Raw genomic sequence first — 57,671 nt, 5'->3', positions numbered from 1 at the left:
TAAGTTTTGACCTTTCCGCTATCCGCTCTTCTGATGCTTCGGCGAATGGCAATGCAAACCCCAACGGGTTTTATGGCGAGCAGGCCTGTAAGATTGCCCATTATGCGGGTTTGAACGACAAGCTGACGTCTATTGGGTTTTACGAATTTAACCCTGCATTTGACGACAGCAGCCAGACAGCCATGCTGCTGGCACAAATGGTCTGGTATTTTATCGATGGTTTTTATAACAGGAAAAAAGATTTTCCTTTAAATCCAAAATCGCAGTATCTGATCTACAGGGCCAGCCTGAAAGACGGTTCCGGGGAAATGCTTTTTGTGAAAAGCAAGAAATCTGACCGCTGGTGGATGCAGGTACCTTATCCTACAGGGATGTCTAAAAATGAACGTTATCACCTGGTTCCCTGCCGGTATGAAGATTATATGGTAGCGGTGAATGGTGAGATGCCCGATCTGTGGTGGCGTACGTATCAGAAGTTGCTGTAACCTGTACACAACTATCCGCTACCGTACGCCTGCCGTTCGATATTGAACGCTTTTATGAATGACATCCTTCCAAATCATTGACAACAGCGCTTTAGCGTATATTATCAATATTGGCATAAACTTGGAACCATGCAGTTCGATCTTATTTTTGACCGATAGATCAGGTGCTAACTATAGCAGTGATTTACCTTTCGAATTCATTCTCAAATATCTCCCTGAAATACAGACGATCCGTTTCAATAATTATCATAATATTCAATTTAGCATATTTCTTCGTTTTTAAAAACACTGATAAGATGAAAAGAATATCCGTTTTATAAAGTGGCCTGAGTAATTAGTACTTAAGTTCACTGAAAATGGAATTGTCACAAACTATTTCTCCGCTCTAAGGGTTATGCTAAAAAGATCCAAATAATCATTAAGAAGAGAAAAATGAAATATAAACTGTTTACAATCTTAGCTTTAACCGGGGTGGTTTACGCAGGATGCAGCAATTCAAACAAAAATAGTGGAGATCAAGCTGATACCTCATCTACAACGGTGGACACCTCAATGGCTGATACTACCACAGCTGGAAAGGGTATGACCGATTCTGCAACTACGGGCTCCGGTACTGCCGGCAGTAGTGCTGTTACCAGCGGAACAACTGGTGGCAACAACAATGGAGATACAGGTACGAACGGCGGTAATGGTACCGGAACAAATGGCACAGGAGGCGTATCAACAGGTAATACCAGTCAAAAAAAGAAATAATTTTTCTGCCGTCAAAAGTTGTACCCGTCCTATATAGTCGCTGTTTGAAACGTTTTTCCAATCTGGTGAAACGAAGAACATCCATAAATGGAATTTATTCCCAATACATGCTTCAGGGATTGCTACAGTGAGTGAAAGATCTTTTCGCTGTATCCGGAACTTCCCAGGTGATTTTGATTTATAAAAAAATAATAGTTGTATGTGTTTTATTGTTTATCATATAGCTGGTTAGGTTTATTGTGTTGTTTTTTTTGAAATAATGGTTTTAACAGGTGACTGTTTTCTGAACTCATATATTAGTATCCACTAATCTGGTAATAACGGGGTATAAACTGATACTGAACACGTATAGAACTCGTACAAAACCTGTATTTCCGGTGTGGTCTTGCTGGGGTTGGTCTGGGGTTGTCGTGGGTATAAGCAGGCAACCGCAGCGTAACCGCAGATCAACCCCACACCAACCCCAGCCAAGATGCGGGTTCTGCATAAGTTTTATGTGAGTTCTGTACAGGTTCAAACACATCAGAATCAAATGATGTAACGTTGCCTTTCCTGAATGTTCCTGTTCTTGCATTAATTTCTTTAATTACATCTACCGTAATCTCTTTGCCTTCCCGGGCATTTTTTAGGGTAAACTGTAAGGCTTCTTATTGATCAGTGACCATTAAGCTATACTGAAGCGTTTCACAAAGTGCCGGAAAAACAAAAGGCCCTGATCACAAAGATTTCAGGGCCTTTTCTATTCAGATAATTAATATTACATCAGGTCAAACCCGATATCTTCCCTGAAATACTTTCCGTCAAAATATACCCTCGCGGCATCAGCAGTAGCTGATTGCAGTGCTTCGAACATATCGTCCTGTAAACTTGTCACGGCCAGTACGCGTCCGCCGTTGCTTTTGATCACACCGCCTTCCAGCATGGTTCCCGCATGGAAAGCGAGGGACCTGCGCATGTTGTCAATCCCTGTCATGGCTTTACCTTTTTCATACTCTCCCGGGTAACCGCCTGCAACGATCATTACAGTAGCAGCACTTTTCGGGCTGATCTTCAGTGTCACATCCTTCAGGCGTTTCTGTGCAGTAGCCATGAACAGTTCTACCAGGTCATTTTCAATCCTTGGCAGCACACTTTCCGTTTCAGGGTCTCCCATGCGGCAGTTGTATTCAATGATCATTGGTTTATCACCCACTTTGAACAGGCCAAAGAAGATAAAACCGGTATAATCTATATTGTCTTTTTTCAGTCCCTCAATCGTAGGGATAATGATCGTTTGCTCTACTTCATTTAAGAATTTCTTATCGGCAAATGGCACGGGCGAAACAGAACCCATACCGCCTGTATTTAAGCCGGTGTCTCCCTGTCCTATCTTTTTGTAATCTTTCGCTTCCGGCAGGATCACATAATTGTCTCCGTCGGTCAGTACAAATACAGACAGCTCAATGCCGGTCAGGTATTCTTCGATGACCACCAGTGATCCGGCATTGCCGAATTTGCCGCCCAGCATCAGTTTCAATTCATCCTGTGCATCAGCGGTGGTTTCGCAGATCACCACGCCCTTGCCTGCTGCCAGTCCGTCGGCTTTTAATACCACCGGCAGGTTATGGTGTTGCAGGTAGGACAGCCCCTGGGCCAGTGTTTCATTGGTGAAGGATTTCGATGCCGGGGTAGGGATGCCGTGGCGTGCCATAAATTCCTTTGAAAAATCTTTACTGCCTTCCAGGATAGCACCTTCTTTTTTAGGGCCGATCACCGGAATTTTTAAAAGCTGCTCATCGGCAGCAAAAAAGTCATGAATACCATTTACCAGAGGTTCTTCGGGTCCTACCACTACAAGCTCAATGTTTTCTGCCAAAACAAACTTTTTGATGGCCTCAAAATCATTTGGATTTAGATTTACATTTTTACCGTACGCTCCCGTTCCACCGTTTCCGGGTGCGATAAATAGTTTTGAGCATTGTTCAGACTGGCTCATCTTCCAGGCGAAAGCACTTTCTCTTCCGCCAGAACCTAATAATAAGATATTCATATGGGCAAAGATAAACGCTTTGCCTAAAATATATAGTTTATCTTTTGATTTAATCCTTACAGCAGGATGACAATTTGTACTTGTCTTTCCAAATAAAGCAATACTGTCTGATCAATATGCGAGATTATTTGTATTTTTATGGCCCGGCAACTGCCAAAGTGACCTGTTGACTGCTATGGCTTGGTTGTTGTAAAATCATGATTTTTAAATAAATAAACACAGATAAAAACGATGTTAGGATTTTTAACCAAAGTTTTTGGAAGCAAATCGGATAGAGATATTAAGGCAATCCAACCACTTGTCATCAAAATAAATGAGGAATATGCTAAGCTTTTGGCTTTAAGCAATGATGAATTGCGTAACAAAACCGTCTACTTTAAAGATGTTATCGCCAAATCTTTAGCAGAAATCGATGGTAAAATAAGCGGACTGAAAGCAGATGCTGAAGGTCAGGACTTGTCTTTGCCGGAGAAAACCTCGATCTATGAACAAATCGATCTTTTAATCAAAGACAGGGATAAAGAACTGGAAGTTGTACTGATGGAAATCCTTCCTGAAGCTTTTGCTGTAGTAAAGGAAACCTCAAGACGTTTCGCTGAAAATGAAAAACTGGAAGTTACTGCCTCGGCATATGACAGAGAATATGCTTCGCGCAGGGCCAATGTGAAGATTGAAGGTGATAAGGCTTTCTGGGCAAACTCCTGGGATGCTGCGGGAAGCACGGTAGTGTGGAACATGGTTCACTATGATGTGCAGTTGATCGGTGGTATTGTATTACACAATGGTAAAATCGCCGAGATGGCCACTGGGGAGGGTAAAACCCTGGTAAGTACATTGCCGGCGTATCTGAACGCGCTGGCAGGACAGGGTGTACACATCGTTACAGTGAATGATTACCTGGCACGTCGTGACTCGGAATGGAACGGACCTCTGTTCGAATTCCATGGTTTAAGGGTAGACTGTATTGATAAACATGAGCCTAACTCGCAGCAGCGCAGGGATGCTTACCTGGCTGACATCACTTATGGCACAAATAATGAGTTTGGTTTTGATTACCTGCGTGATAATATGGCACAGGAACCGGGCCAGTTGGTACAGCGCAAGCTGCATTTCGCTATGGTGGATGAGGTCGATTCAGTACTGATCGATGATGCCCGTACACCACTCATCATCTCAGGACCTGTTCCTTTTGGAGACCAGCATGAGTTCCATGAACTGAAACCAAGGATAGAGCGGTTGGTGAATGCACAGAAAGAATATGTGACCAAAGCTTTAAATGAAGCAAAGAAATTAATCAATGACGGTAAAGCCGGAACCGAAGAAGGTGAAGGTGGTTTAGCGCTGTTAAGGGCTCACCGTGGTTTACCAAAAAATAAAGCACTGATCAAGTTTTTAAGTGAAGGAAGCAATAAGCAGGTCCTCCTGAAAACTGAAAATCATTATATGGCCGATCAGTCCAAGAACATGCCAAAGGTAGATTCACATCTTTATTTCTATATCGATGAGAAAAACAACCAGGTAGAACTGACGGAAAAAGGAATTGAGCTGATCACTAAATCCGGTGAAGACGAACATTTCTTCGTATTGCCGGATGTAGGTACTGAAATTGCTGAGATTGAAAAATCAACGCTGGACAGCGAAGAGAAGATCTCGAGAAAAGACGAGCTGATGCGCGATTATTCGATCAAAGCAGAACGCGTGCACTCGGTGAACCAGTTGCTGAAAGCCTATACTTTATTTGAGATCGATGTAGAATACATCATCGATGAAGGTAAGATCAAAATTGTAGATGAGCAAACAGGCCGTATCATGGATGGCCGCCGTTATTCGGATGGCTTGCACCAGGCGATCGAGGCAAAAGAAAATGTGAAAGTTGAAGATGCTTCACAAACCTATGCTACGGTTACTTTACAGAACTTCTTCCGTATGTACCATAAGTTATGTGGTATGACGGGGACGGCAACTACAGAATCTGGTGAGTTCTGGTCTATTTATAAACTGGATGTGGTAGAAATTCCTACCAACCGGGTAATGTCAAGAAAAGATGAGCAGGATTACGTTTACCGTACCATCCGCGAAAAATATAATGCAGTTGCCGAGGAGATCGTAAAACTGACTGAAGCAGGCCGCCCGGTATTGGTGGGTACTACTTCGGTAGAGATCTCTGAACTGTTGAGCCGCATGCTGAAACTCAGAGGGATCAAACACAATGTACTGAATGCGAAGATGCACCAGAAGGAAGCCGATATCGTGGCTGAAGCCGGTCAGGCAGGAACAGTGACCATCGCTACGAATATGGCGGGTCGTGGTACGGATATTAAACTGGGTGCCGGTGTGAAGGAAGCTGGTGGTTTGGCCATCGTAGGTACGGAGCGTCATGAGTCGCGCCGTGTAGACAGGCAGTTGCGTGGTCGTGCAGGCCGTCAGGGTGATCCGGGATCGTCACAGTTCTTCGTTTCACTGGAAGATAACCTGATGCGCTTATTCGGTTCTGAGCGTATCTCTAACATCATGGTAAAAATGGGTATTGAAGATGGTGAAGTCATCCAGCATTCAATGATCACGAAATCTATTGAGCGTGCACAGAAAAAAGTTGAAGAGAATAACTTTGGTATCCGTAAGCGTTTGCTGGAATATGATGATGTGATGAACTCTCAGCGTTCGGTGATCTACTCAAAACGTAAGAATGCGCTGTTTGGCGAGCGTTTGGATGTAGACATGAACAATATGGTGTTTGACGTGGCTGAAGATGTAGTGAGCGAATATAAGGAAGAAGGTAACTATGAAGGCTTCAAACTTGAAGTGATCAAGAACTTCTCCCTGGATACCGCGATTACTGAATCTGAATTCAGCTCAAGAAGCGTACATATTTTAACAGACAAATTGTTTGAAGAGGCAGTAGCCTTTTATACAAGGAAATCTGAAGCCATCATCGGGCAGGCAATGCCGGTGCTGACACAGGTGTTTGAAGAACGTGGCGACCATGTTGAGCAGATCGTTGTTCCGTTTACGGATGGCGTAAGAAGCGTTCAGGTAGCAGTTGATCTGAAAAAAGCCATGCTGAACGATGGAAGAGAAGTTACAAAATCTTTTGAGAAAACGATTGTTCTGGCCTTAATCGATGAGTCATGGAAAGAGCATCTTCGCGAAATGGACGAGTTAAAACAGTCTGTACAAAACGCAGTTTACGAACAGAAAGACCCACTGATCATTTACAAAATGGAAGCATTCAACCTGTTCAAAAACATGCTGAACGCAGTAAATAAAGAAGTAGTGAGTTTCTTATATAAAGGTGGTATTCCTGTGCAGCAGGAAGCCGATGACCTTAAAGCTCCGCAGGCACCAAAACCTGCAAGCAAGCTGAAATTATCTAAACCTGAATTTGCTTCGGCCACAGGTGCTGAAGTCCAGTTTGACGATACCCGTGAGCCTGCTCCGCAGCAACCTGTACGTAAAGAAGTGACGATTGGAAGAAATGATCCCTGCTTTTGTGGAAGCGGTAAGAAATACAAAAACTGCCATGGTGCAGGAATGTAATTTGTAATACACACAAAGAATGCCGATTTTTGTAAAAAGAAGTCGGCATTCTTTTTTTAAAAACTTTATGAAGTTAATCTTTACGTTGATTATTTGTTTTTTTTCTATTGCCTTGTCTGCGCAGAAAAGAGGCGTGGTGACAGTTATTAAAGATCCGCTGGTTGACAGCCTGATCGATAGAAGGATCGCCCTCAGTAAAAAAGCTGCGCCTGCACCTGCAACTGCCGTTTCCCGTAGAGATGGTACTATCGTATCCATGATGGGATACCGCGTGCAGGTCTTTTACGGGTCAGACCGGAGAGAAGTGTTCAATGAACAGTCCCGCTTTAAGACAATATATCCAAAGGTCAATACGTATATTACTTATAAAGAGCCCAATTACTATCTGCGTGTGGGCGACTTCAGGACGCGCCTGGAAGCCCAGCGGATGATGAATGAACTGAGATCGGCATTTGCCACGCTGTTCATCTTCAGAGAAAAGATTAATGCACCAGGTTTAGATTAAAACTATGATCAATAAAGAGCAGATTCAACATTTAGCAGGTACCATTTTTGAAGAGGTAGTAGGGTACCGCCGTCACCTCCATGCCAATCCGGAACTGTCTTTTAAAGAATTTGAAACTTCAGCTTTCGTGAAAGCGAAACTTACAGAATGGGGCATCTCCTTTGAAGGGCTTGCCAATACGGGCGTAGTCGGTTTAATTACGGGCGACCTGCCCTCAGACCAGGTGATTGCCCTGCGCGGAGATATGGATGCTTTGCCGATCAATGAGGCAAATGATAAACCGTATATTTCAAAAAATCCTGGTGTGATGCACGCCTGCGGACATGACGTACACACCTCGTCCCTGTTAGGGGTTGCATATATTTTAAATACACTGAAAGCAGAGTTCGGCGGGACGATTAAGCTAATCTTCCAGCCCGGGGAAGAGGTATTACCGGGAGGGGCAAGCATGATGATCGCTGAAGGGGTACTGGAAAACCCGAAACCACAGCATATTATCGGTCAGCATGTAATGCCGCTGATCGATGCGGGAAAAGTAGGCTTCCGTTCGGGAATTTATATGGCCTCTACAGATGAATTATATGTCACTGTACATGGTAAAGGCGGGCATGGTGCCCAGCCGCAGCAGAATATAGACCCGGTATTGATCAGTGCGCATATCCTTGTGGCACTGCAGCAGATCGTTAGCCGGAATGCAGACCCAAGATTGCCATCGGTACTCTCTTTTGGAAAAGTGATCGCCAATGGGGCAACCAATGTGATTCCGAATGAAGTAAAAATGGAAGGTACCTTCAGAACGCTCGATGAAGACTGGCGCAAAGAAGCAAAACGCCTGATGAAAAAAATGGCTGAAGGGATTGCAGAGAGTATGGGCGGAAGCTGCGATTTCAGGATCATGCATGGGTATCCCTTCCTGATCAATGAAGAAAAAGTGACAGCCAGTGCACGTGCTTATGCAGAAGATTACCTCGGAGCGGAGAATGTGGTTGACCTGGATATATGGATGGCTGCGGAAGATTTCGCTTATTATTCGCAGGTGACAGACGCATGTTTCTACCGTTTGGGTACCGGAAATGCGGCTAAGGACACAAAATATTCCGTACACCATCCCAATTTTGATGTGGATGAGGATGCAATGAAAATATCAACAGGCCTGATGGCTTATATTGCGCTGAAACAACTGGGGAATTAATGAGGATCATCAGGACTATTTTAACTGTCGCGATGACAGTTTGCGGGTTTCATGTGTTCGCACAGCAAATCCCCCGTTTTAATCCGGATACGATCAAGACGATCACACTGGATTCCAATGTGAATATTGTTGCCCAAAAGCTGAGTGTGGAGACTTTTATTCGGGCAGTAACCACAGATACTACCTTTTATGCGGCTTTCAGGAAAATGAAAAAACACAGTTTCATCGCTGAGAACAGGATCTATACTTATGATAAGAAAAACAAGGTAAACGGGAAGATTTACAGAAAGATCCGCCATACGGCTAATCCCGTTAAAATGGAATACCTTGCCAAACAGGATACCGGAAAGGTCTTTAAGAAAAATGGCAAGTACCAGCTGTATACCGTAGAGATGTTTGATTACATCTTCATGAATGCATATAAAACTGACTTTTCTTCGGAGACCTCTTCAGCTAGCCCCAAAGGGGAATCCAATGCGAGTTATAAGGACAAGCTAAAAACACTGATCTTTAACCCCGGGAGGCCTGTAAAGGGCATCCCTTTTATCGGCAGTAAGACGGAAATCTTTACTGCAAATATGCGGCAGTATTATGATTATGGTTTCCAAAGCGGCACTTACCTGGATTCTATTCCTGTTTACCGTTTCAGGGTGAGCGTAAAGGAAGGGCTGAGCAACTGGACTAAGGACGGGCTGATGATCAAAGAGCTGGTTACGATTTTTGATAAGCGCGATTTTGCTATCCTGGGACGTTATGTAGACATGAAGTACAGCAATATGCTTTTTGATTTTGATGTACAGATGAATATCGAAATGGGGTATTTTGGCGAAGAAAAACTGCCTTCAAAGATTACCTACCAGGGTAACTGGAACATTCCTTTCAAGAAGGAAGAACGGGCAAGTTTTCTGATCCTGCACAAGGACTATAACTAGTAAAAAAAATGCTCATAGTCAGAGTCTACCTGGAAGAATGTAATCCCGGCAGATTCAAGGTCCTGTTTGTTTTTTTTGGCGGCCTTCATGGGCTCATCAGATTTTAGTCCCCATGCATTGATCAATCATCACCTGTAATTTTCGCTCACATTGCTGAAGCACACTTTCAAAAGCAGGTCTACTTCAACCATCCGGTAGCCTCTTTCGGCAGCTTTACTTAGAGCTGAAGCACTGTTTTCTGCAGTTACACTGTCTACCACCCCGCCGCGGTGCGCAATCAGGTAATATTTTGGGTTGATGCGGTCCCTGTGTTCCTGGCATTGAGCAGTGGAGAAAATGGCGGGCAGGAACAAGCTGATTAACGTGATAAGGTGAAACTTCATGGTTTATCTATCTTTCTGTAAATCTAAATGATAGATGTGAATTAATTGTTAAATTAATCGCGTTTCATGGAGGTGATCATCCACTTCCATGCCGGTTTTATGCTGATATGTACGCCGTCTACAGTTAGTTCTTCTTCTTCTTCCGCTGTGATGACTCATGCTTCGGTCACTTTACAGTAGGTACATGCTTTTAATAATCCTTTGATCTCGCGGCTTCGCGTACTTTCGTCTGATAGCGACCAGCTTACCTGTACGGGGAGTGCCGTTCCACCTTCAGGATATACAATGAAATCACATTCACCTGAGGCGTCAGCATAGTAGTAGATGTTGCTGGTATAGATGCTTCCAAATCTCTGATAGAGTTCTTTAAAAATTAGGTTTTCAAGTAAAAGACCGCGGTTTCTTGTATATTGTGCTGTATTTGCATTTAATAAGCCGTTATCCAGCCAATAGATCTTTTTATCGGATTTCTCTCTTTTACTGTCTGAATAATCAAAACGACTAATCCTTTTAAATAAATAAGCTTGTTCCGCCATATCCATTGCCTCATAAACGCTATTGAGTCCAACACTGTATTGTTGCGACTTTAATTGATTGTACAATCTGCGGTTACTGATGGTTTTTCCAATAGTAGATGCAGCAAGCCTGTATAAACTACGAAGGTAGGAGTAGTTAGTTAACCGATTGTACTCTACAATATCCCGCAATAGCATTGCATTGTAGTATTCCTGAAGATAAGCTGTGTGGATGTATTCAGGAATATCAATAGTTTGCGGATAACCGCCCAATACAAGATACCGGTGAAATAATGCGATTGTTTTATTTTTTGCGGCTCCGAATGCTGAAGGTTTTAGTCCGCTAAAATCACAATACTCTGTAAAGGTAAGCGGTAATAATTCTATAGCAATGCTGCGCCCCCGTAAAACAGAGACAATTATCGGAAAATCGTCTTTCCCAGAAAGACGATTTCATAATTTTGTGAACCCTTATCATCCTGAATACAGCGATATGTGACCAATATAAACTGACTATTTAAATGACAATTTGAAAATTATTGGATGTTTATATAATAAACGGATCATATAGGCGTAATTTGAAAACATTAGATTTACGGCGCCTTCGTCAATAAGGCTTAAATCATTTCAATGAAAAAACTGTTGACCTGCCTGGTATTATTATTTAGTGTACTGAACATCTCTGCGCAAGCGCTGAAAAGCGATACGGTATCTCATGCCGATCATGACCGTAAAAACACCGAGGAACAGCAGAAAAAGCCATATGTGATCCTGATTTCTGCGGATGGCTTCCGTTATGATTATGCAAAGAAATATCATGCGGAACATTTACTGAAACTGAGTGCTAAGGGCCTGCGTGCTGCGGCCATGATCCCCTCTTTTCCTACCGTAACTTTCCCAAACCATTATACGCTGGTTACGGGCATGTACCCTTCTCATCATGGACTGGTCAGCAACAGCTATTATAGTGCAGAGAAGAATGACAGCTATAGTATGAGTAATAAGCTTCAGGTAAGGGATGGAAGCTGGTATGGCGGAACCCCGCTGTGGGTACTGGCAGAACAGCAGCACATGATTGCAGCCAGCCTGTTCTGGGTAGGGTCTGAAGCTGCTATTAAGGGAGTGAGGCCCACATATTATTATACATATACGGAAAAAATCAAAATGCCTGACAGGATTCAGATCGTGCTGAACTGGTTGAAACTGCCTGAAGAAAAAAGGCCGCACTTCATTACCTTTTACCTGTCTGAACCCGATCATTCCGGCCATCATTTCGGGCCTGAAGCACCTGAAACAGCAAGGGCGGTAAAATTGGTAGATTCTGTTGTTTACCAGCTTACACAAGCGGTTAAGGCTACCGGACTGCCGGTCAGTTTTATTTTTGTTTCAGATCATGGGATGACTACTGTGGATACTAAAAATCCTATTGGTACACCGAAAATCATTGACAGGGATAAGTTTAAGGTAATCTATTCCAGCACCACGCTGGAATTATATGCCAGGGACAAGGCCGATATACAACCCATGTACGCGGCGCTCCGTAAATCGGCCAGGGATTATAAGGTCTACCTGAAGACAGAAATGCCGGACAGGTTTCACTATGGGGCGAAAGATGACAGGATGAACCGTATCGGGGATATTCTCCTGATACCCGACTGGCCGAAAGTCTTTTCCGATAAAATACCGGGCATCGGGCACCATGGTTTCGATCCGCTAAAGGTGAAAGATATGCAGGCTACTTTTTTTGCCTGGGGGCCAGCCTTCAAAGAAGGCCTTAAAATACCGGCATTTGAAAATGTAAATGTGTACCCGCTGGTCACTACGATCCTTGGATTAACGTATACTGAACAGATAGATGGTAAAAAGGAAGTTCTTGAAAGCATATTGCGCTAAGAAACCGTCGAACTTCGTCGACTGGTTATACATAAACGGGATGAATTGGTTATCTTTGACAATCGTTTGGAACACTAATATTAAAGAGGGTAATACGATGAAAAAACTTATAAAATCTATCTTGTACCTGATGGCCTGCTGTTTTGCTGTCTCTATTTTAGCTATGAAATTAAAACCGAAAAAGATTATTTTCTTTGGTGATTCCATCACCCAGCAGGGAGTTGCACCGGGCGGGTATGTTGACCTGGTCAAAAAATCACTTGATTCTTCAGCGTATGAGGTAATGGGTGCAGGAATTGGCGGCAATAAGGTATATGACCTTTATCTTCGCTTAGAAGATGATGTCCTGAACAAGAAGCCAGATCTTGTAGTGATCTACATCGGTGTGAATGATGTTTGGCATAAGAAAACATCGCACACCGGAACAGATCTTGATAAGTTTGTCAAATTCTACCAGGCACTGATCATTAAAATCCAGGCGGGTAATGCCAAAGTGATCTTATGTACACCCGCTGTTATTGGAGAGAAAAAGACCGGCGAAAATGATATGGATGCAGAACTGGATAAGTTTTCAGAAGCCATCCGTCAGCTGGCCCTTAAAAATAAATTGCCATTGGTTGACCTGAGGGCACAGTTCACTGCTTATGATGCCGCAAACAATACCGGCGACCTTGAAAAAGGAATACTGACTACTGACGGTGTTCATCTGAATGCAAAAGGTAACCAGACTGTAGCTGATTTGTTCCTGCCACTATTGAAGTAATACACCTTAATGATATACCAGGATACCATCAATAAGATCATGGACACCGCCCGTATTGAGGAGGTGGTGGGTGATTTTGTGTCTTTAAAAAAACGTGGAACCAGTTTAATTGGCAATTGTCCGTTCCATAACGAAAAGACGCCGTCTTTCCATGTATCTGTTACCAAGGGTATCTATAAGTGTTTTGGCTGTGGAAAAGGGGGGGATGCAGTGCATTTCATCATGGACCATGAGAAATACTCTTACCCGGAAGCCCTGAAATACCTTGCACAAAAGTATAATATAGAGGTTGAAGAAAAGGAGCAGAGCCCCCAGGATGTAGAAGCAAACAATGCACGCGAAAGCCTGTATGTGGTTTCGCTCTATGCCGCAAATTATTTTGCCAATGAACTCTGGACGGGAGAGCATGGCCGCGCAATCGGTCTGAGTTACTTCAGGGAAAGAGGCTTCAGGGAAGATATCATTAAGAAATTTGAACTGGGTTATTCTCCTGATCAATGGGATGCACTGATCCTGAGCGCGAAGGCTGCCGGACATAAGGAAGAATACCTTGAGCGTACCGGCCTGTCCATCCGCAACGATAAGGGAAAAGTATACGACAGGTTCCGCGGAAGGGTAATGTTCCCTATCCATAACTTTACCGGCAGGGTTATCGGTTTCGGCGGAAGAACGCTGAAGACGGACAAGAATGTCCCTAAATATGTCAACTCTCCTGAAAGTGATATCTACCATAAGTCGAACGTCCTTTACGGGCTTTTTCAGGCAAAAAAGGCCATCCGCGAGTTTGATAACTGTTACCTCGTAGAAGGTTATGCCGATGTGCTTTCGGTACACCAGGCTGGCATAGAAAATGTAGTAGCCTCTTCCGGTACTTCGCTTACGGTAGAGCAGATCCGGCTGATCGGCCGTTTCACCCAGAATGTAACCATTTTATATGATGGGGATGCTGCTGGTATAAAGGCCTCGCTGCGCGGACTGGACATGATCCTGGAAGAAGGACTGAACGTGAAAGTGGTGAACTTTCCTGACGGCCATGACCCGGATTCATACATGCATAAGGTTGGCGCAGGTGCATTTAAAATTTATATTGAGAATAACCGCAAGGATTTCATTTTATACAAGGCCGATATCCTGCTGAAAGAAGCTGGTACAGATCCAATCAAACGTGCGGGCATTATCAGGGATATTGTAGAAAGCATCGCAAAGATTCCTGATGATATCAAGGCTTCAGTGTTTATCCGGGAATGCAGCCGACTGCTGCAGGTAGAGGAGCGGATGCTGCTGACGGAACTCAACAAAATGAAGTCTGCCAGGTTTAAAAAGACTTCTTCCCAGCAGAAACAGCAATATTCACAAAATCCTGCGGCGCCGGACGGACCGCCTGATAACCTGTTCGACGATAATTTCCATCCTGACCTTCCGGAGCTGGAGAGCAGCCCGGATAACGACCAGCTGCAGGAAAATGAAATTGTCAGGCTTTTACTGGCATTCGGACACGAGCTGGTCAGCTGGGATAATATTGATAATATGTATATCGGGTCTTTCATCATGCAGAACCTGTCTGATGTGACCTTTGAAGATCCAACTTGTAAACTGATCATTGAGAATTATAAAGAAGAGATTGAGAATGGGCATTTGCCGGTTGCAAACCAGTTTATCAAAAATGATAACCGCGTAATTGCAGACCTGGCCATTACTTTATCTACTTCGCCCTACGCATTGAGCGAGAACTGGTACAATAAACACCAGATCTATGTGAGGGATGAAACCGTAAACTTAAAAGCCACTATTCTGGGTGGGCTGTTTCACCTGAAAAAAAGAAAGGTGGACCGCATCCTGCTGGGCCTCTTACAGGAGATTAAAGTAGAAAACGATCCTGTAAACCAGGAAATACTGATGCAGCGTTATGCCTATATCAAGAATGTAGAAAGAGAGATTTCGAAATTTTTGGGTTCTGTGATACTGAAATAACGGTAATCGGCTGGATGGCAGAACACAATGAACTTGGCAGATACGGGGAGCTCCTGGCGAAAGAATACCTGGAAAAACTGGGGTACCGGATACTGGATGTGAACTGGGTTTATGGCAGGGCAGAAATTGACCTGATCGCTTTTCATGAGGGTAAACTGATCTTTGTGGAAGTGAAAACCCGGAGGTCTGTTGATCATGGGGAGCCCGAAGAGTTTGTAGACTGGAAAAAAGAGAAACAACTGGAGTTCGCCTCTGCGGTTTATATCGACAGGAGGAACCACCAGGGCGAGATCCGGTTCGACATTGTTGCAATTGTTTTTGAAAATAAGGAACTTTATAAAATTAATCATATTGAAGATGCATTCTGGCCAACGTAATACGCTTGTTAAATATTATAAAATGATCACTCTGGCTTATCTGCTTGTCGGTATTACCCTGGTCACTTCCTGTAGAAATGAGGGCAGCAGGAATGATGTGCCCGGCTTTAAGCTCCCTGAACAGGGCCAGACCTATGGCCTGGGAGAAGAAGTTAAAGTGGAGGTCGATCTTCCTGCAGAAAGCAAGATTACCAATGTAAGTTACCTGGTAGACGGCAAGCCGGTAGGCACAAAAGCCGGGAAAGATGTATTTACAATCCCTACCACCGGCCTTTCACTGGGTTACAGGCTGATCTCTGCAATAGTAGATAATGGGAAAGAAAAGGATACGGTGACGATTAATATCGTGCTGAAATCATCCACTAAACCAGCTAAGTTTACCTATAAGGTGCTGAACGTTTTTCCCCATGATACCAGTTCTTACACCCAGGGCCTGGAATACCATAACGGGAAATTCCTGGAAAGTACCGGAGAGTATGGTACTTCTACTTTAAGGTGGGTGGCACTGGAGTCTGGCAAGGCATTACAGCGGATAGATATTGATAAAAAGTACTTTGCCGAAGGTTCCACCCTGGTAGGCGATAAGATCCTGATGCTGACCTGGAAGGAGAATATGGGGTTTGTATATGATTCGAAATCACTGAAAGAGCTGGGTACTTTTCCTTACCAGAACAGCAGGGAAGGATGGGGGCTGACCTATGACGGGCAGCGGCTGCTGAAGTCGGACGGTACCAACAGGATCTGGTTCCTGAACGGAACGGATTACAAAGAAGAAAGTTATATCGATGTATATGACAACAACGGACAGGTAGACCAGCTCAATGAACTGGAGTATATTGAAGGGAAGATCTACGCGAACATCTATCAGACGGATAAGATTGCCGTAATTGACCCTAAAAACGGCTCTATAGAGCGTTATATTGATCTGACAGGGATCTTGCCTGCAAAAGATAAATATCCCAATACAGACGTACTGAATGGTATTGCATGGGACGCAATCGGAAAACGTTTATTTGTCACCGGGAAAAAGTTTTCCAAATTGTTCCAGATTGACCTGGTCCCTGCCGGTTCAAAATAGATCAGCCGGCCTTTTTGGGCTTGGTTTCTGCAATATATCCATTGAATGTGATGGACTGCTGATTATTGCTGTTGACGGTCAGCGTACCATAACCTGAAGTCGTGATCAATAGGGTTAAACTATAGTTATCCTTGATATCCTTTGGGGTCATGGTGATATTCCAGCCGCCTTTTTTACGGGCGCTGCTTTTGTAATTGAAGTCCTTTGATTTGAATTTGATGCCGTTTTCATCAATGCTGCCATACTTGGGCGTGTAAGATCGTCCGTAATAAGGAAGATAGGCCACCAGGCTGTCCGTCGTTACTGACAAGTCATAACTTGAACCGGTAAGGTTAATATTGCCACCGCCATTATAACCCGGCAGTCTGCTCATGATCTTATTAATGTCTGCCGCATTGAGCGGATAGGCCGTAGTGGCAACAAATACGTAATTCTGCGCTGCAATGATCCTGGCAGTTGTTGCTTTATCTGTCTGGGCAGACAGTTTTACCACAGAAAAGAGCAAGGCAAAAAGAAAGATATTTTTAAGCGTTTTCATCTGTATAGGTTTTATTTGTGTCTTTATTAGATCAAATCCTTTTATAAAGGTTTAAGTTAATCTATAAATATACTAAAATAAACAGATGAAAACGCTTATATTAAGTGTGTTATCTCCAGTTTTTGTATTGGTTGATCAGCCCGTTTGTGGAAGGATCATGAGATGAAACTGGCTCATCACCTTTCAGCTCCGGCAAAATACTTTTGGCCAGCTGTTTTCCTAATTCTACTCCCCACTGATCAAAGCTAAAGATGTTCCAGATAATCCCCTGAACAAATATCTTATGCTCATATAACGCGATCAGGCTTCCAAGACTTCTCGGGGTTACTTTCTTTAATAAAATTGAATTGGTAGGCCTGTTACCTTCGAAAACTTTGAAAGGTGCCAGTTTTTTGATCTCTTCGTCAGTCTTGCCATCTTTCTTCAACTCGGCAGTTACCTGTTCTTCGGTTTTACCGTTCATCAGTGCCTCAGTCTGTGCAAAGAAGTTTGACAACAAGATCTGGTGGTGTTCACCTATCGGGTTAAGGCTTTGCGCCGGCGCGATGAAATCACATGGGATCAGGCGTGTTCCCTGGTGGATCAGCTGGTAAAACGCATGCTGTCCGTTTGTACCCGGTTCGCCCCAGATGATCGGTCCTGTTTCATAAGTTACTTCTTCACCGTTACGGTCTACGTGTTTACCGTTGCTTTCCATATCTCCCTGCTGGAAATATGCGGCAAAGCGGTGCATGTATTGATCATATGGAAGAATAGCCTGTGTTTCTGCATCGAAGAAGTTGATATACCATACGCCCAGCAGACCCAGGATTACCGGGATGTTGCTTTCGAAAGAGGTACTTTCAAAATGTTCGTCTGCCGCATGTGCGCCTTCCAATAATTGTTTGAAGTTGGTAAAACCTACGCTGAGTGCGATAGGCAAACCTATTGCACTCCATAGTGAGTACCGTCCGCCAACCCAGTCCCAGAAGCCAAACATATTTTCGGTATCGATACCAAAAGCAGACACGTCTTTAGCATTCGTAGACAGCGCAGCGAAATGTTTGGCTACATCTTCCTGTTTTCCGCCTTTACTCAGGAACCAGTCTTTTGCGGTATTTGCATTGGTGAGGGTCTCCTGTGTAGTGAAAGTTTTGGAGGCAATAATGAACAATGTTGTTTCCGGGTCAACCACTTTTAAGGCTTCTGCCATATGCGTACCATCAATATTGGATACAAAATGCATGGTCAGGTGGTTCTTATAGGCTTTTAAAGCCTCCGTTACCATTACCGGCCCCAGGTCAGAACCGCCGATACCGATGTTCACAACATCAGTAATGGCTTTACCTGTATACCCTTTCCATGAGCCTGAAATGATCTGTTCGCTGAATTTCTCCATTTTAGCCAGAACAGCATTTACCTCATCCATTACATTTATACTATCAGCATAGATCGCATTGTTACCCTGGTTACGCAACGCAATGTGCAGTACTGCACGGTCTTCGGTCTGGTTGATCTTATCCCCGCTAAACATTGCTTTGATCGCTTCATCCAGTTTACATTCCCTTGCCAGCTGAAGCAGTAAGGCAAAAGTCTCGTCGTTAATTCTATTCTTGGAATAATCCAAAAGAATATCCTCAAAAATCACTGAAAATTTCTCGAAACGTTTGTCGTCTTCTGTAAAGAGCTGTTTTAAGTTTTTCTCATTGATATCAATGAAGTGATCAGCCAGGTACTTGTAGGCTGCGGTTTCTGTAAAGTTTACGGTTGGAAGCATAATGTGGTATTTTTTTTAAATGTACTGGTTTAATTCTATTGATAAAGCTTGTAACAATATTTCTGCCGATAAAATAAATCCCGGCAGATTCGATTATATTTAACATAAAAATAACGTTCTCATGAAAAGATTTTACTTTCTCCTGTTGATCCTGACATCAGGAAGTGCCTTTGCACAAAAAAATGCCTTAAGGGCAGATGTAGCTAAGAAAGCCGCCAGTATTGAACAAAAGATCATTGCCTGGCGCCGCGATTTCCACGAACACCCGGAACTGGGAAACAATGAGCTGCGGACTTCGGAGATCATCACCAAACACCTGCAGTCGCTGGGTATGATCGTTACCAGCGGAGTAGCTAAAACAGGTGTGGTGGGGATACTGAACGGGGGAAAGTCCGGGCCGGTAGTTGCGCTGAGGGCGGATATGGACGGGCTCCCGGTGACAGAACGGGGAAATTTGCCTTTTGCCTCTAAAGTGAGGACTACCTACAACGGGCAGGAAACAGGCGTAATGCATGCCTGCGGACATGATACACACATGGCAATACTGATGGGTGTGGCAGAAGTGCTCGCTTCGATGAAAAAAAATATCCCGGGAACCATAAAGTTTATCTTTCAGCCTGCCGAGGAAGGCGTACAGTCAGGCGAGGAAGGCGGTGCCGAACTCATGGTAAAGGAAGGTGTACTGAAGAACCCCGCAGTGGAAGTGATCTTTGGCCTGCATATCAATTCGCAGACGCCTGTAGGAGATATTACCTACCGGCCAGGCGGAACAATGGCCTCGGTGAATGATATGAAGATCACCGTGATGGGCAGGCAGGCGCATGGCGCTTACCCGTGGAGCAGCATTGACCCTGTGGTGATCTCGGCACAGATCATCAATAACCTGCAGACCATCGTGAGCAGGAACCTGAATGTGACTGAAAATGCCGGGGTGGTTACCATCGGAGCAATCAATGGCGGTATCAGGTCGAATATTATTCCTGAGAAGGTGGAGATGCTGGGTACGATCCGTAACCTGAGCAAGGATGATGAGGCCATGTTCATTGACAGGGTAAAAACTATCGTGACCAAAACCGCGGAGTCAGGAGGCGGAACTGCAGAAGTGCAGATCCCTTACAGCTATCACTACCCCGTTACGTTTAATGATCCGGCGCTGACTTCGAAAATGCTGCCCAGCCTGAAGGCTACGGCAGGTGCTGACCACGTCAGACTGAAACCAGCAGTTACCGGCGGAGAAGATTTTTCTTTCTACCAGGAAAAAATACCCGGCCTGTTTATTTTCCTGGGCGGGATGACAAAGGGAAAAGACCCCTTAAAGGCCCCTTCTCACCATACGCCGGATTTCTTTATTGATGAAAGCGGTTTTGTGCTGGGCGTGAATGCATTATCCAATCTGGCGCTGGATTACATGGTGCTGAAGAAATAATTATATATTTGTGGGTATGACAAAAGAACAAATACAGGATTTAAGGGACAGAGTAGCGTCGCTGAGGAGGCATCTTTGACGTCGATACCCGACTCGAAGCTATTTATATAGAACAGGAGCTTACCTTACAACCGGATTTTTGGGATGATCCCAAAAAGGCCGAAAAGCATTTGGCAGAGATGAACTCTAAAAAGGTATGGACAGATGCCTGGAAGAAGGTCGACGCCGAATTTGAAGATACACAGGTGTTGTTTGATTTCCTGCAGTCAGGAGATGCCACAAACGAAGAGATGGAGGAGCAGTATGAGAAATGCCTGCGCCTGATCGAAGACCTGGAACTAAAGAACATGCTCAGCAGCAAGGAAGACCAGCTGAATGCGGTGATGCAGATCACTGCCGGAGCCGGCGGAACTGAAAGCTGCGACTGGGCGGCCATGCTGATGCGGATGTATATCATGTGGGGGGAGAAGAACGGATATAAGGTGTCTGAACAGGATTTTCAGGCCGGTGAGGTGACCGGGGTAAAATCCGTTACCCTGCAGTTTGCCGGGGAATTTTCTTACGGATACCTGAAGGGCGAGAACGGGGTACATCGTCTGGTGCGTATATCTCCTTTTGATTCCAATGCACGGAGGCACACTTCCTTTGCTTCGGTATATGTTTATCCACTGGTAGACGATACGATTGAGATTGAGATTAAAGACGCGGATATCGAATTTGAGACCTTCCGCTCCGGTGGTGCTGGTGGTCAGAATGTAAATAAAGTGGAAACCGCTGTGCGTTTATATCATAAGCCTTCGGGAATTGTGATAAAAAACCAGGAATCAAGATCGCAGCTGCAAAATAAGGAGAACGCTTTACGACTCCTGAGATCGCAGCTATATGAAGCCGAGATGCGCAAGAGGATGGAAGCTTCTGCTGCCGTTGAAGGTTCAAAGATGAAAATAGAATGGGGCTCCCAGATCAGGAACTATGTGCTGCACCCGTATAAGCTGGTGAAAGACCTGCGGACAAACTATGAGACCTCCAATGCACAGGCTGTACTGGACGGGGAGCTGAACGACTTTTTAAAAGCATATTTAATGGAATTCTAATGAAGAAATTTTGGCTGTTATGTTTAGGACTAAGTATGATTGGATTGCAGACACTGAAAGCACAGGAAGTAATGAACCTGTACCCCGGTAAAATTCCGGGGGCTAAAACTCCGCCGGCGTCCTACAAGGAAATACAAACAGTTAAAGATGGTAAGGTGACAGGCCTCTCGAAAGTCTTTCAACCTACCATTGCCTTATATCAGCCCAACCCTGCCAAGACAAACGGAACAGCTGTGATCATTTGTCCGGGTGGAGGGTATGCACATCTGGCTATTGGCCATGAAGGGGATGAGGTGGCAAAGAGGTTTGCCGAAAATGGTGTTACCGCGGTGGTATTAAAATACCGTTTGCCTGATGATACGACCATGGTAGACAGATCTTTCGGCCCTTTACAGGATGCCGAGCAGGCAATCTATATGGTGCGTAAAAATGCTGCCCGCTGGAAGATCAACCCGGCTAAAGTTGGCATCATGGGTTTTTCTGCCGGAGGCCACCTGGCATCTTCACTCGCCGTTCATTACGGGGACAGTAAAATAGAGAACAGGGAAAACCTCAGCCTGCGTCCGGATTTTGCGATTTTGATCTATCCGGTGATCAGCTTCCTGGCATCGCCGCATACCGGCTCCGTAAAGAACCTGATTGGTGCAAACGGTACGGAAGCACAAAAGGAATATTTCTCGAATGAACGGCAGGTAAATGCGCAGACGCCAATCACTTTCCTGGTGCATGCAAATGACGACAAAACTGTCCCTGTGGAAAACAGTATTTTGTTTGACGAGGCCCTGGTCAAAAATAAAGTAGCGGTAGAGACCCATCTTTACCAGGCTGGCGGACACGGCTTTGGCCTTCACAACAAAACTACAACAGACGACTGGTTTGTGCGGCTGCAAAACTGGATGACGGCAAACAAACTTTCCGGCAGCAACTAGAGGTTGCTGTTGAGTAAGATTTCCTGCAGTTCTTTCAGCTCTTCAACCTTTTCTGCCGAACCCAGGTTTTCATAAGAGGAAATGAGGTTCCTGATGATCCTGCGGATGATCTCTACATTGCTGCAGGGAGCGTAAAAGCCAGGAAGGGGTTGCAGGTTGAGCTGGCGTAAGAACTGGTCTACATCATGTTTACCAAAGATAGCGCCCTTATTAAAGGCGTTGATATAGAACAGCACACCGAATTCATTTTCATCCCTTTTGCCCTCGTCAATATAACCCAGGATAAAATGCTGCGGCAGGTTAACGCCATACACGGGGATATCCAGTTTTTGTGCAATGGTAGAATAGATAATGGCCAGTGAGATCTGGTTTCCTTTTTTGGTTTCCAGTACCTGGTTAATATACGAGTTCTGCGGATCATGGTGATTTTTGGTATTGCCGCTGAAGCCGTTGATATTATAAAAGATATGATTAATCAGTTTGATTTTTTCTACTGAGCTCATTTCATACTGAAGGCCGGTCCAGATTTCTCTTTTGATCTCTTCGATCTGATTGATGATCTTCTGTTCATCAAGATCAGGATATTGGTAGCGGTTGATGACCAGTGCCCCCTGCAGTAAATCGAACGCCCCGCTCTGGTACCAGAGGTTAAGGTCTTCTTTCACGCTGTTGAACTGGATCTGGTGTACGATATTTTCGATCCTTTCCTGCAATAGGGTATCCAGCGATTTCTCCCATTCCGTTTCCAGGAAATGGATCACAGAATTGCCATGCTCAAACAGGCGATCGCGTACATGCGAGAAAACTTCCGGATCAGGATCATCCAGTAATTTTACCAATGCGCTTATTTCTGTACTATTTTCCATTAAATGCGAATTACAATGTTGTGTTGCCTATTTTTGCGGCATGGTATTACAATTTATCAGCGATTATCTGAAGCACCGTTTAACGGCTAGAAGCAGGCATGGTACCCACTCTCCGTTTGTTTACCAACTGGTTGATGAGGTAATTTACGATTTTAACTCCAAAATTGAATACAATGGTATTGAGGAGCAAAGAAAAAAACTTTTAAATGACGATACGATCATTACGGTTACCGATCTGGGCGCCGGTTCTCATTTGAATAAAAACCGTACGAAAAAAATAAAGGAGATCGCAAAAAATGCCCTGAAAAGCCCGAGGCTGGCACAACTGATCTACCGCCTTGCTAAATCGGCCGCTCCTGCCAACCTGCTTGAACTGGGAACCTGCCTGGGGATTACCACGGCCTATCTATCCAAAGCGGCTCCGGAAGCTGATATTGTTACGATTGAAGGCTGTCCTGAAACTGCAAAAAAGGCATACAGCAATTTCCAGGATCTTGAACTTGAAAATATAGAGTTACGCGTAGGTAATTTTGATGAACTGCTGCCAAAAGTGATTGAGGAACATACTCAACTGGATTTTGTATATATTGACGGCAACCACCGCAAGGATGCTACCTTAAATTATTTCAGGTGGTGCCTGCCTAAGGTACATGAAAACTCCCTGCTGATATTTGATGATATTTACTGGAGCAAGGGTATGAAAGAAGCGTGGGAAGAGATCAAGAGCCATCCTGATGTAACCGTTACTATAGACCTGTTCTGGATAGGTTTGGTTTACTTCAAAAAGGGCCAGGCAAAAGAACACTTCAAGATCAAGTTCTGATCTTTCCTTCTGTTAATGTCTTTTCCTGCAGGTTGCAAGCCGTTAAAAAGCTTCTGCAAGGCTCAGGTAAAAGCCTGATTGTCTTGCTTCATTCGGCCGTTTCTCGCCGATACCATAATCAGCCCTTACACTTAAACCTTTGGCCGGATCGAAGAAGTATCTCAGTCCTCCGCCAACGGATGGTTTGAACTGCTTAAAGGAAAAATCTCCATTGGTAAATACACGTCCGCCACCGGCAAATACAACAACACCGAACCGGTTACTAAAACGGTAGCGCAGTTCTGTTTGTGCGGCAATCAGGTTTTCATCCCTGTATCTTCCTGCATAATAACCACGCATAATATCTTCATTTCCCAATTGCGGCAATAAGTAAAATGGTGTATTGTTACTTTGAATGGTGTAATAGATACCGTTTACGCCCAGTACAAGTTTTTTGGCAAGCGGCCAGAAGTTTTTAAGCACCACTTTGATCTGGCTGCCGCTAAAATCATCCTTTCCAAAAATATCAGGTGCATACTGGTAAGTGATCCTTCCGAAAAAGCCCCTGGTGGGATAGTTATTGGAGTTTCTTGTATCATAGGTCTGTGAAATACCAACATAACCTACGCTGCCTCCGGTTTTATCCAGTACGCGGGGGTCTGTATCTAAGATGCCGCCTGTTTCCACGTCCCTGAACGTATTTCTTTCAAAAGCCACAGATACGCCGGTATAGGCAAAAGGAAAAATGTTTTTCTCCACATCAAGTCCTGTCCTGATCTGGTGCTGAACAACTCTGTCTTTATTTGCTTCAAGGGTTTCATTTCCGGTTCCGAAGAAATCAAAGGGGGTACTGCGAAAACGCAGGTCGCCGATCAGGTGATAGGCGTTGTTTTTTGTCCATACATCCCCTTTAAGGGTAACGTTATATTGTTTTTTTGTAGAGACCGATAAAATGGTAGCGAAGTTTGAGCTCCTGTTGAGTGGATCATTTTTATCCAGATAGGTAGAATATAACGCGCCAAGCCCAAATTCCATACCCACTTCCTGCGAATATTTGAGAAAAGGCAAGGGCATAAAACTGGCTCTGCGGGTAGTATCAACGTCTTCAGACAACATACGTTTGATCAATTTCATTTGTCCGAATCCGGAGAGTGCGGAGAGCATCAGGAAGTTACAGATAAATAGTTTTTTCACAGTAAATAATTGTCTTTTTAATTGTTGTGAAGCTTGCATAAGATTTGCATTACTTTTTGTAAGACATAATCTTATGCAGGTTTCATTCGCCGTTTAACGCTTTTATAATAGGTATGAATCCGCGAAATTAAACAATTAAAAGAGAATTATGTTCTGCACCGAAACATTCAGGCTCGTTTAAGAATATTTGCTATTTTTGCGGCTGATAAAAAAAACATAAAATGAGCGTAACAAGAGGACCAATATCTAAATTCATGGAAGGGCATTACCTCCATTTCAATGCGGCGGCGATGATGGATGCAGCTAAAGGCTATGAAACACATCTGGACGAAGGCGGTAAAATGATGATTACCCTTGCCGGTGCAATGAGTACGGCAGAACTGGGGATTTCTCTGGCTGAGATGATCCGTCAGGATAAGGTAGCTATAATTTCATGCACAGGCGCGAACCTGGAAGAAGATATTATGAACCTTGTTGCCCATTCGCACTATAAACGCGTACCGAACTACCGTGACCTGAGCCCACAGGATGAATGGGACTTACTGGAGAACCACTATAACCGCGTTACTGATACCTGTATTCCAGAAGAGGAAGCTTTCAGGCGTTTGCAGAAACATGTTTACAAAATATGGAAAGATGCTGAAGATGCTGGTGAACGTTATTTTCCGCATGAGTACATGTACAAGATGCTGCTGAGCGGAGACCTGGAGCAATACTATGAAATTGACCCTAAAAACTCATGGATGCTGGCAGCTGCGGAGAAGAACCTGCCGATCGTTGTACCGGGCTGGGAAGATTCGACAATGGGGAATATCTTTGCATCATACGTAATGAAAGCGGAGCTGAAAGCTACGACAATGAAAAGCGGTATTGAATATATGGGATACCTTGCGGACTGGTATATTAAGAACAGTGGTGGCAAAGGGATTGGTTTTTTCCAGATCGGCGGAGGTATCGCCGGTGACTTCCCTATTTGCGTGGTACCGATGTTATACCAGGACATGGAAATGGAGAATATACCATTCTGGAGTTATTTCTGCCAGATTTCGGATTCCACTACTTCATATGGTTCATACTCAGGAGCCGTGCCGAATGAAAAGATTACCTGGGGCAAACTCGATATCAATACACCCAAATTCATAGTGGAGTCTGACGCGACAATCGTTGCTCCTTTGATTTTTGCATGGATATTAAAAATGTAATTATAAGTTCCAAATTTTTATAAAAAAAATGGAGAATCGGAAAATCAGCAAAATTGGAAAATTGCTGATTTTCTTCGTTTAAAGCATAAAAAACGCGATGTTTAGAATGATTATAAATTGTATTTACTGTCATTTCTTTGTCATTGGTAAATTAATAAATTTTACTTTTGTGGACGCTTTGACGGAGAACAGAAGTTTAAACATCAATTGCGTTTGTTACAGTTTTTTAAAATAAAGCATAAAATACTCATTATGAGGAATATCTCATTGATCATTAGAAGAGTTTGGAAGTCGGCATTTATGTTCACGGCTCTATCTGTTTTAATCGTTTCAGGTACACAAGCACAAGACGCAGCAGCGGGAAGAACGCTCTTTAAGGAAAAATGTACTTCATGTCATGCTCTGGACCGCGATCTGATTGGTCCTGCACTGCAGACTGCCATCCCACTGAAGAGCGAAGCCTTTTTATTGAAATGGATTAACAACGCTCCGGCATTTATCGCATCAGGTGATAAGGAAGCAGTTGAAGAGTCTAAATGGAACCCAAATGCGGAGATGACCGCATTCCCTACATTAACTCCGGTTGATATCAAAAACATTCTTGCTTACATTAAAGCAGGTGAGCCAAAAAAAGCAGGTGATGCTGCCGGCGCCGGCGCAGGTGCATCTGAGGAAGTTTCAAACTTCTCTCTTGCAGGAGTAGTTGCAGTGATCCTGATCTCCATCGTAGTATTGGTGATCCTGGGCCGCGCAATTAAAATGCTGGAACGTTTGATCCTGCAGAAACAAGGCGTAGTGATCGTTGAGGAAGAGAGTGTTTCTATGGCGGCTGGCATCGGGCAGTTGTTCAAGAACAAAAAATTCATTTTCTTCTTTATCCTGTGTTTAGTGATCAGTCTAGGTTCATGGGGATGGATGGGTATGTGGGATACTGGTGTGAATACCGGTTACCAGCCAACACAGCCGATTAAGTTCTCTCACGAACTGCACGCAGGTGTCAACCAGATCGATTGTCAGTATTGCCACGCAGGTGCTTTCGAATCCAGGAACGCAACGATACCTTCACTTAACGTTTGTATGAACTGTCACAAACAGGTTCAGGCAAGGGACAGCCACGACGGGAATATCTCTCCTGAGATTCAGAAGATCTACAATGCACTGGGTTACGATGCGGATAAAATGACTTATGACAAGTCGAAAGAAAAACCAATTGAATGGGTTCAGGTGCACAACCTTCCTGATTTTGCTTATTTCAATCACTCGCAACACGTTGTTGTAGCTGAAGAAGCTATCCGTAAAGAAAAAGGCCTGAAACCTAACGAACCGGTATGCTTTGCCTGTCACGGACCGGTTAATACCATGGCAGAGATCTATCAGTACTCTCCGCTGACCATGAAATGGTGTATCAACTGTCACAAAGACACCAAATTAGAAGTAAAAGACAATGCTTTCTATACGAAGATCATTGCTGCACATGAGAAGATCAAAAAAGGTGAGAAATTAACACCTGCAGCTTTAGGTGGAATAGAGTGTGGCAAATGTCACTATTAATAGAGTAGAGTTTAATAAAAAAGAACGTTCGATAAACAGTAATATAGCTTAAATGGAAAGCAATAAAAAATACTGGAAAGGCTTAGAGGAATTTAACAAGACCTCCGATTTTGTTGAAATCAATAAAAACGAATTCGCAGAGCCGCTTCCAATAGAAGATGTTTTAAATGAAGCAGGGTTAAGTACAGTAACCCCGCGCCGTGACTTTTTAAAAGCCCTTGGCTTTGGTCTTGGTGCGGTTACACTTGCGGCTTGTCAGCCTGCTCCGATACACAAATCAATCCCTTATCTGATTAAACCAGAAGAAGTGATCCCGGGTATCCCGAATTACTATGTATCCAGTTTTAACGGACAAAGTATATTGGTGAAGACCAGAGAAGGACGTCCTATCAAAATTGAACCAAATCCTAATGCAGGCCAGTTCAATTGCGGTACTGATGCTGTAGCCCAGGCTTCAGTGCTGGACCTGTATGACGTTTCAAAACTTAAAACCCCGGTTTTAAAGAATGATGAAACTACCTGGTCTAAAGTAGATGCATTTGTAAGTGCAGAATTAGCGAAGGCAAAAGCTTCAGGCAAAAAAATCAGAATCGTTTCCTCATCTGTATACAGCCCGTCTACCCAGGCAGTAGTGGCCGATTTTATTGCTGCTTATCCTACTACCAAACATGTTCAGTATGATGCGATATCTTATACGGGTATCATCAAAGCGAACGAGAATAGTTTTGGAAAGGCAATAATCCCTAAATACAATTTCCATAAGGCTGATCTTGTAGTTAGTTTTGGGGCTGACTTCCTGGGAACCTGGATCAGCGGAGAAGAGTTTACTTCTCAGTATATAGAGAACAGAAATTATAAAACACTTGCAAAAGGTAAAATGTCACGTCACTTCCAGTTCGAAGCTGGAATGAGCATGACAGGTACCAATGCAGATACACGTATCCCGGTTAAATTATCTGAACAGGGCCCTGCGTTAATTACCTTATATAATGCGATCACCGGTGCTAACCTTGCAGGTGGCGGATTGCCGAACAATGTTACTGCTGATAAGGCATTAAAATTAGTTGCTAAGGAATTAGTTCAGCAAAAAGGAAAAGCACTGGTTGTCTGCGGATCGAACGATGTTTCTACACAGATCCTTGTGAATGCCATCAACTCCGCTATCGGCAGTTATGGTACAACGATCGATCTTGATAATCCTTCGAAACGTTACTCCGGTAATGATGCTGAATTTGCAGAGTTCCAGAATGAGATGAACAGAGGCGAAGTTGCTGCTGTTTTCTTCCTGGATACCAACCCTGCTTACGATGTGGCCAATGCCAAAGCCTTTACCGAAGGTTTGAGCAAGGTGCCGTTGAAAGTATCTTTCTCTGACCGTAAAGATGAAACTTCTACTTTATGTGATGTGATCGCAACCAACCAGAACTATCTGGAAGCATGGGGCGATGCAAGCAGCTACGAGGGAACATATTCGATCGTTCAGCCAACGATTAACCCTGTGTTTGATTCACGTCAGGCAGAACAGAGTTTACTGATCTGGTCTAACGCTCCTGTTAAAGATTACTACCAGTATGTTCGTAACAACTGGGAGAAAAACATATTACCTGGTTTAGGTAAAACCTGGAATGAATTGTTGCAGACAGGAGTGTTCACCGCTCCTGCAAAACCAGCAGGAACCTATACATTCAACCTTTCACTGGCTGCAGTTGCTCCTTCGGTAGTAAATACCAGCAAATCCCTGTCTAAAGACATCGAACTGGAAATTTACGAAAACGTAGCAATGCGTGATGGTAAACATGCAAACAACGCTTTCCTGCAGGAATTACCTGATCCGGTTTCTAAAGTGACCTGGGATAACTATGTTGCCCTTGCGCCTAAATTTGCTGAGAAACTTGGAATCAATGAATTTGACCTTGTTGAAGTAAAAGGAAGTAACGGTTACACGATCATTTTACCAGTTCTCGTACAACCGGGACAGGCACAGGGTACGGCTTCTATCGCTTTAGGATACGGACGTACGAAAGTGGGTAAAGCAGGTGATAATGTTGGTAAGAATGCTTACCCGTTCCTGAGTTTCGTAAACGGTACATTACAGTACGCCACTACGGTAACAATCAGTAAAACGGGCGGTACTTACGAACTGGCACAAACACAGACACACCACTCTTTCGAAGGAAGAAATATTATTCGTGAAGCGAGCTTTACCGAATACAAAAAGAATCCTGCTGCCGGAACCGGTAAGAAAGAAGAAGGACATAAATCTTACGATCTGTGGGATAAATACGAAAAACCAGGAAATAACTGGGTGATGGCAATCGATCTGAATGCCTGTACCGGCTGTGGTTCTTGTATCGTTGCCTGTAACGTAGAAAACAATATCCCTGTAGTAGGACGTGATGAGGTTCGCAGACGCAGAGAGATGCACTGGATCCGTATTGACCGTTACTACAGTTATGAAGAAGGTGACAAAAGCGTATCTGAAGAAAAAGAGATCGCCCATATGGAGAACCTTGACCACGTGACTGTTGTTCACCAGCCGATGTTATGTCAGCATTGTGACCACGCTCCGTGTGAAACGGTTTGTCCGGTACTGGCTACCACCCACTCTTCAGACGGTCTGAACATGATGGCTTATAACCGTTGTGTAGGAACACGTTACTGCGCAAATAACTGCCCGTACAAAGTTCGTCGTTTCAACTGGTTCAACTACTGGAACGATTCACGTTTTGATAACTACCTGAACAATGAGTTCACACAACTGGTGCTTAATCCTGATGTTACTGCCCGTTCAAGAGGGGTAATGGAGAAATGCTCAATGTGTATCCAACGTATTCAGGCTGGTAAATTATCCGCTAAACTGGAAAAACGCCCGCTGAAAGACGGAGATATCAAAATGGCGTGCCAGCAAGCCTGTTCAGCCAATGCAATCATCTTCGGTGATGCTAACGATGCGGAATCGGAAGTATCGAAAGCACTACGTAGTGAGCGTATCTACTATGTACTGGAAGAGGTAAACACACAACCTGGTATCGGTTACATGACTAAAATTAGAAACACAGATTCATTACCAACAATACAAGCGTAAGCTGATATTAAAGAAAATACATTATGTCAGGACATAACGAATCAATATTAAGAGAACCACTGATCACCGGACAGGATATCACGTATGCTCAGATTACGAGCGATATTTTAGATCCGGTTGAAAATAAGCCTAATAAGGCCTGGTGGATAGGTTTTATCTTGGCTCTTTGCGGAGCTACCTTATGGCTGGTAGCTGTAAGTTATACTTTCTGGAACGGTATCGGATCCTGGGGGTTAAATAAAACCGTAGGATGGGCATGGGATATCACCGGTTTCGTATGGTGGGTAGGTATTGGTCACGCCGGGACACTGATCTCAGCTGTACTTTTGCTCTTCCGTCAGAACTGGAGGAACTCCATCAACAGATCAGCGGAAGCGATGACAATTTTCGCCGTAATCTGTGCCGCAACATATGTTGTATCCCACATGGGAAGACCATGGTTAGCGTATTGGGTCTTACCTTTACCCAATCAGTTCGGTTCACTATGGGTTAACTTTAACTCACCGCTGGTTTGGGATATGTTTGCGATCTCTACTTACTTCTCTGTATCACTGTTATTCTGGTACACAGGTTTACTTCCTGATATCGCTACTATCCGTGACCGTGCTACAGGATTACGCCGCAAGATCTATTCTATCTTCTCTTTCGGATGGAGTGGTAACGTAAAAACATGGCAGCGTTTTGAGACCGTGTCCCTGATCCTTGCCGGTATTTCAACACCACTTGTACTTTCTGTACACACGATTGTATCAATGGACTTTGCTACTTCGGTTATTCCGGGATGGCACACGACGATTTTCCCTCCGTACTTTGTTGCGGGTGCGATCTTCTCCGGTTTCGCCATGGTGTTAACCTTATTACTGGTTGCACGTAAGGTATTGGGACTGGAAAACTACATCACCATGTTCCACATTGAATCGATGAATAAGATCATCATTTTAACAGGATCGATTGTAGGTGTGGCTTATATCACTGAATTCTTCATCGCCTGGTATTCAGGTTCTGAATATGAGGCTTATGCATTCGTTAACCGTTCAACCGGTCCTTACTGGTGGGCATACTGGATGATGATGACCTGTAACGTAATTTCTCCACAGCTGCTCTGGTTTAAAAAGATCCGTCTGAGCATTCCTGCAACGTGGATCCTGTCTATCGTGGTAAACATCGGTATGTGGTTTGAGCGTTTTGTAATTATCGTGACTTCACTTCACCGTGATTACCTTCCGTCAAGCTGGGCGATGTTCTATCCTACATGGGTAGACGTGAGTGTCTTTGTAGGTTCAATCGGGGTATTCTTTACGTTATTCCTGTTGTTCTTAAGGGTACTGCCTTCGATCGCGATTGCGGAGGTTAAGTTATTGCTTAAATCATCGAGTGAGCAGGCCAAAATGGCCCAGATCAAAGATGGTCACCTGGACAAAGTTCACGTTAAAGAATACGTGGAATCTTTAGAGAAATTTGATAGTGTTAAACAAGAAGAATACGCAAAAATATAACAATGAGTAATATCAAATATATTTTAGGCAGTTTTGGCGATCCTGACGAAATGATGCACGGCATTGAAAAGTTACAGGAGAACAACATTAAGATCTATGATGTTTATACGCCTATGCCCATCCACGGCATCGAAGCCAAATTAGGAATTAAAAGATCCAGACTGGATATCCTCGCATTTTTCTGCGGGATAACCGGTACAGCGTCAGCGTTTGCGCTGATCTATCTTACCTCGGTAGTAGACTGGAGAAATAATATTGGTGGTAAGCCTGCCTTTGCATTGCCGGATTTTATTCCGATCATGTTTGAGCTTACCATTTTGTTTACAGCATTTGGTTTAGTATTGTCTTATTATGCATCAACCCACCTTTTCCCCGGAAGAGCACCAAGAGTGATGGACTTAAGAGCTACTGATGATAGATTTATTATCGCTGTTGATGCACAACAAAATGCTGAACACAGTAAAATTGATGGATTATTAAAAGACGCTGGTGCTATAGAAGTTAAGCATAATGAAAGGAAGTATATTAGCTATGAATAAGAATAAAATAGTTCTGGCCTCATTTGTTGTTCTTACGGTTGTTACATCGCTGTCAGCATGCAGGGATAAAGAGAGCAGAGGTTTAGAGTATGCAAGGAACATGTATGACAACATTGCTTATAAGCCGAACAGGGCCAATAAGAATTTTGCCGACGGACTGACCAACCAGACTCCTCCTCCGAATACTGATCCGATAGGATTTGTAAAATATGAATATGCAAATACCAAAGAAGGATATGAAGCAGCTGGTTTGAACCTTAAAAACCCATTGCCAAAATCTCCACAGAATTTGTTATCAGGCAAACATTACTTCACGGTTTTCTGCGCTCCATGTCATGGTGATCAGGGCGATGGTAAAGGACACCTGGTTCAGATTGAAAAATTCACTGGTGTTCCGGCTTATCATGGTGACGCAGCATCATCACGTGGTGGACTGATGAAGGACCTTTCTGAAGGAAAGATCTATCATACCATCATGTATGGTTTAAATAACATGGGTTCGCATGCTTCACAACTTACTCCTGATCAAAGGTGGAAAGTAGTGATGTATGTTCAACAATTACAACAAATACAATAGAAAAGCAGATATAAATGGGAACTCACAATTATAATTTAACTGAGCAGTTTGAGTTTACAGGAAAGGCTAAAACTTTAAGTATAGTCGGTATCTTAATCGGTCTCGCATGTATAGCTTACGGTTTTTCTGATCATGAACTTCATGAGCGGACATTCGGCAACCTGTTATTAATGGCATATTACTTTGCTTGTGTATGTATGTCGGGCACATTCTTTTTAGCTGTTCAGTTTGTCGCACAGGCTGGATGGTCAGCATCCATACTGCGTGTACCTCAGGCTATGGCAAAAACACTGCCTATCGCAGTAGTGATCCTGATCGCGGTGATCGGTGCGGGTCTGTATACACACAACCTGTATCACCACTGGCATGCAGATGGTTTAACCGACCCTAACAGCCCGAACTATGATAAACTGATCGATGGCAAATCTGCTTTCCTGAATGTTCCCTTCTTTATGGGACGCCAGGTGATATTCCTCGGAATTTATAGCATATTCTCTATGTTGCTGACCAAGTTGTCTAACAATGAAGATCTGGAAGGCGGTTTAAATTCTTACACTAAAAGTTTTAAATACTCTTGTATATTTTTAGTGATCTACGGATTCACTACACCAATATTTGCTTTTGATACAGTGATGTCATTGGAAGCACACTGGTTCTCTACCATGTTCGGATGGTATAACTTCGCTGCAATGTGGGTAAGCAGTCTGGCAACAATGGCCGTGATCATCATCCTGCTGAGGAAAGCTGGTTACATGCAATGGGTGAATAACAGCCACCTTCATAACCTGGGACAGTTTATCTTCGGATTCTCCATTTTCTGGACTTATGTATGGTTTGCTCAATTTATGTTGATCTATTATGCTAACATGCCGGAAGAAACTGTGTATTTTTACAAACGATTTGAATTTTATAAGTTCTGGTTCTTCCTTAATCTTGTAATGAACTTCTTGTCACCGGTACTGTTGCTGATGGACCGTGATAATAAAAGGAAAGAAAACATCCTGCTGGTTGTATCTATCATTGTACTTTGTGGTCACTGGGTTGATTATTACCAGATGATCATGCCGGGTACGGTTGAAGACGGAACCAATGGATTCGGAATTATTGAAATAGGAACAGCTATTGGTTTTATAGGCTTGTTTACCTTTACAGTATTGACTGCATTAAGTAAGAAACCATTAATTGCAAAGAATCACCCTCTTTTGCAGGAGAGCTTGAATCACCATTTGTAATTGGTTGGGTTAGAGAGTATATAAATTAATAGTATAGTAGAAGTACATCGTACTACTTTTAAGAAAATGAGTTTAAGAAAATTTATAAGCAATAAGACAATGGCGGCCCTTGCAGTACTCGTTACTGTGTTTGCAAATACCAGCGCATTTGCACAGGAAGCAGCCGCCGGCGCCGCTACAGCCGCCCCGAAACCGATTGATATGTTTCCGATCTATAAATCGGTTGCTTTTTATGCCATGTTATTTTTACTGCTTTGTTTATTTATAGCAATAGTAGGAAAAGCAATCAGGGTATATGAACTGACACGTGAAGCGCAGGATAAACCTGACAGTATCAACTGGAACACTGTTAACGGTATTATATTCGTCCTTTTCTTAATTGCTGGTTTAGCAGGTGTTTATTTCGAATATACTGTTCACGGAAATATGATCCTTCCTGATGCAGCTTCTGAGCACGGTAAAAAGATCGACTCGATGTTTAACATCACACTGATCCTGACCACCATTGTATTCATCGGAACGCATATCACATTATTCCTTTTTTCTTTCTACTACAGAAACTCAGGAAAAAGAAAAGCTTATTATTACCCGCACAACAATGCTTTGGAGCGTATCTGGACAATTGTTCCTGCATTGGTGCTTACCGTATTGGTACTGATGGGCTTTTTAACATGGAGATCTATCTTTTATAAAGTAGATGATCCTAACAACAAGCCCCTGAGTATTGAGATCACTTCTCAGCAATTCCTGTGGACGATCCGTTATCCTGGTGCTGATGGTGTAGTTGGTTTGAAAAATTATAAACTGATTACAGGAACCAACGGTCTGGGTATGGATTTTAAAGACAAAAACAACCTTGACGATCAGAACGCTGATGAGATGGTTATTCCTGTGAACAAACCGGTAAGACTAATCCTGACCAGTAAGGATGTTGTACATAGTTTTTATATGCCACACTTCAGGGTTCAGCTGAATACTGTTCCGGGCATGACCTCATATTTTGAATTTACACCGACCATCACTACTGCTGATATGCAGACCAAGGTAAATGACCCGGCGTTTAAATTCCTTTTTTATTGCTCAAAAATTTGCGGATCTGGGCACTACAATATGCAGAAGGTTGTTAGAGTTGTTTCTCAGGCGGAGTACGATGCCTGGATAGTTAAACAACCTAAGTTTATTAATAACGATTTGAGAAAACAATTCAATTTGCCAATCGTACCTGAACCAGCGGCGGGAGCAGCACCAGCATCGGCACCTGCTGATAGCACAGCTACACCTGCAAAGGACTCGTCTGCTGTAGCAATGAATAAACCGGCTTTAAAAAAATAATTATACTGGAATAGCGCATTATGTCAACTATAACATTACACGATACACATAACAACGGGCACCATGACGATCACGATCATGGTCACCACGAACAATCTTTTATAACGAAGTACGTATTTAGCCAGGATCACAAGATGATCGCTAAACAGTTTTTAATAACTGGTATCGTTATGGCTGTTATTGCAATGGGATTGTCTATCTTATTCCGTATTCAGCTGGCCTGGCCGGACAAAAGTTTCCCTATTCTGGAAACATTTCTTGGAAAATGGGCAGAAGGCGGAAGGATCAAACCTGATTTTTATCTTGCCCTCGTAACGATACATGGTACGATCATGGTATTCTTTGTATTGACTGCAGGATTAAGCGGTACGTTCAGTAACTTACTGATACCGCTTCAGCTCGGAGTACGTGATATGGCCTCGCCATTCATGAATATGCTTTCTTACTGGTTCTTCTTTACTGCCTGTATCATTATGATGAGTTCATTCTTCATCCAGACAGGGCCTGCAAGTGCCGGATGGACGATTTACCCTCCACTGTCTGCTTTACCCAAAGCGATCTCCGGATCAGGGCTGGGAATGACGTTGTGGCTGGCAAGTATGGTATTGTTCGTTGTTTCGCAGCTGATGGGCGGTATCAACTATGTAAGTACTGTTTTAAACATGCGTACCAAAGGTATGGACCTTTGGAAAATGCCTTTAACGATCTGGGCTTTCTTCCTGACTGCAATACTGGGTGTGTTATCTTTCCCTGTTCTGGTAGCAGGTGTGGTACTATTGATCTTTGACCGTAGTTTTGGAACAAGTTTCTATTTATCTGATATTGTAATGGGTAGCCAGGTGTTACCAAATGAAGGTGGTTCCCCAATCTTATGGGAGCATTTATTCTGGTTCCTGGGTCACCCTGAGGTTTATATTGTAATTATGCCTGCCCTGGGTATTTCATCAGAGGTGATCTCTGTGAATTCAAGAAAGCCAATTTTCGGTTACCATGCGATGGTTTACTCATTGATTGGTATTACGGTTCTGTCATTTATTGTATGGGGTCACCATATGTTCGTGACAGGGATGAATCCGCTGCTGGGTGGTGTGTTTATGATCACAACACTGATTATTGCGGTTCCTTCGGCTGTTAAAACTTTCAACTATCTGGCTACACTGTGGCGCGGTAACATCAGGTTCACTCCTGCGATGTTATGTGCGATCGGTATGGTTTCATTCTTTATTTCAGGTGGTTTAACCGGTATCTTCCTGGGTAATGCTTCACTGGATATCAACTTGCATGATACGTATTTCGTAGTGGCCCACTTCCACCTTGTAATGGGATCGGCTGCTATCTTTGGTATGCTTGCAGGTGTTTATCACTGGTATCCGAAAATGTTCGGAAGAATGATGAATGCCAAACTGGGATACCTGCACTTCTGGGTTACCTTTGTATGTGCTTACCTGGTGTTCTTCCCGCTGCACTTCTTAGGACTTGATGGTGTGCCAAGACGTTATTATGCCTTCACCGAATTTGAGTTCATGCAAAAATGGGTGACAGTAAACATATTTGTAACCTGGTCTGCAATTGTTGCAGCACTGGCTCAGGTAGCCTTCCTGTTTAACTTCTTCTATTCGATTTTCTTCGGTAAAAAAGCTACACAGAATCCATGGGAAGCCAACACACTGGAGTGGACTACACCTGTTGAGCATATTCACGGTAACTGGCCGGGAGAAATTCCTACAGTACACCGCTGGCCATATGATTACAGTAAGCCAGGTGCTGAGGAAGACTTTATCCCTCAAACGGTTCCTTATTCTGAGACCATGCTTTCGAACATGCCGCACGATTTTGAAGGTAACGCTGAATCTGAGCGTATCCAGAGAGAGTGGGATGCAAAGAATGCCCCTGAAAAAGCTGACGTGCATTTTCACTAAAATCGTTCTTTACAATATACAATGAGGTTACCTGCCCTGAGTATATACTTAGATCAGTAACCTCATTTTTTTTAACATAAATATACTAATGGTTCCTAAATCTGAACATAGATTTATCCGGCTAAACCTGATTACAATTATCGTGACGTTAGTGCTCATCCTTGCGGGTGGCGTAGTACGGAGCACCGGTTCTGGTATGGGTTGCCCGGATTGGCCTAAATGTTTTGATCAGTATATTCCCCCGACTTCTGTTGATCAGCTGCCAAAGGATTATAAGGAGAAGTATGTGGCCGGGAGGCTGAAGAAAAATGAACGTTTTGCCAGGCTGCTGGATAAGATGGGAAAGAGTGACGTAGCGGATAGTATCCGTCATGATCAGTCGATCACTGTACCTGAAACATTTAATGTAGCGAAGACCTACACTGAATATATCAACAGGCTTACCGGTGCGGCTACAGGATTCTTATTACTGGCGCTGACAGTGATGTCTTTTGTGTACCGTAAAAAGGCGAAGAGAGTGATCATATTAAGTATTGTTAACCTGTTTGTGGTAGGATTTCAGGGCTGGTTAGGTTCTATCGTGGTATCTACAAACCTGCTGGCCTGGATAGTCACACTTCACATGCTGCTCGCCCTCCTGATTCTGGCGATCCTGGTGTACACGTATTATTATACCCATACGCTATACAAACAGGATACTGTGATCATGTCAAAGGTGATCTGGCTGAAGGTGTTGATTGTTGTGGCCATTGTGCTTAGCGTAATGCAGATCACATTGGGTACGGAAGTAAGGGAGGCTATTGATGCCCTGTCCAGGAAGCTGCTTTACCAGGAGCGCCAGACCTGGGTTAACGGAACAGGGAAAGTGTTCTCCTGGCACCGCGATCTCGCGATCTTTGTAGCGGTGGTCAATGTGTTCATTTACCAGATCGTGATGAACAGGTTTGGTGGTAAGGCAACGGAGCTGAGACTGGGAAACTCAATAGTGCTGGTTTTACTTATACAGATTGCAAGTGGACTATTATTGTCTAACTTTGCAATGCCGCCTTTCGCTCAGGTTATACATTTAGTGTTCTCAACAGTCTTGTTTACCCTCCAGTTTTATCTTTACCTGTTGGTTTACAGAACAAATACTTATAATCAGTAATATTAAATACATAAGAATTGAAGTTATTTTTCTCAGATCTATCTAAACTCATCAAATTCAGGCTTACTTTCCTGGTTGTTTTCTCTGCATCAATTACTTTTTTAATTGGTTCAAGGATGCAGGTGGCGCGCGGAGAGATTCCGGGTATTGACTGGGGGAACTGGGGTATCCTGGTGGCCGGTGGCTTTTTGGTTACCGCTGCTGCCAATTGTTTTAACGAGATCATTGAAGTTGACCTGGATAAATTAATGACCCGCACGATGGACCGACCCATGCCTGCCGGAAGGATGACTACCGGACAGGGTTTGGTGATGGGACTGATCATGGGAATGCTGGGCACCTGGTTATTGGGTAAGCTGAACCTGGAGACCGGGCTATTGTCTGTTTTTTCCATTTTATTATATGCATTTGTATATACTCCTTTAAAAAGAAAATCACCTATAGCAGTATTTGTAGGGGCTATACCGGGAGCATTGCCTCCGCTGATCGGATATCTGGCAGCACTGGGGCATACACGTCACTTTCTCCCGGTTGATTATGAAATTGCAGGGATATTGTTCCTGATTCAGTTTGTATGGCAGTTCCCTCACTTCTGGGCGATAGCCTGGGTGCTGGATGATGATTATAAAAAGGCAGGCTTCAGGTTACTGCCGACAAAGGAAAGAGATAAGATCAGTGCAGGCTTTGTCTTTCTGAGTACATTGATTTTGATTCCTGTCAGTTTACTGCCAACTATTTACAATTTTGGCGGTTATTACATCGCAGGATTTTCTGTCATAGCAGGTCTTGTATTTGCATGGCTGGCATTTAAACTTTTGGTAAAACAGGATATTGGGAGCGCACGTAAGGTGATGTTCTGTTCGTTCTTTTATATACCACTGGTGCAGTTGATTTTGTTGTTTGATTTTATAGGTAAATAAAGTTTTTAATATGGTACATACATTAAACCAGGGAGAGCTGGAGCCAGAAGTTCCACCTTCATTGAAAGCCAAAAAGTTTATACTTTGGCTGTTTGTGGTTTCCTCAACAATCATGTTCGGGGGATTTACAAGTTATTATATTGTGTTTGCGGCATCAAAAGGTAAAGGGCATGGATTAGTGCTTCCTGACGTCTTTATGTACAGTACAGCGGTGCTGGTATTGAGCAGTATCTGTTTGTTCTTTGCAGCTAAGGCCGTGCGTAATCAGAATGTTCAGTCACAGAAAGTATTTCTCTGGCTTACGCTGATCCTCGGTGTAACATTTGCTTATCTTCAGGTAGGCGCCTGGTCTGCCCTGTATCAGACAGGAGCAACGCTGGTGAACAACAATGCTGCAATTTCTTTGATCTACATCGTTTCCGGTATGCACCTGCTGCATATTTTTGCCGGTCTTTGTTTCATTTCTATCAGCCTTTTCGGCGCTTATAGCAATGTCCCGGTACAAAAAGCGGTATACCGCATAGAAATAGCTTCTATATTTTGGCATTTTATAGATATATTATGGATATATCTCTATGTTTTTTTACTTTTGAACAGTTAGACTTTTTAACAAACTATTACAATTTTCAAAATGGATTCATTATCACAATTAGATCAGGTAAAGACTACTCCATGGAGTGGCGGCCGTTCACCATGGTCGATAGAATATGGAAAACTAATGATGTGGTTTTTCTTGCTATCTGATGCGTTTACCTTCTCTTCGCTATTAGTTTATTACGGAGCGCAACGTTTTTCAAAAACTACCTGGCCCAATCCGGATCTGGTATTCCAGTCTATTCCCGGTATTAAGGATTCAGGTGCACCGCTTGTGTTTGTAGGTATCATGACCTTTATCCTGATCATGAGTTCGGTAACTATGGTCTTGGCCGTTGAGGCTGGTCACAGACGTGCTAAAAGTCAGGTTGTGGGCTGGATGATCGCTACGATCATCGGTGGATTTATGTTCCTTGGCTGTCAGGCTTTGGAATGGACTCACCTTCACCACGAAGGTTTCTGGTGGGGGTCTATTCCTGATGCAGAGAAATTACAGGAGTTCTTTACAGGACCCGTATCCAACGTTGCAGCACAGCAGTTTGCTAACTTGTTCTTCACGATCACAGGCTTCCACGGATTTCACGTTTTTAGTGGGGTTATCATCAATATCATCATTTTATGCATGACCATTAATGGTACTTTTGAAAAACGCGGACACTATCTGATGGTTGAAAAAGTAGGTCTTTACTGGCACTTTGTTGATTTGGTATGGGTATTCGTATTTACCTTCTTCTATTTAGTTTAATTTCCTTATAAATATATTATGTCTGAACAACACATACACACTACAGAAGAGCATGATCATGATGAGCATGCAGGCTTAAGTAAATCAAAGATCTGGCAGGTATTCTTTATTTTATTGGGAATAACTGTAGTTGAATTTATCATAGCACTGGTTATCTTGCCAAAGGAACTGGTTCCGCGTACCGCTGGTAACATCGCATATATTTTACTGACGTTATTGAAAGCGTATTACATTGTTGCTTTCTTTATGCACCTGAAGTTTGAGAAAACAGGTTTGAAATTGTCATTGGGTCTTGCATTCATTTTTATCATCTACTTTATTACCCTGATGTTAATTGAGGGCGGTTACCTGCACGTACATATGACACTTCATTCATGAAGCTTGCCCCAATAAAAAAAGTATTAATCCTGGTAGCCATTTTAGCGGTACCGGGATTTTTATATTATGAGCTTGTTCACCAGGGTAAAAACAGGTATAAACCATTACCTTTTTTTGGTCCTAAGGCTGTAGCGTCAACTTTCCATACTTTTCACGGAAAGAAGATCCCTGATACGATATATCATAAACTGCCCGACTTTAAATTTGTAAACCAGCTGGCAGATACCTTAGGCTGGAGCAATTACAGGGGAAGGATCATTGTACTGAACCTGTTCTATACCAAAGGAAATAATTATGCGGTTGAGTTTGCCAATAAAGCAATGGGCGCTTATCTGCAGAGTTATGGAACCAATGTGATGATCAGGCTGGTTGGACTAAGTATAGACCCGACTACAGACCGTCCGGCTGACTTAAAACCCTATGCAGCCAAACTGGGTGCCAAGGCCGGCAAATGGGATTTGCTGACCGGTGACAGTACTGCTGTTTACAACTGGATCAATAAGGGGCTGTTTGTTGATGCCCACCAGGAATTTGACAAAGGAGCGCGCAAGTTCATCTATAGCAACCTCTTTGTTTTGCTTGATCCTCAGCACCGTATCAGGGGATATTATGATGCAACAAACCAGGAAGCACTTTCCAAACTGAATGATGAGGTAAAGGTACTTGTTGCTGAAGAGTTACGTGCCAGGACAGCTAAAGATGGTGATTAGCTTCAACTAAGATTAACGGATGAGATTTCATCTATATAAAAGACACAAATGAATTTAAATGACAAATTTTTCCTGCGCCTGATCTGGATAGTGACGGCCATAGTCCTGGTTGTAGTAATTGTATTAAAAATAGTACCGCCACCTGCAACCAAACCTTCTTTTATTTATATACTGCCTCATTTAATCGGAGGTATCAATGCAGTCTGTTCGGTATTGCTTATTCTCTCGCTGATCTTTATTAAACGTAAAAATATCCAGGCACATAAGATCACCAATGTGATCACCTTTATACTGTCGGCTTTATTTCTTGTTTTCTACATTCTCTTCCACCTGTATGAGAAAGATACGCGGTATGGGGATATTGATCACAACGGAATTCTCTCTGCTGCTGAGCTGGCGCGCGTAGGGGCATCACGTATGATCTATTTCGTTATCCTGATCACCCATATTATGCTGGCCGTGATCGTCCTTCCGTTAATCCTGATCAGTTTTCTGCGGGGGTTCAGCATGCAGATCGAGCGTCACCGTAAGATCGTAAGATGGGCTTATCCTGTGTGGTTATATGTGGCGGTTACGGGTGTGATCGTTTACCTGATGATTGTTCCGTATTATAACTTTTAAAACCAGCTGAATAACCTTTTTACATAAGGCTTATGCAATTAGCATTTGCGTTATTCGTTTAATCAGTATATTTGTAGCACAACGATATGGTGTATTTGTCCTGATCTGAAGCAAACATCATCATCATTAAAATAATTTTAAGCAAATGAAAAAGGCCTTCTTGATAATCCTTCTCTTTATTGCCGTGTTCGCTGGTACAGGAATCACCAATGCATCTGCACAATGTGCGATGTGTACCATAAATGCAGAACAGGGAGTTAAAAATGGCAATACTCAGGCCAAGGGAATCAACTCCGGTGTACTTTACCTCATGGCTATTCCCTATCTGATGATAGCTGCCCTGGGTGTCTTATGGTATAAAAGGTACCGCAATGCGAATACCTCTAAAACTTCATAGCTTTCAGGAGCGATGGAGAAAACTTCGAAACTATACGCGATAGTTCATGGAAAGTGCCCTCATTGCCGCAGGGGCGATATTTTTACGGGTAGTTTATACGGCTTCGATATTCAGCACACGAATGAAACCTGTGGGCACTGCGGTCAGCGTTTTGAAATTGAACCGGGGTATTTTTATGCTGCAATGTATGTGAGCTATGCCATGAACGTAATACAAATGATCACTACTGGTATTGCTACCTATATTCTTTCCGGTGGCAATCTTGATTTTGATTCTTTGTGGCTCTATGTGGGAGTGATCTTTGGGATGAGCTTTATTCTTTCGCCTTTTAACTACCGTTACTCCCGCGTCATTTTATTACACTGGCTCTCGCCGAAAATTAGTTATAACGCCTATTACGATACACCATGATTAAGCGAGAAACACTGGCTTTTTTAACAGAAATAGTAGAGAATAATAACCGTGAATGGTTTGCCCAAAATAAAGACCGTTACGAAATAGCTAAGGCCGATGTACTCAGCTTTGTAGAAGAACTGATTCCGGTATTGTATGCCGTTGATTCTGAGTTCCCGATAGAAACCCAAGCAAAGAAGTGCCTGATGCGGATTTACAGGGATATCCGGTTCAGTAAGAACAAAAATCCCTATAAGAATAATTACGGTATCTCTTTTTCTGTAAAAAACAGCCATGGGCCGGAATATTATCTGCATCTGCAGCCGGGGAAATCGTACTTTGCAGCGGGATACTGGATGCCTGAAGCCCCCGATCTTAAAAACATCAGGGAGGAAATTGATTACAATACCTCCGAATTTCTGGAGATCATCAAAGCAGAGAATTTTGTGTCGCTGTTTACTTTGAGTAAAGAAGATACGTTAAAGAAGGCACCTAAGGGTTACGATCCGCAGCACCCTCAGATTGATCTGCTGAAGCTCAAGAGCTTTATTGCCACATTTCCCATCAGCGATGAAGAATTATTTACACCATCAATTGTTAACCATTTAAAAAAGGCCTTTGAGGGCATTTATCCCTTTGTTCAGTTTTTGAAAAGAGCCGTAGTACACTAATCATGAAGAGAATCATTTTGTTTTTGGCCATTGTTTTACTGGGCAGTGCATTTAGCTCCTGCGTTATCTTATCTCCAAAAAAATATAAGGCTTTACTGGCCAGACAGGACTCATTGAACAACGGCTGGTCTGAATCTCAGCTTTCTGGCGGAAACCTGGAGAAAACAGTAGCAAAGTTAAAACGGGATACGGCCGATCTGAACGGACGTTTAAATGAGCTTCAGGGTAAATACGATGCGATGAGCGGCAATTATAGCAAGTTAAAGAGTAATAGCTCAACGGCGATCAGCAAACTGTCTGATGACCTTAAAAAGCGGGAACAACGTTTGAAAGAAGTAGAGGATGTGTTACGCAAGCGTGATGAGGCTTCAAACAAGCTGAAAGAGAAATTGCAGGAGGCCCTGCTTGGTTTTACCAAGAGTGGCTTAACCGTAGAAATGAAGAACGGTAAGGTTTATGTATCGCTGACAGATAAACTGTTGTTCCCTTCAGGAAGTATCATCATTGATGAAAAAGGTAAACAAGCATTGTCACAACTGGCAAAAGTCTTAAAAGAACAGCCTGAGATCATCATTGCCGTTGAAGGACATACCGACTCGCAGAAGATTAATAACCTGGGACAGATTAAAGACAACTGGGACCTGAGTGTTTTGCGTTCTACTTCGGTGGTAAGGTTCCTGACGGAAACAGAAAAAGTACCTGGAATAAGGTTAACGGCAACCGGTAAAGGAGAGTTTCAGCCATTGGAAGCCAATACTACTCCTGATGGACGCAGCAAGAACAGGAGGATTGAAATTGTCCTGTCGCCCAAGCTGGATGAGCTGTATAATTTGATTAAACAATAGTTAAGGGAGATTTCCTGGCCTCGCTGAAAAAAATGCTTAGCTGTTTCAATGCTGCCTGCCGCTGAAGCGCGCCAGAAGGCATCGAAACAGCTAAGCATTTTTTTTAAGATCATCCGTAGCATGGAGCTTTAGGCATGGTTCAGACAGGAACGGAACCGATGTCAGGATAACTTGACAATTTGTCTTCGCGGCTGGTTAACACATTGGTTTAGGTCATCCCCCGAAAAATCTAATAAAATTCGGTTATAGGATATTCAGCCCTTGTCGTTCTTTCGCGAAACGAATCAATGCAGACTGAATACCCTATAACCGAATTTAAATTCAGATGATCCTTTACCATTGGAGAAAGGTCATCATTTTCGAAATAATATTAAAAAGGGCTTACAAAATCTTTAAAAGCAGGAAGAATCAAATCTTTATCTGATAACAGAAGGTCTTCCTTGCTGATATCTGCAACCCAGTTGATGTTCAGGTCCTGATCATTCCAAATCACACCTACTTCAGATTCTTTATCATAGTAGTTTGTCACTTTATAGGTGAAAATGGTGTCGTCTTCCAGCGTTAAAAAGCCATGCAGAAAGCCTGGCGGCACCCACAGTTGTTTATGGTTTTCGCCGCTAAGCTCAATGCTGAAGTGCTGGCCGTAGGTAGGGGATGCCTTTCTTGCGTCAACGGCAACGTCAAGTACGCTGCCCTGGATTACCCGAACGAGTTTACCCTGGGCAAAAGGATCTTTCTGTGCATGGAGGCCGCGTAATGTCCCTTTTTGAGAGAATGACTGGTTGTCCTGAACAAAATTGGCCTGGATACCGGCTTCGGTGAAGGCCCGGCCGCTAAAGCTTTCGTAAAAATAGCCGCGGTTATCTTTCCAAACCTTAGGTTCGATAATGAAAAGATCGGCAATAGGTGTCTGTATAAAATTCATATCATTAATCTATATATTCCATAAGGGTTCTGAAGGAAACGAATTTATCCCTGAATTTAGTATTTAAATCTTCCTGCAGAGCGGGCGCAAACAGTTGCTGGTAGGTATCGTAGTCTTCCATGGACTGAGTTACGTACTGAATGCAATATGTTACGCCTTCGTTAGGGGAGTCTACCACTTGCAATAGTCTGTTGGAAACAAACATTCCGGTGGCCATTACCTCCGGGATATGTTCTTCCTGCATCCAGTTAAGCCATGCTTCCGCAGAAGCATCTTCTATGATGATGGTCACGTTGTATAATAACATGAAACAAAGATATAAACTATGATTCAATATTATCCCCGCGAAGTTTCCTGAAATGTTTACGTGCTTCAGCTGTAAACATACTTCCCGGGAAATCCGTGATTAAGCGTTGATATAATATTTTAGCTTGTTCAGGTTCGTGCAGATGTTCTTCATACAATCCTGCAAGGATAAAGAGCGCATCGTCAGTCCAGATGTTTTGCTGAGGATGGGCAATCAATTCTTTTAGCAGGGCTGCTGATTTGTTAAAATCCCCGCTTTTCATATAAATCCGGGATTTAGCCATGAGAATATCATCGGCCAGCCTGTTTTGGGGATAAAGGACAGAAATGCTGTCAAGTTTATCCAGCGCTGCCTTTGAATTGTTCCTGAACTGCATTAGCTCAGCTGAAGCATAAAGTTTCAGCGCAAGTGTATCTGCAGCGGTTTCGAGGTGGTCAGAAATGAGCAGGCTAAGATTTAGTGCATCATTGGCAATGAGTTGTGTGGTGGAGGCCTTGAGTACATCGGCCTGCGACTTTGCATAGCTAAAGTTGCCCTGAAAAAAAGACAATCTTGCGGACCGGTATTTTGCCTCGTTTCCTATATTCTGATTTTCGTAATCTTTGGCCACCTGTCCATACACCAGGATCGCCTCCCAGGGTTGTCCGGTGAGGACATAGACATCACCCAGTTCCAGTTTCAGCTCTGCCATTTCTGCCGCTGAAATACCGGGTATCTTTACGGCCGTCTCCAGAGCTTCCTCTGCCTTTTCCAGATGATGAAGATAATAGGCCTCAATAGTGGCCAATTTTCTCATCGCAAAAAGGGTCCTGGAATTTTTACCATATTCATCTATGATAGCCTGATACTGACTGGCCAGTGCGACGACTTCCGCCTCGTTATTTTTACCAAGTAAAAGTGACTGGTACCGGGCGTCAACTGCAGCTAGTCTTGAAGGAAGGTAATATGGATTGTCTTTTCCTTTTGTTACCAGGTAATCGTAGGCTTTGATAGCAGTATCATATGCCTTATTGGAAGTAAATACCTGTGCGTTTTCAAACAGGGCGGTCCCATCGGCCCTGGTTCTTTTATCCTGCGCAATCAGTTGCCTCAACGCCATATCATATTCCTGCTGCTGCAGGTATTGCCAGATCAGCAGCCTGGTGTAGGATTCATTTTCGGGTTCTATCTGAATTTTTTTAAACAGTGTATTCTGAAGGTTCAGATAGTCAGAATTTCCTTCAAACACCGAAGAGAGAACGGTCTGTGCCTGGGGGAGCATCTGAGGCGTGGAGCCGAGCGCATTCAGGAACTCCTGGACAAGCATGGCCTTGTCTTTTTTATACCGGTACAGGCTTAAAAGTTCAAAGATGAAAGCTTGCTCGTTGCCCAGGGTTTTCCGGCCCTGCTGGAAAACCTTAATGGCGACATCATATTCTTCTATCTGGTAGAGATTATTCGCAATCTCCCGTATGACGGTCTCATCCTTAGGAAGATTACTGACAACATGATCAAATGTTTTGGCTGAATTTTCCTGCTGCCCTTCCTCTTTGTAGACTCTTCCAAGTGCAATTTCATACTTCAGGGAGGCAGGGTTTTGCCTGATTAATTTTTTGGTTACCTTCTCCGCTTCCGGGTATTGTTTTGATTTGAGGAGCGCATTAAAGTACAGGCCAAAATAAGCATCGTCTTTTGTCCTGGAAAAAAGACCTTCCAGTGCTTCTGCTGCTTTTTTATAGTTGCCCTCCTGATAATACTGCATAGCGGCCTCTTCATCATTACCGGTTTGGGCCAATACTAATGCGGGCAGTAAGAGTAAAACCAGGAACACAAAGTTTTTCTTCATGGCTTGCAGCTGCTAGGTTTACTAAATTAATAAAGATATCGCATTGTGCGTAGTTTAATTGTTACCTGCAATTATTTTCGGCATTCCCCAAATATCACTATTTTGGAATCCAGTTCGCTATATTGCTTAAAGTAACAATATTACTGTATTATCCAATGGACAGGCCGCGTTATGTATTTTTGTACGCTATGATCTTAAACAAAAGATATTTATTGCTTGTCTTAATTGTACTTTTTGCTGCTTGTAAGGAAAAGGAACAAGGAAGAATAATTCCCGTGGCCGATTTTTTTAAATCGCAGGACAAGGGGTTTTATGCAATATCTCCGGATGGTAAGAAGCTATCCTATCTCAAAACGGATGGTAAACGGCAGAATTTATATGTAGAGGACCTTACCTCCGGCAAATCACTTCAGATCACGCAGTTCGATGAAAAGAATATCAATTATTATTCCTGGGTAAGTAACGATGAACTAATTTATTATAAGGAGAAGGGCGGAGCGGAGCGGCTTTCAGATATTTTCATTATCAATAAAAATGGAGGGGAGGAACGTAAGCTCAGCGACAATGGGAAAAGCAGGATGCACGTTTTGAAAGACGAACTGATTGATGATAAATTTCTGCTTGTATCCTCCAATAAAAGAGATTCCACTGTTTTCGATGTGTACCGGTTGAATGTAAGAGATGGCCGGATGGACATGGCGGCAAAAAACCCCGGCAATATTACAGACTGGATCACGGATTCAAGGGGAAAGCTCCGGCTGGCAACATCCAGTGATGGTGTAAATGAAACGCTGCTGTACAGGGATACAGAAAGTAAAGTGTTTAAATCTGTCATCACCAATAATTTTAAAACAACGTTAAAACCGATAGCCATCTCCGATGACAGGCCTAACATTGTATATGCAATCTCCAATGTAAACAGGGATAAAAATGCACTTGTAGAGCTTGACTGCGTAACAGGGAAAGAACTTAAGATCCTGTTTAAAGATGATACGTTAAATGTTATAGATGCCCAGTACTCCGAATCAAAAAAGAGGATCTCTTTTGTGGTCTGTGAGACCTGGAAAAAGGAAAAGTATTACCTGGACAGTGCGGCCAGGCAATTGTATAAAAAACTGGATAAGTTACTCCCCGGTACAGAATCAAGGGTGATAAGCAGGGATAAGGCCGAAAGTATCTTTATTGTAAGGACTTTCACAGATAAGAATCCGGGCTCTTATTACCTCTATTTCGCTGATAAAGATATAATCAGGAAATTAAGCGACTTCAACCCCTATGTTAAAGAAGTAGAAATGTGCAAAATGAGGCCTGTAAGTTATGCTGCCCGTGATGGATTAAAGATTCAGGGTTACCTTACGCTGCCTTTAAACAAAGCACCTGAAAACCTGCCGGTAGTAGTGTTACCTCATAATGGGCCGGGACTGAGAAATTCATGGGGATACAACGCGGAAGTTCAGTTCCTGGCGAACAGGGGATATGCTGTTTTTCAGGTCAACTACCGGGGCTCTGCGGGTTACGGTAAATCATTTACTGCTGCAGGATTCGGACAGTGGGGAGGCAAGATCGGGAATGATATTGCAGATGGTGTGAAGTGGCTGATCGCTGAAAAAATAGCCAACCCCAGAAGAATAGCCATTTATGGTACAGGTTTTGGTGGGTATATTGCATTGAATAGCTTATATTCGAGTCCGGGAATGTTTGCATGCGGCGGATCTAACTCAGGAGTGATCAATTTATTCAGTTATTTAAAGGCTATTCCTCCATTTTTGAAGACGAATCTGCAGATGTACTATGAGATTATAGGAAACCCGGTTACAGAAGTTGATTATATGCGGCAGGCCTCTCCGGTTTTTCATGCAGACAAGTTTAAAGCGCCCGTATTTATTGCGCAAAGCCAGAAAGACGTTGTCAGTAATTCGGCGGAAGTGATACAATTTGTAAAAGAGCTGCAAAAGCGGAATGTAAAAGTAACTTACCTGGAAAAGGAATATAATGAATCTTCTACGCATGGTGAAGAAGTACGGCAAGAGTTATATGCTGGTCTGGAGCAGTTTTTATCCGCTAATCTGTCAAAGAAATAGATAAAAAGAACACATGGCATCAGAGAGATACAGTGGCTATCGTAAAAATTTTCTATTGATCCTGACCTTTATTGTTCTGATCTCTGCCTTATTTGTGCTTTCACTTTTCCTTGCCTATAACTTCAGTAAGAAATTCATTGAAAATGAGTTCGTATCAGAGAAAGTAAAGGTGCTGGAGGAAAGTATTAAACCCTATAATGAGTTTTTCACCAATAAAGTACCGGAAATATCATATTACAATGGTTATCTCGATTCTGCTACTACCGCTAAGTTTGTAGATACTGTCCTGAATGACTATCCTTTTGTTTCAAAGGTTGTCTTTTATGACTCTGAGATCAATAATTTCTATGTAAAGGACGGGTTGAATGCCCGTAAGCATTTCTCCTTTGGTCCAAAGAACATCTACCAGTTCGGAGACTTTGTGCCATTGGATTCCGTTAAGCTTTTTTCAAAGGAAAACACCAAGAACTTTACGATTGGTGACGATTTTAATGCTTTGGGCATAAAATTTATATCCTATATCGCAGCATTAGACACTGGTAAGGTGCCCAGTCAGGATGAGCTTTTTACGAATTTCAGTATTATCAGGTCTAACAAAATCACTTACCTGAACATTCCCCGGATAGAGGATCTTAAAGTATACAAGCAAATGCTGCACAGGCAGCTTAACCCCATGCCGGTTTACCAGCAGGACATGCTTTCTTTCTTTCTTGACCCATACAAGATCAGAATCATCAATACACGGAAGAAGTTATACCAGAATATACGGATAGAGCCGCTGACCTATGACCCGCTGAATACATCGACAGATTATGTAGCAACCGAGATCACACTGCCCGGCCCTTTCTCTGATTATAAATTATATTTTATTTCTGCAAAATCTTTTGTCGACCAGGAGATACTCAGCTATTTTCTGCCTATTGCATTGGTGATACTGGTGTTCTATGGCCTGCTGGTACTGGTAGCCTATCTGATTTACAGAAACTTGAATATCAACCATAAGATGTTTAAATTGCAGTATGATTTTGTGAATAACCTTACGCATGAATTTAAAACACCGGTGAGTGTGATTAAGATTGCAGGAAACAATATAAAAAGTGCAAATACGCTTACGGAGCGGGAACTTAAATTGTATGGTAAGATTCTGGATGAAGAGGCCGACAAGCTGAACGGACTGATGAATAAATTGCTTGCATTCACACAGATCGAGAACAAGGCGATCCAGCTGAACCGTGACGAGATTTATATTGAAGATTTTATAGAGAGTACCGTGGAGTCACATCAGCTGAAACACCCGGACTTTAATGTTACTTATGAGGTTTCAGGCTTCATTACCTTTATTACTGATCCTGTGTTATTGGGAAGCCTCTTTGATAATTTAGTGGAGAATGCCTATAAATATTCTCCACCAGAATTGAAGAGGCTGCATATATCGGCTAAACTGGTCAAAGGGAAAGTAATATTTCGGTTTATTGACCAGGGGATTGGTATTCCGACACCGGAAATTAATAATATATTTAAGAAGTTTTACCGCATACAGAACCAGTATAACCAGAATGGTAGTGTTGGGCTGGGACTGGCCTTTTGTAAGGAACTGGTGAATTTTATGAAGGGTGAGATCACGGTGAAAAGTAAAGTAAATAAAGGAACAGAATTTAAAATAGTACTGCCTTATAATAATTAAATATATGTCTAAAGGAATTAAAATACTAATAGTCGAAGACGATGAAAATTTAAGATTTTTAGTAGTGCACCGGTTAAAATCGGAAGGTTACGAGGTGCTGGAAAACGGTGATGGAGAACTTGCTGTGAAAACGATACTCGAAGAAAAACCTGATATCGTATTGCTGGACTGGATGCTTCCCGGCAAGCAGGGCTCTGCGGTATGCGAAGAAGTGCGTCAGAAGGGCTTTGAAAACCTGATCATCATGATGACTGCTAAGGCGCAGGATGTAGATAAGATAGATGCATATAATTTTGGGGTGTCAGACTATGTGGCAAAACCATTTAATATGGATGTTCTGGTTGCGATGCTGGAGAGCAAAGTTAAATTCCTGTTGAATAATGACAGATCTGAAATCCATCGTTTTGGCGATATGGAACATCATCCAAACATCCATACGCTTTACCGCAATGGAAGGAAAATTGAGCTGACCATACTGGAGAACAGGATCCTCCTGTATTTCCTGAGAAACCCCAATAAGGTGATCAACAGGGATGAACTGATGCTGGTAGTATGGGGATATAATTCTGATGTGAATACCCGCACACTGGATATGCATATTGTACGTTTAAGAAAGAAAATTGAACTGAACCCCGATAATCCACAGTTGTTGCAGACTGTAAGGGGGATAGGTTACCGTTTTAATGCGGGATAAATCTGTGAGGAAGAGACATAGTATATGGCCTTGCTGAGGGCTATATACTTACACCTCTCTTCAGGGTGAAAATTGTGATCTCAGGAAGAATTCCTACTCTTCCGGGGAAACCAAGAAAACCGTAACCTACGTTTACATAGAGCTGCTGCTCCCGTTCCTGGTAAAGGCCGGCCCATTCTTTATAAATATATTCTACAGGGCTCCATTGATATTTTTCAGTCCGGACACCAAACTGCATACCATGGGTATGCCCGCTAAACATCGCATCGATCTGCGGATATTTTGGCAGTACTTCGGCACGCCAGTGAGAGGGATCATGGGATAACAATAACTTCAGGGGCAGATCATCCGTATTTTTTGTGGCGAGATCCATTCTTCCGTATTTGGGAAAGCGTCCCATCCCCCAGTTCTCGATCCCCAATATTCCTATTTCTTCACCATCAACTTTTAACCGCCTGTGCTCATTCATCAGCAGATCCCATCCCATGAGCTCGTGTGTTTTAATTACACTCCTCAGATTTTTAGCCTTAGCTGCAGAGGGCTCCCTGCCAAAATGATAATCTCCGTAATCATGGTTTCCCAGCGAGGAAAAAACACCAAGCGGGGCCTTTACTTTAGTGAAGATATCCTGATAATCGCGCATCTCCGTTGCCATGTCATTCACAATATCGCCAGTGAAAAAGATGAAATCGGGTTTTTCGCCCAGCAGCATCTCCACACCGCCCCTCACGGCTTTTGGATTATAGAAACTTCCTGAATGGATATCTGAGATCTGACCGAGGGTAATCCCGTCAAATGCTGCAGGTAAATTCGGGAGTATTAATGTTTTACGCCTGACCTGGTAATCGTATGCACCTGAGACAATACCCCAGGTAAGAGAGGATATAGGCACTGCGGCAGCAATGATCCCTGCTTTAACGATAAACGCAGAACGACTGATTATCTCGCCGGAATTTTCCGCGGCCTGCGGTTCTTTTTTTAACTTCCTGAATATGAAAATCATCCCTCTCCGCAGATCGTCCGTCAGAAGGAACAATAACATGACCATTTTACTCGCTGTGATCAGGAAAAATGCAACCAGGATTACGGCACGTAAGGAGAGGAATATATTGGTGAATATACCGGCAAATATACCTGTGATGAGCAAAAGGCTTATCCCATAGTATATTTGTTTAAATCTGCGCCTCGTCTTTTCAGTCCGGTTCTTAAATACGGAGAGCGCAGCTTTAACAAAGTAATAATCGAATGCCAGAATTAAAAGGCATCCCGCGATAAGAAAGGGTAATCGGCCCATCTGTTAATTAGCAAAATTGTTTTTTAACTATCTGAAGTCGATATCCTCGTCATCTTCTCCAATCTCGGTATTGAATAAGCTATCAAACATGTCTGAAAAACCAAAGCCCCCGTCAAGATATTTTTTGCTCAGCTGGGAGTATTCAGCTAATCCATGCAGTGCAAATTCCATTAACAGTAGCGTTTGATTTGCACTGAGCTTAGGATGGAATTTTTTGACCAGATCATTCAGGCCTTTTACCTGCATCAGTTCTTTCTTATACTGGGCTCCTGTCAGGTTATCTGCAAGATCAAGCGTATTGCCATCCGTAAACCAGTCGCTGATCAGCTGGTAAGGATTTGCAGCTTTGCTTTTCTTTGCCTTCTCCGGATCAGGGAAATAGCGGCTGAACAAAGTTTTAATGGCTTTGCCTATGAGTGTATTGGCAACTTTGGCAGGCCCTTCCAGCTCTCCTTCGTACACCAGTTCAATCTTTCCTGTTACAGCAGGTATGATCCCGGTCAGGTCAGATAACCTTACAAAGGTATTCTCTTCCCTGTTGATCAGCATTCTCCTTTCAGCAGAGCTGATGAGGTTTTCGTAGGCAGAGATGGTCAAACGTGCCGATACACCAGATTTCTGGTCTATAAATTCACTTTTACGTGCTTCAAAGGCCACTTGTTCTACCAGATCTTTGACCAGGCCATCGGCTTCGATCTTTAGTTTTTGTGATTCGGTGATCTTTGCCTCCTGGAAGGTTATTTTTCTTGATATCGCAATTGTTTTCGGATAATGGGTAAGGATCTGGCTCTCTATCCTGTCTTTCAACGGAGTAACGATAGAGCCCCTGTTTGTATAATCTTCAGGGTTAGCGGTAAACACGAACTGCACATCCAGGGGCAGGCGTAATTTAAATCCTCTGATCTGTATGTCTTTTTCCTGAAGCATGTTGAACAGTGCTACCTGGATACGGGCCTGAAGATCCGGAAGTTCGTTGATCACGAAAATACTGCGGTGGGCTCTTGGGATCAGTCCAAAGTGAATTACGCGTTCATCATTGTAGGTAAGTTTCAGTGTGGCGGCCTTAATCGGGTCTACATCACCAATCAGATCGGCAACAGTTACATCAGGAGTAGCTAATTTCTCCGTATAGCGGTCTGAGCGGTGTTGCCAGCTAATCACTGTATCATCACCATATGTTTCAATCTCGCGCTGTGCAAACCAGGAAATGGGGTTCAGAGGATCGTCAAATATTTCGCTGCCGGTCACATATGGGATGTACTCATCCAGAAGGTTGACCATTAGTCTGGCAATACGTGTTTTAGCCTGCCCCCTCAGACCAAGCAGCAGGATATTATGTCTGGACAGGATAGCCGTTTGTAATTCTGGAATAACAGTTTCATCGTACCCTAAAATCCCTTCAAAGCCGGCATCTTTATTTTGCAGCTGCTGAATAAGATTTTTACGCAATTCATCTTTTACTGTTAGTGAAATGTAGTTTGAGGCTTTTAATTCGCCAAGAGTCTTAATTGATTTATAATCCATATGATTGATCTGTCCGGTTACCGAACCGTTTTTCTTCTGTTTTTAATGTAGTCTTCAAAAATATATTCTCCTAATCCGGTTAAAGAACTGTAAAAGGCCCTTCCGCCATTGATTTGGGTAAACTCTCTTACAAACTGCTGCAGGTAAGGGTCCTGTGCGATCATGAAGGTTGTAATAGGGATATTCAGGCGTTTGCATTGGGCCGCCATATTGAGTGTTTTATTGATCACCTTCCTGTCCAGTCCCATACTGTTTTTATAATACCGGCCATTTTCTTTCAGGCAGGTAGGTTTCCCGTCGGTAATCATAAAGATCTGTTTGTTATGTGTCTTGCGACGGCGAAGTAAGTCTGCCGCCAGTTCAAGGCCTGCAAATGTGTTGGTATGGTAGGGGCCAACCTGCAGATAAGGAAGGTCCTTAACGGTAATTGGCCATGCATCGTTACCAAAAACCACGATATCAAGAGTATCTTTCGGATACCTGGTTTTGATCAGCTCGGCAAGGGCCATTGCTACTTTTTTTGCGGGGGTGATCCTGTCTTCACCATAAAGGATCATAGAGTGAGAGATATCGATCATCAGTACCGTTGAAGTCAGTGTCTTGAAATCTTTCTCCTCCACTTCCAGGTCGCGCTCAGTAAGAGTGAAATTACCTATTCCGTGATTAATCTGGGCATTCTGAATAGACGCGGTCATATCGATCTGATCAAGGCTGTCGCCAAAGGAATATTCCCGGCGGTCTGCATTTTTCTCTTCACCTATACCGGAGAGGTTACTGTTATGATTTCCCTTTCCGGCTTTCTTAAGTTTGCCAAAGATCTCTTCCAGGGCAGATTTACGGATGGTCTGTTCTGTTTTTGAAGTAATCTCCATCTCGCCGTCCCTTGCATTCTCTTTAATATAACCTTTATCCTTCAGCTCGTCAATAAAATCGCCCATACCGTATTCGCCATTGGTAAACTTATACTGTTTATCCAGTTCATTCATCCAGGCAAGAGTTTCGCCTGCATCACCTGCTGTATAATTCAATAACTGTGTGAACAGCTTTAGCAGTTCGTCAAACCCGCCCTTAGGAAGGTCATCAGGTTGGAAATTAGAAAAATGGAAACCTTTCATGTTCTTGTATTAACGATATATCGAAGGTAAAAGTTTGCAGGCTGACTAATGTTACCTGCTTGTAAAAATACTTTAACAAATTCAGGCCAGGTGCGACTATTACAATGAAAGTACATTAAGGTTTAAAAGAAAAGCTTTCTACCGGCGAATGACTTGTTTTGAGTAGGGGGCCGGGGCATTATGGTTTTGGGTATCCTTTGGCAAGTGCCCTGTCTGCCCGTTTAACTGCGAGTTTCTCCCGGAAGGTGGCATAAGGGGCTTTTAACGCCATTTTCAGTAAGCTGTCAAGCCCTCCTTTTATCGCCAGGTTAAAAAGGCTCTGTGCTTTTCTTACCGGTGAAGCATCCCATGCCCTTAAACTTAATGAAAAGGAACCGTCAAGATATTTCATCCAGTGCCACATTCCGGTTGGCATAAACAGCGTGTCGCCATGCTCCAGGAAAACCTCATAGCCTTCCACACCATTCAGTGCGGGGAATTTTTTAAAGTCGGGATTAGCCACATCGTAATCTTCCAGTGCATAGGTGGCATTGGGGATACAATAAAGGCGTTCTTTCCATTTGTTGTCGAAAAGGATAATATGTTTTCTGCCGCCAAAATGTGTATGAAAAAGATGCGGAAGGTCTATATCATAATGAAGAAAAGTAACTGAATTTGAGCCTCCGAAGAACATTGCGGGCATACTTTCAATAAAACCACCCATCAGGTCTTTTGGAAGGATAATATCATTGATCAGGCTGGGAACGTGTTTGAAAAGGTTAAAAAAGAAGATTCTTAATTCCGTAGGCTCGGATTTGATCAGGTCAAGATAATCACCAAAACGCATATGGGCTGCCGCAGAGTTTATTGG

Annotated in this window: 52 protein-coding genes (2 of these 52 cut by a window edge); 38 read left to right on the top strand and 14 right to left on the bottom strand. The window is 43.1% G+C overall.

Going from position 1 to position 57,671, the window contains the following annotated elements:
- Positions 1-485 carry the final stretch of a formimidoylglutamase gene (locus BLW16_RS05025; protein ID WP_090555473.1) on the top strand. The gene continues 703 nt to the left of window position 1, outside the view, so the window shows 485 of its 1,188 coding nt (coding positions 704-1,188); the start codon falls outside the window, past its left edge; it ends in the stop codon at positions 483-485.
- 432 nt (positions 486-917) lie between these two features.
- The gene (locus BLW16_RS05020; protein WP_090555472.1) at positions 918-1,238 is read left to right on the top strand and encodes a hypothetical protein; all 321 of its coding nucleotides are present in this window, start codon (positions 918-920) and stop codon (positions 1,236-1,238) included.
- Positions 1,239-1,995: 757 nt separating this feature from the next.
- Here the strand turns inward: BLW16_RS05020 and purD are convergent.
- On the bottom strand, positions 1,996-3,267 hold the full coding sequence (gene purD / locus BLW16_RS05015) for a phosphoribosylamine--glycine ligase (RefSeq protein ID WP_090555471.1): 1,272 nt from the start codon (positions 3,265-3,267) through the stop codon (positions 1,996-1,998).
- Between the two features lie 231 nt (positions 3,268-3,498).
- On the opposite strand from purD, the gene secA reads away from it, so the two are divergent.
- The 4 genes from secA (at position 3,499) to BLW16_RS04995 (ending at position 9,433) form a co-directional block, all read left to right on the top strand.
- Positions 3,499-6,804 (top strand): preprotein translocase subunit SecA, encoded by a 3,306-nt coding sequence (secA, locus tag BLW16_RS05010; protein ID WP_090555470.1) that lies wholly within the window; start codon positions 3,499-3,501, stop codon positions 6,802-6,804.
- Positions 6,805-6,871: 67 nt separating this feature from the next.
- Complete coding sequence (locus BLW16_RS05005) at positions 6,872-7,309, top strand: SPOR domain-containing protein (protein ID WP_245735129.1); 438 nt, start codon at positions 6,872-6,874, stop codon at positions 7,307-7,309.
- A gap of 4 nt (positions 7,310-7,313) precedes the next feature.
- Positions 7,314-8,501 (top strand): M20 metallopeptidase family protein, encoded by a 1,188-nt coding sequence (locus tag BLW16_RS05000; protein WP_090555468.1) that lies wholly within the window; start codon positions 7,314-7,316, stop codon positions 8,499-8,501.
- On the top strand, positions 8,501-9,433 hold the full coding sequence (locus tag BLW16_RS04995; protein WP_090555467.1) for a hypothetical protein: 933 nt from the start codon (positions 8,501-8,503) through the stop codon (positions 9,431-9,433). Before BLW16_RS05000 ends, BLW16_RS04995 begins: the two co-directional genes overlap by 1 nt.
- A 128-nt stretch (positions 9,434-9,561) precedes the next feature.
- On the opposite strand, the gene BLW16_RS04990 is transcribed toward BLW16_RS04995, so the two are convergent.
- Together BLW16_RS04990 and BLW16_RS04985 are read right to left on the bottom strand one after the other, a co-directional pair.
- Complete coding sequence (locus tag BLW16_RS04990; protein WP_090555466.1) at positions 9,562-9,816, bottom strand: hypothetical protein; 255 nt, start codon at positions 9,814-9,816, stop codon at positions 9,562-9,564.
- Positions 9,817-9,971: 155 nt separating this feature from the next.
- Positions 9,972-10,604: an ATP-binding protein gene (locus BLW16_RS04985; RefSeq protein ID WP_090555465.1), complete on the bottom strand. Its 633-nt coding sequence runs from the start codon at positions 10,602-10,604 to the stop codon at positions 9,972-9,974.
- Positions 10,605-10,961: 357 nt separating this feature from the next.
- On the opposite strand from BLW16_RS04985, the gene BLW16_RS04980 reads away from it, so the two are divergent.
- From BLW16_RS04980 to BLW16_RS04960, 5 genes are all read left to right on the top strand, one after another.
- On the top strand, positions 10,962-12,224 hold the full coding sequence (locus BLW16_RS04980; RefSeq protein WP_090555464.1) for an alkaline phosphatase family protein: 1,263 nt from the start codon (positions 10,962-10,964) through the stop codon (positions 12,222-12,224).
- Between the two features lie 97 nt (positions 12,225-12,321).
- Positions 12,322-12,987, top strand: a complete 666-nt coding sequence (locus BLW16_RS04975; RefSeq protein ID WP_090555463.1) for an SGNH/GDSL hydrolase family protein — start codon at positions 12,322-12,324, stop codon at positions 12,985-12,987.
- 9 nt (positions 12,988-12,996) lie between these two features.
- Positions 12,997-14,958, top strand: a complete 1,962-nt coding sequence (dnaG, locus tag BLW16_RS04970; protein ID WP_090555462.1) for a DNA primase — start codon at positions 12,997-12,999, stop codon at positions 14,956-14,958.
- Between the two features lie 14 nt (positions 14,959-14,972).
- Positions 14,973-15,335: a YraN family protein gene (locus tag BLW16_RS04965; protein ID WP_090555461.1), complete on the top strand. Its 363-nt coding sequence runs from the start codon at positions 14,973-14,975 to the stop codon at positions 15,333-15,335.
- A 22-nt stretch (positions 15,336-15,357) separates the two neighbouring features.
- Positions 15,358-16,413, top strand: a complete 1,056-nt coding sequence (locus BLW16_RS04960) for a glutaminyl-peptide cyclotransferase (protein ID WP_245735128.1) — start codon at positions 15,358-15,360, stop codon at positions 16,411-16,413.
- Position 16,414: 1 nt separating this feature from the next.
- On the opposite strand, the gene BLW16_RS04955 is transcribed toward BLW16_RS04960, so the two are convergent.
- Together BLW16_RS04955 and pgi are read right to left on the bottom strand one after the other, a co-directional pair.
- Positions 16,415-16,951 (bottom strand): DUF4251 domain-containing protein, encoded by a 537-nt coding sequence (locus tag BLW16_RS04955; RefSeq protein ID WP_090555459.1) that lies wholly within the window; start codon positions 16,949-16,951, stop codon positions 16,415-16,417.
- 109 nt (positions 16,952-17,060) lie between these two features.
- Positions 17,061-18,707, bottom strand: a complete 1,647-nt coding sequence (gene pgi / locus BLW16_RS04950; protein ID WP_090555458.1) for a glucose-6-phosphate isomerase — start codon at positions 18,705-18,707, stop codon at positions 17,061-17,063.
- Positions 18,708-18,828: 121 nt separating this feature from the next.
- On the opposite strand from pgi, the gene BLW16_RS04945 reads away from it, so the two are divergent.
- The 3 genes from BLW16_RS04945 (at position 18,829) to BLW16_RS04935 (ending at position 22,156) form a co-directional block, all read left to right on the top strand.
- Positions 18,829-20,133 (top strand): amidohydrolase, encoded by a 1,305-nt coding sequence (locus BLW16_RS04945; protein WP_090555457.1) that lies wholly within the window; start codon positions 18,829-18,831, stop codon positions 20,131-20,133.
- 16 nt (positions 20,134-20,149) lie between these two features.
- Positions 20,150-21,227, top strand: a protein-coding gene (prfB, locus tag BLW16_RS04940) for a peptide chain release factor 2 (protein ID WP_139298257.1) whose coding sequence is annotated in 2 segments (ribosomal slippage) — positions 20,150-20,209 and positions 20,211-21,227 — 1,077 coding nt in all. Because the reading frame shifts where the segments join, the coding sequence is not laid out codon by codon here.
- The gene (locus BLW16_RS04935; RefSeq protein ID WP_090555456.1) at positions 21,227-22,156 is read left to right on the top strand and encodes an alpha/beta hydrolase; all 930 of its coding nucleotides are present in this window, start codon (positions 21,227-21,229) and stop codon (positions 22,154-22,156) included. The genes prfB and BLW16_RS04935 overlap by 1 nt, the downstream gene beginning before the upstream one ends.
- Here the strand turns inward: BLW16_RS04935 and BLW16_RS04930 are convergent.
- Positions 22,153-23,022, bottom strand: a complete 870-nt coding sequence (locus tag BLW16_RS04930; protein ID WP_090555455.1) for a transglutaminase-like domain-containing protein — start codon at positions 23,020-23,022, stop codon at positions 22,153-22,155. The genes BLW16_RS04935 and BLW16_RS04930 overlap by 4 nt on opposite strands.
- A 40-nt stretch (positions 23,023-23,062) precedes the next feature.
- On the opposite strand from BLW16_RS04930, the gene BLW16_RS04925 reads away from it, so the two are divergent.
- A complete protein-coding gene (locus BLW16_RS04925) occupies positions 23,063-23,845 on the top strand; it encodes an O-methyltransferase (RefSeq protein WP_090555454.1) in 783 nt (260 codons plus the stop codon).
- 42 nt (positions 23,846-23,887) lie between these two features.
- Here BLW16_RS04925 and BLW16_RS04920 read toward each other — a convergent pair whose 3' ends face one another.
- A complete protein-coding gene (locus BLW16_RS04920) occupies positions 23,888-25,018 on the bottom strand; it encodes a BamA/TamA family outer membrane protein (RefSeq protein ID WP_245735127.1) in 1,131 nt (376 codons plus the stop codon).
- A gap of 221 nt (positions 25,019-25,239) precedes the next feature.
- Here BLW16_RS04920 and BLW16_RS04915 point away from each other — a divergent pair, with 221 nt between their 5' ends.
- From BLW16_RS04915 to BLW16_RS04820, 20 genes are all read left to right on the top strand, one after another.
- On the top strand, positions 25,240-26,220 hold the full coding sequence (locus tag BLW16_RS04915; protein WP_090555452.1) for a deoxyhypusine synthase family protein: 981 nt from the start codon (positions 25,240-25,242) through the stop codon (positions 26,218-26,220).
- A gap of 252 nt (positions 26,221-26,472) precedes the next feature.
- Entirely contained in the window at positions 26,473-27,771 is a 1,299-nt protein-coding gene (locus BLW16_RS04910) for a c-type cytochrome (protein ID WP_090555451.1), read from the top strand.
- Between the two features lie 52 nt (positions 27,772-27,823).
- Positions 27,824-30,856: a TAT-variant-translocated molybdopterin oxidoreductase gene (locus tag BLW16_RS04905; RefSeq protein ID WP_090555450.1), complete on the top strand. Its 3,033-nt coding sequence runs from the start codon at positions 27,824-27,826 to the stop codon at positions 30,854-30,856.
- Between the two features lie 23 nt (positions 30,857-30,879).
- Positions 30,880-32,352 carry an NrfD/PsrC family molybdoenzyme membrane anchor subunit gene (gene nrfD / locus BLW16_RS04900; protein ID WP_090555449.1) on the top strand — a complete coding sequence of 491 codons (1,473 nt, stop codon included), beginning with the start codon at positions 30,880-30,882 and terminating at the stop codon, positions 32,350-32,352.
- A gap of 2 nt (positions 32,353-32,354) precedes the next feature.
- Complete coding sequence (locus BLW16_RS04895; protein WP_090555448.1) at positions 32,355-32,891, top strand: DUF3341 domain-containing protein; 537 nt, start codon at positions 32,355-32,357, stop codon at positions 32,889-32,891.
- The gene (locus tag BLW16_RS04890; RefSeq protein ID WP_245735126.1) at positions 32,884-33,468 is read left to right on the top strand and encodes a c-type cytochrome; all 585 of its coding nucleotides are present in this window, start codon (positions 32,884-32,886) and stop codon (positions 33,466-33,468) included. Before BLW16_RS04895 ends, BLW16_RS04890 begins: the two co-directional genes overlap by 8 nt.
- A gap of 14 nt (positions 33,469-33,482) precedes the next feature.
- On the top strand, positions 33,483-34,700 hold the full coding sequence (locus BLW16_RS04885) for a quinol:cytochrome C oxidoreductase (protein WP_090555446.1): 1,218 nt from the start codon (positions 33,483-33,485) through the stop codon (positions 34,698-34,700).
- A gap of 66 nt (positions 34,701-34,766) precedes the next feature.
- The gene (locus tag BLW16_RS04880) at positions 34,767-36,032 is read left to right on the top strand and encodes a cytochrome c oxidase subunit II (RefSeq protein ID WP_090555445.1); all 1,266 of its coding nucleotides are present in this window, start codon (positions 34,767-34,769) and stop codon (positions 36,030-36,032) included.
- Positions 36,033-36,052: 20 nt separating this feature from the next.
- Positions 36,053-37,951: a cytochrome c oxidase subunit I gene (locus BLW16_RS04875; protein ID WP_175470478.1), complete on the top strand. Its 1,899-nt coding sequence runs from the start codon at positions 36,053-36,055 to the stop codon at positions 37,949-37,951.
- Positions 37,952-38,039: 88 nt separating this feature from the next.
- Positions 38,040-39,098 carry a COX15/CtaA family protein gene (locus BLW16_RS04870; protein ID WP_090555443.1) on the top strand — a complete coding sequence of 353 codons (1,059 nt, stop codon included), beginning with the start codon at positions 38,040-38,042 and terminating at the stop codon, positions 39,096-39,098.
- Positions 39,099-39,115: 17 nt separating this feature from the next.
- The gene (cyoE, locus tag BLW16_RS04865; RefSeq protein ID WP_090555442.1) at positions 39,116-40,018 is read left to right on the top strand and encodes a heme o synthase; all 903 of its coding nucleotides are present in this window, start codon (positions 39,116-39,118) and stop codon (positions 40,016-40,018) included.
- Positions 40,019-40,028: 10 nt separating this feature from the next.
- Positions 40,029-40,619 (top strand): cytochrome c oxidase subunit 3, encoded by a 591-nt coding sequence (locus tag BLW16_RS04860; protein WP_090555441.1) that lies wholly within the window; start codon positions 40,029-40,031, stop codon positions 40,617-40,619.
- Between the two features lie 30 nt (positions 40,620-40,649).
- Complete coding sequence (locus BLW16_RS04855; protein WP_090555440.1) at positions 40,650-41,357, top strand: cytochrome c oxidase subunit 3; 708 nt, start codon at positions 40,650-40,652, stop codon at positions 41,355-41,357.
- A gap of 18 nt (positions 41,358-41,375) precedes the next feature.
- Positions 41,376-41,735: a cytochrome C oxidase subunit IV family protein gene (locus tag BLW16_RS04850; protein WP_090555439.1), complete on the top strand. Its 360-nt coding sequence runs from the start codon at positions 41,376-41,378 to the stop codon at positions 41,733-41,735.
- Positions 41,732-42,445: an SCO family protein gene (locus tag BLW16_RS04845; RefSeq protein ID WP_090555438.1), complete on the top strand. Its 714-nt coding sequence runs from the start codon at positions 41,732-41,734 to the stop codon at positions 42,443-42,445. The genes BLW16_RS04850 and BLW16_RS04845 overlap by 4 nt, the downstream gene beginning before the upstream one ends.
- A 48-nt stretch (positions 42,446-42,493) precedes the next feature.
- Entirely contained in the window at positions 42,494-43,066 is a 573-nt protein-coding gene (locus BLW16_RS04840) for a DUF420 domain-containing protein (protein WP_090555437.1), read from the top strand.
- Positions 43,067-43,211: 145 nt separating this feature from the next.
- Positions 43,212-43,463, top strand: coding sequence for a hypothetical protein (locus tag BLW16_RS04835; RefSeq protein ID WP_090555436.1), 252 nt, complete (start codon positions 43,212-43,214; stop codon positions 43,461-43,463).
- A gap of 12 nt (positions 43,464-43,475) precedes the next feature.
- Positions 43,476-43,874, top strand: coding sequence for a DUF983 domain-containing protein (locus BLW16_RS04830; RefSeq protein ID WP_090555435.1), 399 nt, complete (start codon positions 43,476-43,478; stop codon positions 43,872-43,874).
- Entirely contained in the window at positions 43,871-44,527 is a 657-nt protein-coding gene (locus tag BLW16_RS04825; RefSeq protein ID WP_090555434.1) for a DUF2461 domain-containing protein, read from the top strand. The genes BLW16_RS04830 and BLW16_RS04825 overlap by 4 nt, the downstream gene beginning before the upstream one ends.
- Positions 44,528-44,529: 2 nt before the next feature.
- Positions 44,530-45,372: an OmpA/MotB family protein gene (locus tag BLW16_RS04820; protein WP_090555433.1), complete on the top strand. Its 843-nt coding sequence runs from the start codon at positions 44,530-44,532 to the stop codon at positions 45,370-45,372.
- A 370-nt stretch (positions 45,373-45,742) separates the two neighbouring features.
- Here the strand turns inward: BLW16_RS04820 and rfbC are convergent, their stop codons facing one another.
- The 3 genes from rfbC to BLW16_RS04805 are packed head-to-tail and all read right to left on the bottom strand — an operon-like array spanning position 45,743 to position 48,429.
- Entirely contained in the window at positions 45,743-46,297 is a 555-nt protein-coding gene (gene rfbC / locus BLW16_RS04815; protein WP_090555432.1) for a dTDP-4-dehydrorhamnose 3,5-epimerase, read from the bottom strand.
- Positions 46,298-46,301: 4 nt separating this feature from the next.
- Complete coding sequence (locus tag BLW16_RS04810) at positions 46,302-46,604, bottom strand: DUF4286 family protein (protein WP_090555431.1); 303 nt, start codon at positions 46,602-46,604, stop codon at positions 46,302-46,304.
- 16 nt (positions 46,605-46,620) lie between these two features.
- Positions 46,621-48,429, bottom strand: coding sequence for a tetratricopeptide repeat protein (locus tag BLW16_RS04805; RefSeq protein ID WP_090555430.1), 1,809 nt, complete (start codon positions 48,427-48,429; stop codon positions 46,621-46,623).
- Positions 48,430-48,617: 188 nt separating this feature from the next.
- Here BLW16_RS04805 and BLW16_RS04800 point away from each other — a divergent pair, with 188 nt between their 5' ends.
- From BLW16_RS04800 to BLW16_RS04790, 3 genes are read left to right on the top strand one after another with little or no spacing between them, the layout of a single operon-like run.
- Positions 48,618-50,510 carry a S9 family peptidase gene (locus BLW16_RS04800; protein ID WP_090555669.1) on the top strand — a complete coding sequence of 631 codons (1,893 nt, stop codon included), beginning with the start codon at positions 48,618-48,620 and terminating at the stop codon, positions 50,508-50,510.
- A 13-nt stretch (positions 50,511-50,523) separates the two neighbouring features.
- The gene (locus tag BLW16_RS04795; protein WP_090555429.1) at positions 50,524-52,194 is read left to right on the top strand and encodes a sensor histidine kinase; all 1,671 of its coding nucleotides are present in this window, start codon (positions 50,524-50,526) and stop codon (positions 52,192-52,194) included.
- A 4-nt stretch (positions 52,195-52,198) separates the two neighbouring features.
- Positions 52,199-52,888, top strand: a complete 690-nt coding sequence (locus tag BLW16_RS04790) for a response regulator transcription factor (protein ID WP_090555428.1) — start codon at positions 52,199-52,201, stop codon at positions 52,886-52,888.
- Positions 52,889-52,928: 40 nt separating this feature from the next.
- Here the strand turns inward: BLW16_RS04790 and BLW16_RS04785 are convergent, their stop codons facing one another.
- The 4 genes from BLW16_RS04785 to BLW16_RS04770 all read right to left on the bottom strand — a co-directional run.
- A complete protein-coding gene (locus BLW16_RS04785; protein WP_090555427.1) occupies positions 52,929-54,182 on the bottom strand; it encodes a metallophosphoesterase in 1,254 nt (417 codons plus the stop codon).
- 27 nt (positions 54,183-54,209) lie between these two features.
- On the bottom strand, positions 54,210-55,706 hold the full coding sequence (locus BLW16_RS04780; protein ID WP_090555426.1) for a sigma 54-interacting transcriptional regulator: 1,497 nt from the start codon (positions 55,704-55,706) through the stop codon (positions 54,210-54,212).
- A gap of 17 nt (positions 55,707-55,723) precedes the next feature.
- Positions 55,724-56,821: a vWA domain-containing protein gene (locus BLW16_RS04775; protein WP_090555425.1), complete on the bottom strand. Its 1,098-nt coding sequence runs from the start codon at positions 56,819-56,821 to the stop codon at positions 55,724-55,726.
- A 178-nt stretch (positions 56,822-56,999) separates the two neighbouring features.
- Positions 57,000-57,671: the 3' portion of a cupin-like domain-containing protein gene (locus BLW16_RS04770; RefSeq protein ID WP_090555424.1), read on the bottom strand. The gene runs 213 nt beyond the window's last position; 672 of the gene's 885 nt are visible here — the last part of the coding sequence; its start codon lies beyond the right edge, outside the window — the gene reads right to left on this strand; the stop codon is at positions 57,000-57,002.

The organism is Pedobacter hartonius (assembly GCF_900107535.1).
Taxonomy (GTDB): Bacteria; Bacteroidota; Bacteroidia; order Sphingobacteriales; family Sphingobacteriaceae; genus Pedobacter; species Pedobacter hartonius.
The sequence above is the reverse complement of the archived record's forward strand: the minus strand, read 5'-3'. Positions and strand labels throughout refer to the sequence as shown.

Coding starts and splice junctions, on each gene's coding strand:
- BLW16_RS05020 (WP_090555472.1), top strand. CDS start 918: ATGAAATATAAACTGTTTACAATCTTAGCTTTAACCGGGGTGGTTTAC.
- purD (WP_090555471.1), bottom strand. CDS start 3,267: ATGAATATCTTATTATTAGGTTCTGGCGGAAGAGAAAGTGCTTTCGCC.
- secA (WP_090555470.1), top strand. CDS start 3,499: ATGTTAGGATTTTTAACCAAAGTTTTTGGAAGCAAATCGGATAGAGAT.
- BLW16_RS05005 (WP_245735129.1), top strand. CDS start 6,872: ATGAAGTTAATCTTTACGTTGATTATTTGTTTTTTTTCTATTGCCTTG.
- BLW16_RS05000 (WP_090555468.1), top strand. CDS start 7,314: ATGATCAATAAAGAGCAGATTCAACATTTAGCAGGTACCATTTTTGAA.
- BLW16_RS04995 (WP_090555467.1), top strand. CDS start 8,501: ATGAGGATCATCAGGACTATTTTAACTGTCGCGATGACAGTTTGCGGG.
- BLW16_RS04990 (WP_090555466.1), bottom strand. CDS start 9,816: ATGAAGTTTCACCTTATCACGTTAATCAGCTTGTTCCTGCCCGCCATT.
- BLW16_RS04980 (WP_090555464.1), top strand. CDS start 10,962: ATGAAAAAACTGTTGACCTGCCTGGTATTATTATTTAGTGTACTGAAC.
- BLW16_RS04975 (WP_090555463.1), top strand. CDS start 12,322: ATGAAAAAACTTATAAAATCTATCTTGTACCTGATGGCCTGCTGTTTT.
- dnaG (WP_090555462.1), top strand. CDS start 12,997: ATGATATACCAGGATACCATCAATAAGATCATGGACACCGCCCGTATT.
- BLW16_RS04965 (WP_090555461.1), top strand. CDS start 14,973: ATGGCAGAACACAATGAACTTGGCAGATACGGGGAGCTCCTGGCGAAA.
- BLW16_RS04960 (WP_245735128.1), top strand. CDS start 15,358: ATGATCACTCTGGCTTATCTGCTTGTCGGTATTACCCTGGTCACTTCC.
- BLW16_RS04955 (WP_090555459.1), bottom strand. CDS start 16,951: ATGAAAACGCTTAAAAATATCTTTCTTTTTGCCTTGCTCTTTTCTGTG.
- pgi (WP_090555458.1), bottom strand. CDS start 18,707: ATGCTTCCAACCGTAAACTTTACAGAAACCGCAGCCTACAAGTACCTG.
- BLW16_RS04945 (WP_090555457.1), top strand. CDS start 18,829: ATGAAAAGATTTTACTTTCTCCTGTTGATCCTGACATCAGGAAGTGCC.
- BLW16_RS04935 (WP_090555456.1), top strand. CDS start 21,227: ATGAAGAAATTTTGGCTGTTATGTTTAGGACTAAGTATGATTGGATTG.
- BLW16_RS04930 (WP_090555455.1), bottom strand. CDS start 23,022: ATGGAAAATAGTACAGAAATAAGCGCATTGGTAAAATTACTGGATGAT.
- BLW16_RS04925 (WP_090555454.1), top strand. CDS start 23,063: ATGGTATTACAATTTATCAGCGATTATCTGAAGCACCGTTTAACGGCT.
- BLW16_RS04915 (WP_090555452.1), top strand. CDS start 25,240: ATGAGCGTAACAAGAGGACCAATATCTAAATTCATGGAAGGGCATTAC.
- BLW16_RS04910 (WP_090555451.1), top strand. CDS start 26,473: ATGAGGAATATCTCATTGATCATTAGAAGAGTTTGGAAGTCGGCATTT.
- BLW16_RS04905 (WP_090555450.1), top strand. CDS start 27,824: ATGGAAAGCAATAAAAAATACTGGAAAGGCTTAGAGGAATTTAACAAG.
- nrfD (WP_090555449.1), top strand. CDS start 30,880: ATGTCAGGACATAACGAATCAATATTAAGAGAACCACTGATCACCGGA.
- BLW16_RS04895 (WP_090555448.1), top strand. CDS start 32,355: ATGAGTAATATCAAATATATTTTAGGCAGTTTTGGCGATCCTGACGAA.
- BLW16_RS04890 (WP_245735126.1), top strand. CDS start 32,884: ATGAATAAGAATAAAATAGTTCTGGCCTCATTTGTTGTTCTTACGGTT.
- BLW16_RS04885 (WP_090555446.1), top strand. CDS start 33,483: ATGGGAACTCACAATTATAATTTAACTGAGCAGTTTGAGTTTACAGGA.
- BLW16_RS04880 (WP_090555445.1), top strand. CDS start 34,767: ATGAGTTTAAGAAAATTTATAAGCAATAAGACAATGGCGGCCCTTGCA.
- BLW16_RS04875 (WP_175470478.1), top strand. CDS start 36,053: ATGTCAACTATAACATTACACGATACACATAACAACGGGCACCATGAC.
- BLW16_RS04870 (WP_090555443.1), top strand. CDS start 38,040: ATGGTTCCTAAATCTGAACATAGATTTATCCGGCTAAACCTGATTACA.
- BLW16_RS04860 (WP_090555441.1), top strand. CDS start 40,029: ATGGTACATACATTAAACCAGGGAGAGCTGGAGCCAGAAGTTCCACCT.
- BLW16_RS04855 (WP_090555440.1), top strand. CDS start 40,650: ATGGATTCATTATCACAATTAGATCAGGTAAAGACTACTCCATGGAGT.
- BLW16_RS04850 (WP_090555439.1), top strand. CDS start 41,376: ATGTCTGAACAACACATACACACTACAGAAGAGCATGATCATGATGAG.
- BLW16_RS04845 (WP_090555438.1), top strand. CDS start 41,732: ATGAAGCTTGCCCCAATAAAAAAAGTATTAATCCTGGTAGCCATTTTA.
- BLW16_RS04840 (WP_090555437.1), top strand. CDS start 42,494: ATGAATTTAAATGACAAATTTTTCCTGCGCCTGATCTGGATAGTGACG.
- BLW16_RS04835 (WP_090555436.1), top strand. CDS start 43,212: ATGAAAAAGGCCTTCTTGATAATCCTTCTCTTTATTGCCGTGTTCGCT.
- BLW16_RS04830 (WP_090555435.1), top strand. CDS start 43,476: ATGGAGAAAACTTCGAAACTATACGCGATAGTTCATGGAAAGTGCCCT.
- BLW16_RS04825 (WP_090555434.1), top strand. CDS start 43,871: ATGATTAAGCGAGAAACACTGGCTTTTTTAACAGAAATAGTAGAGAAT.
- BLW16_RS04820 (WP_090555433.1), top strand. CDS start 44,530: ATGAAGAGAATCATTTTGTTTTTGGCCATTGTTTTACTGGGCAGTGCA.
- rfbC (WP_090555432.1), bottom strand. CDS start 46,297: ATGAATTTTATACAGACACCTATTGCCGATCTTTTCATTATCGAACCT.
- BLW16_RS04810 (WP_090555431.1), bottom strand. CDS start 46,604: ATGTTATTATACAACGTGACCATCATCATAGAAGATGCTTCTGCGGAA.
- BLW16_RS04805 (WP_090555430.1), bottom strand. CDS start 48,429: ATGAAGAAAAACTTTGTGTTCCTGGTTTTACTCTTACTGCCCGCATTA.
- BLW16_RS04800 (WP_090555669.1), top strand. CDS start 48,618: ATGATCTTAAACAAAAGATATTTATTGCTTGTCTTAATTGTACTTTTT.
- BLW16_RS04795 (WP_090555429.1), top strand. CDS start 50,524: ATGGCATCAGAGAGATACAGTGGCTATCGTAAAAATTTTCTATTGATC.
- BLW16_RS04790 (WP_090555428.1), top strand. CDS start 52,199: ATGTCTAAAGGAATTAAAATACTAATAGTCGAAGACGATGAAAATTTA.
- BLW16_RS04785 (WP_090555427.1), bottom strand. CDS start 54,182: ATGGGCCGATTACCCTTTCTTATCGCGGGATGCCTTTTAATTCTGGCA.
- BLW16_RS04780 (WP_090555426.1), bottom strand. CDS start 55,706: ATGGATTATAAATCAATTAAGACTCTTGGCGAATTAAAAGCCTCAAAC.
- BLW16_RS04775 (WP_090555425.1), bottom strand. CDS start 56,821: ATGAAAGGTTTCCATTTTTCTAATTTCCAACCTGATGACCTTCCTAAG.